General features: G+C 71.3%; 47 protein-coding genes and 1 pseudogene (1 of these 48 only partly in view). 11 read left to right on the top strand and 37 right to left on the bottom strand.

The features are described from left to right. Nucleotides 1–982, top strand: partial view of an AfsR/SARP family transcriptional regulator gene (locus tag ABZ342_RS16810; protein ID WP_360473645.1) — the 3' portion only. 1142 nt of this gene lie to the left of the window's left edge; 982 of the gene's 2124 nt are visible here — the last part of the coding sequence; its start codon lies off the left edge, out of view; its stop codon occupies nucleotides 980–982. A gap of 74 nt (nucleotides 983–1056) precedes the next feature. On the opposite strand, the gene ABZ342_RS16805 is transcribed toward ABZ342_RS16810, so the two are convergent. From ABZ342_RS16805 to ABZ342_RS16750, 12 genes are all read right to left on the bottom strand, one after another. Continuing rightward, nucleotides 1057–2064: a pectinesterase family protein gene (locus ABZ342_RS16805; RefSeq protein ID WP_360473643.1), complete on the bottom strand. Its 1008-nt coding sequence runs from the start codon at nucleotides 2062–2064 to the stop codon at nucleotides 1057–1059. Between the two features lie 46 nt (nucleotides 2065–2110). Next, nucleotides 2111–2881 (bottom strand): pectate lyase, encoded by a 771-nt coding sequence (locus ABZ342_RS16800; RefSeq protein ID WP_360473641.1) that lies wholly within the window; start codon nucleotides 2879–2881, stop codon nucleotides 2111–2113. A gap of 142 nt (nucleotides 2882–3023) precedes the next feature. After that, nucleotides 3024–4295 carry a pectate lyase gene (locus ABZ342_RS16795; protein WP_360473639.1) on the bottom strand — a complete coding sequence of 424 codons (1272 nt, stop codon included), beginning with the start codon at nucleotides 4293–4295 and terminating at the stop codon, nucleotides 3024–3026. A gap of 11 nt (nucleotides 4296–4306) precedes the next feature. Continuing rightward, nucleotides 4307–5224, bottom strand: coding sequence for a PmoA family protein (locus ABZ342_RS16790; protein ID WP_360473637.1), 918 nt, complete (start codon nucleotides 5222–5224; stop codon nucleotides 4307–4309). Continuing rightward, complete coding sequence (locus ABZ342_RS16785) at nucleotides 5221–6453, bottom strand: Gfo/Idh/MocA family oxidoreductase (protein ID WP_360473635.1); 1233 nt, start codon at nucleotides 6451–6453, stop codon at nucleotides 5221–5223. The genes ABZ342_RS16790 and ABZ342_RS16785 overlap by 4 nt, the downstream gene beginning before the upstream one ends. Further along, nucleotides 6453–7562: a Gfo/Idh/MocA family oxidoreductase gene (locus ABZ342_RS16780; protein ID WP_360473633.1), complete on the bottom strand. Its 1110-nt coding sequence runs from the start codon at nucleotides 7560–7562 to the stop codon at nucleotides 6453–6455. Before ABZ342_RS16780 ends, ABZ342_RS16785 begins: the two co-directional genes overlap by 1 nt. Continuing rightward, a complete protein-coding gene (locus tag ABZ342_RS16775; protein WP_360473631.1) occupies nucleotides 7559–8131 on the bottom strand; it encodes a hypothetical protein in 573 nt (190 codons plus the stop codon). Before ABZ342_RS16775 ends, ABZ342_RS16780 begins: the two co-directional genes overlap by 4 nt. 5 nt (nucleotides 8132–8136) lie before the next feature. Next, nucleotides 8137–8982, bottom strand: a complete 846-nt coding sequence (locus ABZ342_RS16770; RefSeq protein ID WP_360473629.1) for a carbohydrate ABC transporter permease — start codon at nucleotides 8980–8982, stop codon at nucleotides 8137–8139. Beyond that, nucleotides 8979–9953, bottom strand: coding sequence for a sugar ABC transporter permease (locus tag ABZ342_RS16765; RefSeq protein ID WP_360473627.1), 975 nt, complete (start codon nucleotides 9951–9953; stop codon nucleotides 8979–8981). The genes ABZ342_RS16770 and ABZ342_RS16765 overlap by 4 nt, the downstream gene beginning before the upstream one ends. A gap of 3 nt (nucleotides 9954–9956) precedes the next feature. Further along, entirely contained in the window at nucleotides 9957–11240 is a 1284-nt protein-coding gene (locus tag ABZ342_RS16760; protein WP_360473625.1) for an extracellular solute-binding protein, read from the bottom strand. A gap of 209 nt (nucleotides 11241–11449) precedes the next feature. Continuing rightward, nucleotides 11450–12631, bottom strand: coding sequence for a Gfo/Idh/MocA family oxidoreductase (locus ABZ342_RS16755; RefSeq protein ID WP_155543758.1), 1182 nt, complete (start codon nucleotides 12629–12631; stop codon nucleotides 11450–11452). Nucleotides 12632–12843: 212 nt separating this feature from the next. Further along, entirely contained in the window at nucleotides 12844–13812 is a 969-nt protein-coding gene (locus ABZ342_RS16750; protein ID WP_360473623.1) for a pectate lyase, read from the bottom strand. A 230-nt stretch (nucleotides 13813–14042) separates the two neighbouring features. Here ABZ342_RS16750 and ABZ342_RS16745 point away from each other — a divergent pair, with 230 nt between their 5' ends. Both ABZ342_RS16745 and ABZ342_RS16740 read left to right on the top strand, forming a co-directional pair. Next, nucleotides 14043–15017 carry a LacI family DNA-binding transcriptional regulator gene (locus tag ABZ342_RS16745; RefSeq protein ID WP_360473621.1) on the top strand — a complete coding sequence of 325 codons (975 nt, stop codon included), beginning with the start codon at nucleotides 14043–14045 and terminating at the stop codon, nucleotides 15015–15017. 40 nt (nucleotides 15018–15057) lie between these two features. After that, nucleotides 15058–15291: pseudogene (locus ABZ342_RS16740) on the top strand (transposase); the annotation flags it as partial. 187 nt (nucleotides 15292–15478) lie between these two features. Here the strand turns inward: ABZ342_RS16740 and ABZ342_RS16735 are convergent. The 6 genes from ABZ342_RS16735 to ABZ342_RS16710 form a co-directional block, all read right to left on the bottom strand. Then, a complete protein-coding gene (locus ABZ342_RS16735; protein WP_360473619.1) occupies nucleotides 15479–16714 on the bottom strand; it encodes an FAD-binding protein in 1236 nt (411 codons plus the stop codon). Between the two features lie 35 nt (nucleotides 16715–16749). Continuing rightward, a complete protein-coding gene (locus ABZ342_RS16730; protein WP_360473617.1) occupies nucleotides 16750–17889 on the bottom strand; it encodes a serine hydrolase domain-containing protein in 1140 nt (379 codons plus the stop codon). Nucleotides 17890–17904: 15 nt separating this feature from the next. Further along, nucleotides 17905–18936: an Lrp/AsnC family transcriptional regulator gene (locus ABZ342_RS16725; RefSeq protein WP_360473615.1), complete on the bottom strand. Its 1032-nt coding sequence runs from the start codon at nucleotides 18934–18936 to the stop codon at nucleotides 17905–17907. Nucleotides 18937–19004: 68 nt separating this feature from the next. Further along, complete coding sequence (locus tag ABZ342_RS16720; protein ID WP_360473613.1) at nucleotides 19005–19772, bottom strand: hypothetical protein; 768 nt, start codon at nucleotides 19770–19772, stop codon at nucleotides 19005–19007. Then, nucleotides 19769–20356: a papain-like cysteine protease family protein gene (locus tag ABZ342_RS16715; protein WP_155543752.1), complete on the bottom strand. Its 588-nt coding sequence runs from the start codon at nucleotides 20354–20356 to the stop codon at nucleotides 19769–19771. Before ABZ342_RS16715 ends, ABZ342_RS16720 begins: the two co-directional genes overlap by 4 nt. Before the next feature lie 196 nt (nucleotides 20357–20552). Beyond that, a complete protein-coding gene (locus ABZ342_RS16710; RefSeq protein ID WP_360473611.1) occupies nucleotides 20553–21143 on the bottom strand; it encodes a DUF6801 domain-containing protein in 591 nt (196 codons plus the stop codon). Between the two features lie 370 nt (nucleotides 21144–21513). Here ABZ342_RS16710 and ABZ342_RS16705 point away from each other — a divergent pair, with 370 nt between their 5' ends. The 3 genes from ABZ342_RS16705 to ABZ342_RS16695 all read left to right on the top strand — a co-directional run bounded on the left by ABZ342_RS16705 (nucleotide 21514) and on the right by ABZ342_RS16695 (nucleotide 23944). Beyond that, nucleotides 21514–22221, top strand: coding sequence for a trypsin-like serine protease (locus ABZ342_RS16705; protein WP_155543750.1), 708 nt, complete (start codon nucleotides 21514–21516; stop codon nucleotides 22219–22221). Between the two features lie 64 nt (nucleotides 22222–22285). Beyond that, entirely contained in the window at nucleotides 22286–22855 is a 570-nt protein-coding gene (locus tag ABZ342_RS16700; RefSeq protein ID WP_155543749.1) for a TetR/AcrR family transcriptional regulator, read from the top strand. A 75-nt stretch (nucleotides 22856–22930) separates the two neighbouring features. Further along, nucleotides 22931–23944, top strand: a complete 1014-nt coding sequence (locus tag ABZ342_RS16695; RefSeq protein ID WP_360473608.1) for a medium chain dehydrogenase/reductase family protein — start codon at nucleotides 22931–22933, stop codon at nucleotides 23942–23944. Nucleotides 23945–23994: 50 nt separating this feature from the next. Here the strand turns inward: ABZ342_RS16695 and argG are convergent, their stop codons facing one another. Further along, a complete protein-coding gene (argG, locus tag ABZ342_RS16690; RefSeq protein WP_155543747.1) occupies nucleotides 23995–25443 on the bottom strand; it encodes an argininosuccinate synthase in 1449 nt (482 codons plus the stop codon). A 90-nt stretch (nucleotides 25444–25533) separates the two neighbouring features. Between argG and ABZ342_RS16685 the strand changes: the two genes are divergently transcribed. Next, the gene (locus ABZ342_RS16685) at nucleotides 25534–26376 is read left to right on the top strand and encodes an aminoglycoside phosphotransferase family protein (RefSeq protein ID WP_360473606.1); all 843 of its coding nucleotides are present in this window, start codon (nucleotides 25534–25536) and stop codon (nucleotides 26374–26376) included. Nucleotides 26377–26386: 10 nt separating this feature from the next. Here ABZ342_RS16685 and glpD read toward each other — a convergent pair whose 3' ends face one another. From glpD to ABZ342_RS16670, 3 genes are read right to left on the bottom strand one after another with little or no spacing between them, the layout of a single operon-like run. After that, nucleotides 26387–28096 carry a glycerol-3-phosphate dehydrogenase gene (gene glpD, locus ABZ342_RS16680; RefSeq protein ID WP_360473604.1) on the bottom strand — a complete coding sequence of 570 codons (1710 nt, stop codon included), beginning with the start codon at nucleotides 28094–28096 and terminating at the stop codon, nucleotides 26387–26389. Continuing rightward, a complete protein-coding gene (gene glpK, locus ABZ342_RS16675; protein WP_360473602.1) occupies nucleotides 28093–29607 on the bottom strand; it encodes a glycerol kinase GlpK in 1515 nt (504 codons plus the stop codon). The genes glpD and glpK (ABZ342_RS16675) overlap by 4 nt, the downstream gene beginning before the upstream one ends. Before the next feature lie 14 nt (nucleotides 29608–29621). Continuing rightward, complete coding sequence (locus tag ABZ342_RS16670; RefSeq protein ID WP_155543744.1) at nucleotides 29622–30443, bottom strand: MIP/aquaporin family protein; 822 nt, start codon at nucleotides 30441–30443, stop codon at nucleotides 29622–29624. A 152-nt stretch (nucleotides 30444–30595) separates the two neighbouring features. Here ABZ342_RS16670 and ABZ342_RS16665 point away from each other — a divergent pair, with 152 nt between their 5' ends. The 3 genes from ABZ342_RS16665 to ABZ342_RS16655 all read left to right on the top strand — a co-directional run bounded on the left by ABZ342_RS16665 (nucleotide 30596) and on the right by ABZ342_RS16655 (nucleotide 34644). Further along, nucleotides 30596–31348, top strand: coding sequence for an IclR family transcriptional regulator (locus tag ABZ342_RS16665; protein ID WP_155543743.1), 753 nt, complete (start codon nucleotides 30596–30598; stop codon nucleotides 31346–31348). Between the two features lie 10 nt (nucleotides 31349–31358). Continuing rightward, nucleotides 31359–33308: a glycerol kinase GlpK gene (gene glpK / locus ABZ342_RS16660; RefSeq protein ID WP_155543742.1), complete on the top strand. Its 1950-nt coding sequence runs from the start codon at nucleotides 31359–31361 to the stop codon at nucleotides 33306–33308. Nucleotides 33309–33420: 112 nt separating this feature from the next. Then, nucleotides 33421–34644, top strand: a complete 1224-nt coding sequence (locus tag ABZ342_RS16655) for a cytochrome P450 (RefSeq protein ID WP_360473599.1) — start codon at nucleotides 33421–33423, stop codon at nucleotides 34642–34644. Between the two features lie 24 nt (nucleotides 34645–34668). Here the strand turns inward: ABZ342_RS16655 and ABZ342_RS16650 are convergent, their stop codons facing one another. Then, nucleotides 34669–35493, bottom strand: coding sequence for a substrate-binding domain-containing protein (locus ABZ342_RS16650; RefSeq protein WP_360473597.1), 825 nt, complete (start codon nucleotides 35491–35493; stop codon nucleotides 34669–34671). A gap of 241 nt (nucleotides 35494–35734) precedes the next feature. On the opposite strand from ABZ342_RS16650, the gene ABZ342_RS16645 reads away from it, so the two are divergent. Next, entirely contained in the window at nucleotides 35735–37174 is a 1440-nt protein-coding gene (locus tag ABZ342_RS16645) for a DUF1996 domain-containing protein (protein ID WP_360473595.1), read from the top strand. 311 nt (nucleotides 37175–37485) lie between these two features. On the opposite strand, the gene mmsB is transcribed toward ABZ342_RS16645, so the two are convergent. From mmsB to ABZ342_RS16575, 14 genes are all read right to left on the bottom strand, one after another. Further along, nucleotides 37486–38706, bottom strand: coding sequence for a multiple monosaccharide ABC transporter permease (mmsB, locus tag ABZ342_RS16640; RefSeq protein ID WP_360473593.1), 1221 nt, complete (start codon nucleotides 38704–38706; stop codon nucleotides 37486–37488). Beyond that, on the bottom strand, nucleotides 38703–40223 hold the full coding sequence (mmsA, locus tag ABZ342_RS16635; protein WP_360473591.1) for a multiple monosaccharide ABC transporter ATP-binding protein: 1521 nt from the start codon (nucleotides 40221–40223) through the stop codon (nucleotides 38703–38705). Before mmsA ends, mmsB begins: the two co-directional genes overlap by 4 nt. After that, nucleotides 40220–41326: a multiple monosaccharide ABC transporter substrate-binding protein gene (gene chvE, locus ABZ342_RS16630; protein WP_155543736.1), complete on the bottom strand. Its 1107-nt coding sequence runs from the start codon at nucleotides 41324–41326 to the stop codon at nucleotides 40220–40222. The genes mmsA and chvE overlap by 4 nt, the downstream gene beginning before the upstream one ends. A 30-nt stretch (nucleotides 41327–41356) precedes the next feature. Next, nucleotides 41357–42865 carry an L-arabinose isomerase gene (gene araA / locus ABZ342_RS16625; RefSeq protein WP_360473589.1) on the bottom strand — a complete coding sequence of 503 codons (1509 nt, stop codon included), beginning with the start codon at nucleotides 42863–42865 and terminating at the stop codon, nucleotides 41357–41359. Between the two features lie 14 nt (nucleotides 42866–42879). Beyond that, entirely contained in the window at nucleotides 42880–43557 is a 678-nt protein-coding gene (locus tag ABZ342_RS16620) for an L-ribulose-5-phosphate 4-epimerase (protein ID WP_360473587.1), read from the bottom strand. Beyond that, nucleotides 43557–45197 carry a ribulokinase gene (gene araB / locus ABZ342_RS16615; RefSeq protein WP_360473585.1) on the bottom strand — a complete coding sequence of 547 codons (1641 nt, stop codon included), beginning with the start codon at nucleotides 45195–45197 and terminating at the stop codon, nucleotides 43557–43559. Before araB ends, ABZ342_RS16620 begins: the two co-directional genes overlap by 1 nt. 72 nt (nucleotides 45198–45269) lie before the next feature. Next, nucleotides 45270–49070 carry a LamG-like jellyroll fold domain-containing protein gene (locus tag ABZ342_RS16610; RefSeq protein WP_360473583.1) on the bottom strand — a complete coding sequence of 1267 codons (3801 nt, stop codon included), beginning with the start codon at nucleotides 49068–49070 and terminating at the stop codon, nucleotides 45270–45272. Beyond that, nucleotides 49067–50053, bottom strand: coding sequence for a galactofuranose ABC transporter, permease protein YjfF (yjfF, locus tag ABZ342_RS16605; protein ID WP_360473581.1), 987 nt, complete (start codon nucleotides 50051–50053; stop codon nucleotides 49067–49069). The genes ABZ342_RS16610 and yjfF overlap by 4 nt, the downstream gene beginning before the upstream one ends. Further along, nucleotides 50050–51096, bottom strand: coding sequence for an ABC transporter permease (locus ABZ342_RS16600; protein ID WP_360473579.1), 1047 nt, complete (start codon nucleotides 51094–51096; stop codon nucleotides 50050–50052). Before ABZ342_RS16600 ends, yjfF begins: the two co-directional genes overlap by 4 nt. Continuing rightward, the gene (locus ABZ342_RS16595) at nucleotides 51093–52595 is read right to left on the bottom strand and encodes a sugar ABC transporter ATP-binding protein (RefSeq protein ID WP_360473671.1); all 1503 of its coding nucleotides are present in this window, start codon (nucleotides 52593–52595) and stop codon (nucleotides 51093–51095) included. The genes ABZ342_RS16600 and ABZ342_RS16595 overlap by 4 nt, the downstream gene beginning before the upstream one ends. Nucleotides 52596–52644: 49 nt before the next feature. Next, entirely contained in the window at nucleotides 52645–53625 is a 981-nt protein-coding gene (locus tag ABZ342_RS16590; protein WP_360473669.1) for an ABC transporter substrate-binding protein, read from the bottom strand. A gap of 77 nt (nucleotides 53626–53702) precedes the next feature. After that, on the bottom strand, nucleotides 53703–54746 hold the full coding sequence (locus tag ABZ342_RS16585) for a LacI family DNA-binding transcriptional regulator (RefSeq protein ID WP_155543728.1): 1044 nt from the start codon (nucleotides 54744–54746) through the stop codon (nucleotides 53703–53705). A gap of 243 nt (nucleotides 54747–54989) precedes the next feature. Continuing rightward, a complete protein-coding gene (locus tag ABZ342_RS16580) occupies nucleotides 54990–55949 on the bottom strand; it encodes an endonuclease/exonuclease/phosphatase family protein (RefSeq protein WP_360473577.1) in 960 nt (319 codons plus the stop codon). Then, nucleotides 55946–56866 (bottom strand): serine hydrolase, encoded by a 921-nt coding sequence (locus ABZ342_RS16575; protein ID WP_360473575.1) that lies wholly within the window; start codon nucleotides 56864–56866, stop codon nucleotides 55946–55948. Before ABZ342_RS16575 ends, ABZ342_RS16580 begins: the two co-directional genes overlap by 4 nt. Nucleotides 56867–57017: the final 151 nt, after the last annotated feature.

The following is a 57017-nucleotide window of genomic DNA, read 5'->3' as shown; positions in this document are numbered from 1 at the left end:
GGTCGCGCACGCCGAGGCGCTGAGCCTGGCCCACCACTGCCTGCTCGGCCCGGACCACACGGCCCGGCGGCACGCGCTGGCCACCGAGCTGGTCGGGGTGAGCGGGCGGTCCGGGCGGCGCACCGACCTCGTGATGGGCGTGCTGTGGGACACCGTCGACCTGTTCCTGGCCGGCGACCCGCACGCCCAGCGGCGGCTCGGCGAACTCGACGACCTCCTGGCGGCGCGCAAGCACCTGGCCGCGGGGTTCGTCGCCGACGCGCTCAAGGTCATGCTCGCCATCCGCGCGGGCCGGTTCCGCGAGGCCGAGCAGGGGGCCCAGGCCTGCGCGGAGCTCGGCCAGGCGGCCGGTGACCTGGACGCGCTCGGCTGGTACGGCGCGCAGCTGGTGGCGATCCGGTGGTTCCAGGGCCGGCTCGGCGAGCTGGTGCCGGTGCTGGACGGGCTGATGCACTCCCCCACGCTCAGCCCGATCGACAACTCGTACTACGCGGCGCTGGCCGTGGCGGCCGCTTCGTCGGGCGACCGCCGGACGGCCGCGGGAGCGCTGGCCCGCCTGTGCGGCGAGGACCTGGGCGCGCTGCCGCGGTCGAGCACGTGGCTGATCTCCCTGTGCGGCGTGGCGGAAACGGCCTACCTGCTGGGCGACGCGGAGACGGCGACGCGGGTTTCCGAGCTGCTCCGCCCGTTCGGCCACCTGCCGGCGATGGCGAGCCTGGCCATCGCGTGCTTCGGCTCGATCCACTACCCGTTGGGCACAGCGGCCCTGACGACCGGCGACCTGGACCGCGCGGTCGCCCACCTGCGGGCGGCGGTCCAGCACAACCTGGCCCTGGCCCACTGGCCGGCGGTGGTGTTCTCCCGCCGCCGCCACGCGGAAGCACTGGCCCGGCGCGGCGGCCCGGGGGACGCGACGGCGGCGGCGAGCGAGCTGGCCGCGGCCGAGGAAGAGGCTCGGACGTTCGGGGAACCGGCCCGGTGAAAGGGTTTCGACTCGCGGACCGGGTTCGTCCGGTCAGGAGCCGGATCGAACCCCGGCACATCGATCGGCGGGCCTCAATGCACCGGGTTCCACCCGTCGCCGCCCGCGAGGTAGTGCTGCGCCGTGTACGTCGCGGCCTGGGCCGCCGTCAGCTGTGGCCGGTCCGTTCCGGTACCCGCGCCCGGCCCCGTGTTGCGGTACTCGGCGAACCGGGCGTCCTTCCACGAGAAGCCGGACATGTCCGTCCACGGCGTGGGCTTGATCGCAACGGCCAGCACCGTCTCGCGGACGACCACCTGCGCGATCGCGTCGACGTCCCCGCCGGGGTGCCACGGCCGGCCCAGGTAGAAGGTGGCGCCGGCCGCCGGGCTGAGCACCTTGCTGCCGACGATCAGGAACCCGTACGCGGTGGTCCGCCGGGTGCTCGCCGCCGTCAGGTAGCCGTTGGGGTTCGAGCCTCGGTCGAGCGCGGTGATCGTCGCCCGGTCGAACACGGCGGTGGCGCGGCCGAAGAGGAAGTCGACGTCGCCGCTGATCGCGCACGCGCGGTAGTACTGACGTCCCGCTGTGCCGACCGCCGCGGTGTCGGCGTAGAGCGTGTCCTGGTGGCCGAGGAACGTGACGTTGTCGAAGACCATCCGGTCGCCGGTGGTCTTGACCGCGACCGCCTGGGTGGCGGTGATCTCCGGGTGGGCCTTGCGGTCGAAGGAGTTGCGGAAGGTCAGCGCGCTCGCCGTGAAGCCGTTCGCGGCGATGGTCGCGGTCGCGCTGCCGGTGGTGCCGTAGGTCGTGCCGTCGGGCTTCTTGGTCCCGCTCGCGTTGTCGTAGTCAACCACGACGTCGGCGGCCTTGCCGGTGGTGCCACGCAGGGTGATCCCGGTCTTCGCCGCGGGCACGGTGATCACCTCGCGGTAGGTCCCCGGCTTCACCGAGACCGTGCCGCCGGCCGGAACCGCGTCGATTCCGGCTTGGACGGTGCGGTAGTTCCCGGAGCCGTCCCCGGCCACGACGACGTTCGCCGCGGCCGACGGGCACAGGGTGGCCCCGGTGAGCACCGAGGCGAGGAACAGGGTCGTGAACATGACGCCTCCTGGGGGGTGCCGGACGGTGGACGGCACCCCCGGCCGGTCACTGGTAGGTGATGTTGGCGGTGGTGTAGAGGCAGTTCGTCGAGTCGGGCCCGCTGCCGGTCTTGGTCGGCTCGCCGCTGGTGACCCCCTGGTACTTCTGGCAGGGCTCGATCTTGCGGCTCGAGTCGCCGACGATGGTGATCCGGGTCAGCTTCGCGGTGTCGCCGTAGTTGGTGTTGATGCCGACCAGTGCCTTGCCGGGCACCGTGGCGGTGACGTTGTCCACGACGACGGTGCGCTTGTACTGCGTCTTGCAGTTGCCGCAGGAGCGGTACAGCTTGCCGAAGTCGTTGACCTGGAAGTTCCGGATGTACATCGTGCCGGGGCCGTTGTGCTGGAACACCTTGTCCGACGCCTTGCGCGCGCCGCCGCCGTCGATCGTCATGGTCTGCGACGCCGAGGTGCCCTTGAAGGTCGCGGCGTCCTCGCCGACGTCCTCCCACCAGACGTTGAGCAGCGTGCAGGTGCCGAGGCAGTGCACGCCGTCGGCGGCCGGGTTGCCGAGGACGACGTTCTTCAGGGTGGTGCCGTTGGCGAGCTCGAAGATCGGGCCCTGGTCCTCGTCCTGGCCGCCGGTGCCGAGGTCGCCGGTGCCGTAGAACCGCTTGAGGCCGCCGTCGTAGGTGCCGCTGGCGACCTTGATGGTCGCGCCGACCGCCTGACTGGCGGTGGGACTCGGCCACGAGGCGGCGCTCGCGGACGGGCCGGCGACGATCACGGTGGACACCGCGAGCGCGGCGACGACCGCGGCCCGGGAAATCGGGGACATGCTCATCACTCCTTGGGTCTTCCCTTGCGGAAAAGGGTCCTGGCGAGTGCTGAAAGCGCTTTCTCAGTCTCCGGTTCCCGGGTTCGGCGTGTCAATGTCACCGGCCGCCGGGATCACCCTGTCGCCCGGATGCCCGCCGTTTTCAGAAAACGGGACCGGCGCCGAGCAGCACCCGCGCGGGCACCGCCCACGTGGGATCGAGGTGGTCGACCAGCGTCGGCGTCCAGCCCACGTCCGGGCCCAGATCCGGATCGTCGGCCGCGTTGTACTCCGCCAGCAGATCCACCGGCCGGGGCAGCGCCGCACCGGAGGAAACCAGCGTCCCGGTCGCGTGCAGCACCGTGCCCTTCCAATAGTGGACCAGCGCACCCAGGGGAACCGGGGCCGGGATCCGGAAGAAGTTGTTCTCCGCGTAGATGCGCGACTCGACGCCCACCCCGAGCGAATACGTGTAGGCGGCCGGGTCCCGCACCAGGTAAAGGTTGTCGTAGACGTGCACCTGCCCGTACCGCACCCGCGGCGCGCGCTGCCCGATCTCCGAGAACAGGTTGTGGTGCACGGTGACGCGCAGCTTCCCGACGTCGTAGGTGGGCTTGTCGGTGTTGCCGATCAGCATCGTCTTGTCGTGGTCGTGCAGCCGGTTGTCCGACACCGTCACCAGGTCCGAGCCGTTCACGATGTCCAGCAGTCCGTCGTGGACCTCGTACTTGCGCCCGAAGTAGGTGGGCTGCGCGTCGTTCCCGCCGTCGCTGAACTCGTTGTGGTCGACCCAGACGTGCGTCACGCCGACCAGGTCCACGTTGTCGTACTCGGAGTTCCAGTTCCCGTCGGCGCCGTCGAGGGGGTCCCACTGCGGGAAGCAGTCGTGCGCGTCGGAGAACCGCAGGTTCCGCAGGATCACGTTGTCGCCGGTGACGCGCAGCGTCAGGCCGTGCAGAGTCGCGCCGAGCCCGTAGATCGTCGTGTCCGGGCCGACGTCGAGCACCACCTGCGCCGCCTGGTTCGCCTGCGACCGGGCGCGGGCCTCCTCCAACGGTCCGGAAGGCTCGACCTTCCCCCAGGTCGCCGGGTCGTACGCCGCCAGGTACGCGGGCAGGCTGTAGCCGGGATCGGCGAAGTCGGCACAGGTCCGCGGCCGGTCACCGGCGTCCACGTTGCCCTCGATCGTGCCGCGGACGTAGACGATCTTCGGCGCGCCCGGATGCGATGCCAGCGCCGCCACCAGCTCCGAGCGCTTCGACACCGTGTGGACGTCGCCGGGTGCGGCGGCCGCTCCCCCGGTCGTCCCCGCGCCCCAGCCGTCGTGCGCGCCGGCCACGACGCGGCCCGGGTCGTGGCCGTGGGCTTCCGCCGGCCCGGCGGTGAGGGTGAGTCCGAGCAGGGCGAGGCACCCCGCGAAGGCCTTCCAGCGCATGTCGGCTCCTTCTACTCGGCCGCCCGGGCCGCGAGCTCGGCCAGCCGGGCGGGCTCCGGATCGCCGTCGAGGACGACGACGTGGTGGGTCAGCGTCAGCTCCTCCCCCGGTGCGAGCAGCCGCGGCCGGTGGTAGGTCGCGGCGAAGCTGACGACCGGGAACGGCTCGGCCCGCACGTACCAGGCCGTGGGAAAACCGGGGTTCGCCGGGCTGTCGGCGAACAGCAGCGTCGACGTCCGGAGGCTCTCGTCGTGCCGGCCGGTGAACGCGAGCCACGGGGCGCGGTGCCCCATCGCGCTTTCGGCTGAGCGGCCGTCGGACGTGCGGACCGTGCCGCCGACGAACGAGCGCGGCCCGCGCCAGAACAGCCCGCCGTAGCCGGCCGTCTCGCGGCCTTCGGTCACCGGGCTGCCCCAGCGCAGCTCCCGGCCGCTGGTGTTGCGCAGCCGGCTCGTCCACGTGAGGGTCCAGCGGTCCGCCGAGACGTCGCCGAAGCGCAGCGTGCGGTGCTCGGTCAGCCACCGCCGGCCCGCCGCGGTGCGCCAGGCCAGCTCGTGCCGCAGCTCGCAGGACCCCGCCGCGGTCACGATGCTCTCCCAGCGGACGTGCCGGACGCTGCCGTTGTTGTCGAGCGGCGTGTACCCGCGGCCGCGCACGTACGTCCGGCCGCCCCAGAAGTTTTCCCCCGAGAGGTGGGCCATGGTGAACTGCAGGCCGTTGTGCCAGGTGTGGTCGTGCGGCCGGACCGCGGTCACGGTCTCGCCGGCGGTGGTGCGCAGCGGGTGCAGGTACGGCTTCGGCGAGTCTCCGGCCGGCGTCGGCGGCGCCACGACGTACTCCGCCAGGACGAGGTCGCCGACGTGGACGCGCATCCGGCCGTCGTCTTCGGCCAGCGCCAGCGTCCCGTCGCCCACGGCCGCCCGGCTCACCCCGGTTCCCCGATTTCGCCGAGCAGGTCGTCGACCGGCACCGGCAGGCCGGTGGCCAGGGACCGGTTGGCCGCCAGCCCGGTGAGCAGCGCCTGCAGGCCGGATTCGTGGTCGGCGGCGCAGCCGAGCGGGTCCGGGCCGGCGTCGCCGAGCAGCTCGGCGAGCATCCGCTCGTCCCCGCCGCCGTGGCCTTCGCCGAGGACCTCGTCGAGCACGACCTCCGGCGGTTCCCAGTGCCGTTGCACGGTCAGCCGGGCGCGTCCGGGCTCGGCTTTCGGCTCGGCACCGGACGGGTACTCGTTCTCCCGGACCTCCAGCTCGAGCCGCCCCGAGCTGCCCGAAAACGCGACGCGGTAGCCCTCCCGCGGCGAATACGCGTGCAGGTGGTAGTTCAGGACCACCCCGCCGCGGTGCCGGACGAGCACCGAAACGTCGTCCTCGATCGTGACGCCGGGTGCGAACACGTCCTGGTTCCTGACGTAGCCGTCTTCCCGCTCCGCGTCGAGGTAGAGCGCGCGCAGCAGGGGCGAGGCCTCGAGGTCCAGCGCGAAACGGTCGTCGGGGGCGGTGGGCCGGCGGCCGTTCCGCTCGCCGTAGAAGAACAGCCTGCCGAACGCGAAGACCGTCTCGGGACCGCTGCCGAGCCACCAGTTGACCAGATCGAAGTGGTGGCCGGACTTGTGCACGAGCAGGCCGCCGGAGTTCGCCTTGTCGCGGTGCCAGCGCCGGAAGTAGTCGGCGCCGTGCGCGGTGTCGAGCAGCCAGCTGAACTCGACCGAGCCGATCTCCCCGATCGTGCCCGCGGCCAGCAGCTCGCGCACGCGCCGGTGCACCGGGTTGTACCGGTAGTTGAACGCGACCCGCACCGAGCGCCCCGTCTCCCGGCGGGCCGTGAGGATGCGCCGCGCGCCGTCGACGTCGGTCGTCATGGGCTTTTCGGTGACGACGTCGCAGCCGGCGTGCAGCGCGGCGACGACGTAGTCCGCGTGCGTGTGGTCCGGCGTGCACACCACGACGACGTCGATGTGCTCCTTTTCCAGCATGGCCGCGAAGTCCGCCGGCCGGTAACCCGGCACCGACGCGCCGATCCATCCTTTGTGGACGCGCATGCGGGTTTCGCTGGGGTCGCAGAAGGCCGCGAGCTCGGCTCGCGGCGAGCCGGCCAGTGCGCGGGCGAACAGCCGGGCGCGGGACCCCAGGCCGACGATCGCGTAGCGGCGCGTCACCATCACGTCTCCTCTCGGGCGAGGGTCCAGGGCAGGGCGAGCTCGGAGAAGAGCGCGAGCCGTTCGGCCGCCACGTCGACGGCCCGGTCGACACCCGGCACGACGAACCGGCGCTCCGGCCCGGTGCCGACCGCCCGGGCCCCGGGCAGCCGCCGCGGCTCGGGCGCGTCGCGGACCGTCTCGACCAGTGCGGTGAACGCGCGGGTGGCGGCCAGCGGAGCGAGCAGGGGCACGCCGTCGCGGACGTGCTCGACGAGGTTCGCCAGCAGGTCTTCCGGCGGGCCGACCGGCACCGGCTCGCCGCCGATGAGGACGACGTCGGTCTTGTAGTGCCACCGGATCCGGCCCTCGGTGCCGTGGATCAGCACGTAGGGCTCGTGGTCGGCTTCGGCGGCGAGCGTCGCGGCCGCGACGACGTCCGGCGCGCCGGCGAAGCACAGGCGGGCGCACGCCGTGTCGTCCGACTCGATGTCGCGGGCGCGGTACAGCTCGACGGTCGCGCGCTCGGGCCGGGCGCCGGCCGTGCCGTTGAGCAGCAAGGCGGTCGCGACGGCGTGGGCGAACGGGTTCGTCAGCGCGCCGTCCACGACCGCTCGCCCCTCGAGCCGGCGACGGCCCGCCCAGGCGGAGCGCGTGAAGTAGCGGTCACGCCGGATCCACGCTCCCGCGGCGGCGACCCCGGTGACCGCCCCGATCGCGCCCCGGGCCAGCGCGGCCCGGATCACCGGCACGGCGGGCGAGCCGAAGCTCTGGAACCCGACCTGGCAGGCCCGGCCGCGGGCCCGCTCGGTCAGCTCGTCGAACGCCGTCAGGTCGAGCACCGGCGGCTTCTCCACGAGCACGTGGCAGCCCGCGGCGAGCGCGAGGCGGGCCAGTGGCAGGTGCGTGTGCGGTGGGGTGGCCACCACGGCGATGTCGGCCGGCACGCGAGCCAGCAGCTCAGCCGGGTCGCGGGTGAACACCGGCACCAGCTCGCCGGCCCCGTCCGGCGGCTCCCGGACGTCGCACGCGCCGGCCAGGACGATCTCGCCCCGGTCGTGCAGCGCCCGGGCGCGGCGCAGGTGCGTGCGCGCGTAGCCGGCCGTGCCGAAAACGACGACTCTCGGGATCATCGGGGCCCGCCGGTCGCCACCGCGGCCAGGGCCAGCGGCCCGGCCACCAGCAGGGCGAGGATCGGCAGCATCCAGACGAGCACCACCGCGAGGCCGGCCGCCCCGGCCAGGAGCAGGGCGTTCCCCGGCGCCGCCGCGGTCTCGCGGGCCGCCGTCGCGACCGCCCGCCGCCAGGACAGCGACTCGGTCGCGACCACCTCGCACGTCCGCAGCGCGACGACGGCGACCGCGGCGGCCAGGACCCACAACGCGGGCCCGAGCACCCCCGCGCCCGGCATCGAGCGCACGACTTCGAGGTCCACCGCGAAGAGCACCCCAGCGACGAGGCAACCGAGGGCGAAGAGCAACCCACCCCGGGCGGCGTGGCGGAAGTCGGCCCAGAACGTCGTCCACAGTGGACTTCCGATGCCGTGCCGCGTCCGGTCCAGGGTGCGGCAGCCCGCCGCGAACGCCGGGGCCGCCGTCACCGCCGGCACCGAGGCGAGGGCGACGAGCAGGCCCGTCAGCAGGCAGTCCGAGAAGTCGCCGAGCCCGGTTCGCCACTGCGTCTTCGTCTTCGCGGTGCGCATCGCCGTCACCCCTTCAGGCCGCTGGTGCTGACGCCTTCGACCAGCAGGCGCTGGAAGGCGAGGAAGAAGAGCACGATCGGGACGAGCGCGAGCGCCGACATGGCGAACATCGCGCCGAAGTTCGACTCGCTGCTGGTGTCGACGAACAGCCGCAGGCCCAGCGGCACGGTGAACTTCTCCGTGTCGTTCAGGTAGACCATCTGCGTGAAGAAGTCGTTCCACGTCCAGATGAACGTGAAGATCGACGTCGTGACCAGCGCCGGTTTCGACAGCGGCAGCACGACGTGCCAGAAGGTCCGGTAGACCGAGCAGCCGTCGATGGTCGCGGCCTCGTCCAGCTCGCGCGGGATCCCGCGCATGAACTGGACGATCAGGAACACGAAGAACGCCTCGGTGGCCAGCAGCTTCGGCAGGACCAGCGGGACGAACGTGTTGACCAGGCCGGCCTGCTGGAAGATCACGTACTGCGGGATGAGCGTGACGTGGTAGGGCAGCATCAGCGTCGTGATCATGAACGCGAACAGCGCGCCGCGGAACCGGAACTTCAAGCGCGCGAAGGCGAACGCGGCCAGCGAACACGACAGCACGTTCGCGGCCACCGACAGGCCGGCGACGAGGAACGAGTTGAGGAAGAAGCGGCCGAACCCGACGTCCGCCGCGCCTTCCCAGCCCTTCGAATACCCGTCGAAGACGAACCGCGTCGGCAGCAGCGCCAGCCGCGAGAGGATCTCGTCCGGCGGCTTGACCGACGCGAACGCCAGCCACACCAGCGGGTACAGCACCACGGCGACGATCACCAGGCACAGCACGTGCCACCCGGCCGAGCGGGCCGAACGCGGGAGCACGGTCATGAGCGCTCCCCGGCGTCGTCGTAGAACACCCACAGCTTCGCGGTGCGGAACACGATCGCCGTGACGATCGCGATCACCGCCAGCAGGACCCACGCCATCGCGGACGCGTAGCCCATGCGGAAGTCCTGGAAGCCGACCTCGAACAGGTAGAGCGTGTAGAACAGGTCCGCGTCGGCCGGACCGCCGCGGCCGCCGCCGATGACGAACGCCGGGGTGAACGCCTGGAACGCGTGGATGGCCTCCATCACCAGGTTGAAGAAGATCACCGGCGACAGCATCGGCAGCGTGATGTGCCGGAACCGGCGGAACGCGCCGGCGCCGTCGATCGCGGCCGCTTCGTGCAGCTCGGCCGGGATCTGCTTGAGCCCGGCCAAGAAGATCACCATCGGCGCGCCGAACTGCCAGACCCCGAGCAGCACGATCGAGGCGAGGCTGAACTGGGGGTCGTCGACCCAGCTCGGCGTGTGCCAGCCGACAGAGGCCAGTACCTCGTTCACCGGGCCGCCGCCCATGAACAGCGCCCGCCACACCAGCGCCGCCGCGACGCTCGCGCCCAGCAGCGACGGCGCGTAGAACGCGGCCCGGTAGAAGCCGCCTCCGCCGCGGCGCGTGTTGAGCAGCATGGCCACCAGCAGCGACACGGCGAGCTTCAGCGGCACCGAGACCAGGACGTAGATGAGCGTCACCTTCACCGACTGCAGGTAGCGGTCGTCGTCGGTGAACATGTGCGCGAAGTTCCCGAAGCCGACCCACTTCGGCGAGGTGAAGAGGTCGTAGTCGGTGAAGGACAGGTAGAGCGAGACGACCATCGGGCCGACGGTCAGCGCCACCGCGCCGAGCAGCCAGGGCGTCAGGAACGCGAAGGCCTCCGGCTGGCTCTTGCGGCGGCGCCCGGCCGGCCGGTCCCGCCTCCGGACCCCCGCGGCCGCCTCCGGGGCGATCGGCGGGTCCGGGGTGCGCACGGTCGTCATCGGCTACTTGAGTCCCTTCTCGGCTTCGGACATGAACCGGCTGACGGCGTCGTCGAGGCTCATCCGCCCGAACGCGACCTCCTCGTAGGTGCGCTGGAGGAGCTTCTGGATCGCGCCCGCGCCCTTGGGCGGCACCGGCGGCGCGGCACCGAGCTTCGGCTCGAGGGCGGCTTCGTAGTCGTAGAGCGTCTTGTCGGCACCCTTCGCGGACGGCGCGAGCTGGGCGCGGACCTTGAGGTTCGGCGCGAGCCCGCGGTCGGTGCCGACGATCTTGCCCACCTCGGGGTCGTTGACCAGGAAGTCGACGAGCTTCGCCGCCGCGTCCTGCTGCTGGCTGCGCGCGGAGACCGACAGGAACATCGACGGCCGGCGGTACTGCCCGGTGTCCCCGTTCGCGGCGGTCGGGTACGGCGCCACGTTCAGCGGCTTGCCGTTCGCCTTCTGGTACGCGGGCAGGAGGTTGTCGTAGGCGAACTCGGAGCTGGTCAGCTTCCTGCCGAGCGGCGACTGTTCGGGCGAGGTGTTGTACGACGCCGTGACGTCGGCCGGGGACGCGCCCTCGGCGTCGCGGAACCGGCCCGCGAGCTGCCAGTACCGGCGCAGGTCGTCGGCGGCGAAGCCGAGCTTGCCCTCCGGCGTGTAGAACTGCTTGCTCTGCTGGCGCAGCCAGATCTCCAGCGTCGTGTCGAGGATGCCGAAGTCGGTCGTGCCGCGCGCGCTCCCGGCGCCGCTCACCTTCTGGGTCGCGTCGGCGAACTGGTCCCAGGTCAGGCCCTTCGCCGGGTCCGCGCCCGCCGCGGTGAAGGCCGCCGGGTCGTAGAGCATGGCCGGCGTGTTCTGCGCCCACGGCACCGCGTACCGCTTGCCCTGGTAGACGCCGGTGGCCGCCAGCTCGGGGTTGATGTCGGCGAGCGAGATCGCCTTGCCGGTCCCCTGGTTGAGGTCGGCCAGGACGCCGCGGCCGCCGTACTCGGCCAGGTAGCGCGTGTCGACGTTGAGGACGTCCGGCGGCTTGCCGCCCGCCGTCTGGGTCGCGAGCTTCTCCCAGTAGGCCGCGTACGCCGAGAACGACGTCTGCACCTTGATCTTCGGGTTCTTCTGCTGGAACAGCTCGACGGCCTTCTTGGTCAGGTTCGCCCGGCCTTCGCTGCCCCACCAGACGAACGTGATCGTCACGTCCCCGCCGTCGCCGCCGGAGCCCGAGCCGCACGCGGCGACCCCGGTCAGCAGCAGCGGGACCACCGCGGCCAGCGCGACGAGCGTTCGCCGCTCTCTTGTCCGACGCATCGAGCTCTCCGTTCTCAGCCGGTCAGCACTTTCTGAAAACGCTGTCAGCGCGCTCACGGTAGGCAAGGCGCGCGAGCGGTGTCAACGGTCAAAGCAGGGCAATAACCCTTGTGCACCAATGCTTCCGTCGATTTCCGGGCAGCGCGAGAAAGCGCTTTCAGCACACCGCCTCCGAAGTGGGCTGTCAGCGCGAGCAGCACCGGGGAGGCCTACCCGGTGTGTTGCGCGCCCCGGCGGACGGCGCTCGCCCACGGGACGCCGATCTCGGAGAACAGCGCCAGCCGGTCCGCGGCCACGGCGACCTCCTCGCCGATCCCCCGGACCACCGGGTGCCGGCTCGCCCCTTCACCCGCCGTGCGGATCCAGCCCGCCGGGATCCGGGCCGGCGACGGCGCGTCCCGCACCGCCTCGACCACCGACGCGAACGCGCGGGTGGCCGGCAGCGGCGCGAGCAGCGGGACCCCGGCCGGGTCGAGCCGGTGGGCCACCAGGTTCCGCAGCAGGTCCACCGGTTCGCCGAGGTGGACCCGTTCGTCGTCGAGCTCCAGCCGGTGGCTCTTGTACCAGAACTTCGCCCGTCCCTTCGTGCCGTGCACCACCACGTAGGGCTCGTGGTCCTGCTCGGCGCACAGCGACGCGGCGACGACGATCTCGGGACCGCGGTCGAAGCGGATGCGCAGGCACGCCGTGTCGTCGGCTTCGATGTCGCGCGTGCCGTACAGCTCCAGGGCGATCTCCGCCGGATCGCGCCCGCCGACCCCGCCGACGAGCAGCGCGGTGGCCACCGCGTGGGAGAACGGGTTGGTCAGCGCGCCGTCGACCACGGCTTCGCCGTCCAGCCACCGGCGGCCCGCCCAGGGGTTGCGGCGGTAGTAGGCGTCGGTGCGGATCCACGCCCCGGCCGCGCCGACGCCCGCCACCTCGCCGAGCTTCCCCGCCGCGATCGCCGCCCGCAGCACCGGCAGCGCCGGGGAGCCGAAGCTCTGGAACCCCGTCTGGCAGGCCGAGCCGTTCTCCGCGGCCAGCCGGGACAGGGTCCGGAACCCGGCCAGGTCGAGCACCGGCGGGGTTTCCAGGAGCAGGTCGCCGCCCGCCCGCAGCACCGCGCCGCCGACGCGGACGTGCGCGTGCGGCGGGGTCGCGACCACGGTGATGTCGGGACAGCAGCGGCGGAGCAGGTCGTCGACCCCGACGTGCGCCGTGGCGCCCTCGGGCAGCAAGGCGATCGCGGCGGCCGACGGCACCCGGACGTCGGCCATGCCGGCGAACCGGACCAGGCCCTCGTCGTGCAGGATGCGCGCGCGGTGCAGGTAGCTGAACGCGTAGCCGGACGTGCCGACCACGGCCAGCCTCGGCGGGTCCGCGACGGTGCGGCGCCTGCTCCCCGACATGGGTCTCCGATCGGCGCGACCGGCTCCGGCCGCGCGGGAACTGACGAATGGGCAGTTCGGGAGAAACTTCCGGTGGTCACGGTAGGGCGTTCGCGACAAGTGTGTCAATGTTCGGGACCCTGTTTCGAATTCGTCGAAGGCCGGATACTCCGAACGGCGGGCGCCGGTTCGAGTAAGCGCTTACTCGAACCGGCCGCACGGTCGGCCGCCGGTCAGATCCGGCCGACGCCCGCACCCGCCGTCACGGTGGTCTTGACCGTCGAAGTCGGCTCCAGCGTGAAGGAATACGGTGCGTTCGTCATGCTGCCGGTACGCGTGATCTTGTTCGTGCACCCGCCGAAGGAGTTGCCCGACTCGTTGAGGTAGCCGTCGACATCGCTGTCACCGGTCGTTTCCAGGCACACCTTGGTGGATTCGAAGACGTTGTTCTGGGCGAGGAACTGCGCGTTCATCCGCGAATGCACGGCGGAATCGGTGACCGCGTGGAAATAGTTGTCGTAGGCGTGCCCGGTGCCGAACCGCAGGCTGGGCAGCCGCGAGTTGACGTTCTCGAACCAGTTGTGACTGTAGGTCACGTGCAGCTTGCCGGTGTCCTCGCTCGCGTTGTTGTCGCTGTGCCCGACGAGGGAGACCTTGTAGTGGTCGTGGAACTTGTTCCACGACACGGTGATCCCGTCGGCCGCGTGGCTGATGTCGAGCAGGCCGTCGTAGTAGTCCTTGCCGTGGTCGAGATCGGACGACAGGTCGTTGTGGTCGACCCACACGCGGGTGGCGCCGCGCTGGATCTGGATCGCGTCGGTGCCGACGGCCTTGGCGATGGCCAGGTTGCGGATGATCACGTTCGACGACTTGTCCACGGCCAGCCCGCCGCCGGTGAAGCCGGAACCGGACCCCACGCCGAGGATCGTCTTGTTCGACCCGATCTTCACCAGCGTCTTGCTCGCCAGGGCGATCTTGCCGCTCACCCGGACCGTCCGGGCCGTGGTGCCCGTCACCGCGTCGGCGAACGCCGACGCCGTCGTCACGGTGACGGTCTCGCCGCCCGCGCCGCCGGTCGTGCCGGCACCGAAGCCGACGGGGGAACTTTCGTAGGCGGCGTGCGCCACTCCGGTGGGAACGATCGCCGCGGCGAAGGCGGCCGTGGCGAAAACGCGCAGGCAGAACCGGGCTTTCCTGGTCATCAGGCACCTCTGAGGGGGTGGGGACCCGCGCCCCGGGGAACGGGGAACACGGCGGAGACTCCGTTCTACGATTTGCAGCAAAACCCGGTCAACGATTTTCAGGGTTTTCACCGGAAGCCCAGCCGAATGGCCCTGCGGGGGCCGGATCCTCGCTGCCGCAAGGCGATCCGTTGTTGACAACGCTGCCGGGCGTTTCCATGATGTTGCGCAGAGCCTGCCGAGGAGTAGCCGTGAGCGTGACCATTCACGACGTCGCCCGCCGGGCCAACGTGTCGATCTCGACCGTGTCGCGCGCGTTCACGTCCCCGGACCTGGTCCGGCACCAGACCCGCAGCCGGGTGCTGGCCGCGGCGAGCGAGCTCGGGTACCACGCCGTCGGCGCTCCGCAGCCCGTCGTCCGCACCGGGCACATCGGCATCGTGGTGTCGGACCTGGGCAACCCGTTCTTCACCGGCGTGCTCGACGGCGTCCAGGCCCGCGCGCGCCAGGACGACGTCGCCGTGCTGTTCGCGAGCAGCGACCAGGACCCGGCGACCGAGCAGAACCTGGTGCGCCGGATGGCCCGGCAGGTCGACGGCGTCGTGCTGGGCAGCCCGAGCATGACCGACGACCAGCTGCGCGCGCTCGCCGCGCAGACGACCCTGGTGCTGCTCAACCGCGAGGTGCCGGGGATCCCGTCGATCGTGATGGACGCGGCCGACGGGATGCGGCAGGCGATCGAGCACCTGGCCGCGCTGGGCCACCGCCGCTGCGCGTACCTCGGCGGCCCCCGCACGTCGTGGGCCAACCGCGCGCGCCGGGCGGGCCTGGCGGAGGCGGCCGAGCGCCACGGCACGGAGGTCGTCGAGTTCGGCCCGTTCCCGCCGGTGTTCGAGGGCGGGCTGCAGGGTGCGGACCTGGCGCTGGCCGCGGACGTGACGGCGATCGTGGCTTACAACGACCTGGTGGCGTTCGGTGCACTCGCACGGCTCAACGCCCGCGGCGTGCCGGTGCCGGACGAGATCAGCCTGGTCGGCTTCGACGACCTCGTCTTCGCGGCGATCTCGGCCCCGCCGCTGACGACGATCGCGATGCCGACGGAGGCGGCGGGCCGGGCCGCGGTGACGATCCTGCTGGACCTGCTCGACGGCGCCGCCGACGAGCACACGGCGCAGGTGCTGGACACGTACCTGATCGTCCGCGCGACCACGGCCCCGCCGGCGTAGACCCTAGGGCCTGTCCTCAAAGCTGGTGCGGTGATCTGCTTTGATCTTCGGCTGTCGTGCTGGGCATGAACTGACCGATGAGCAGTGGCAGGTCATCCAGCCGTTGCTGCCGGTATCGGGGGCGAAGGGTCGTCCGCGGGTGGATGACCGGCGGGTGATCAACGGGATGTTGTTCAAGGCCAAGACCGGGGTGGCGTGGCGGGACCTCCCCGAACGCTACGGGCCATGGAAGACGGTCTACAACTGGTTCTGGCGCTGGTCACGCACCGGCACCCTGTCCACATTGGTGGCACAGGTGAAGGTGCTGGCCGAGGCGATCGACGAACTCGACAGCACGCCGCCGGTACTCGCCGTGTTCCGGCGTCTCACACAGGATCGCTACCCGCTTCGACAAGACCGCCATCTCCTACCGAGGCATGATCGATCTGGCCACAGTGCTCATCTGGCTTTGAGGACAGGCCCTAACCGCCGAAGACGTGGCGGTCCAGGAACGGGTTGCGGAACTTGCCGCCCGGGTCCAGTTCCGTGGCCAGCGTGCGGAAATCATCGATTCGCGGGTACGGCCCGGCCGTGTGGAAGAGCTTGCCCCAGTGCGGCCGGGCACCGAACGCCGCCAGGCGCTCCTCCAGCACCGGGAGCACCGCCTCCACCTCCGGCTGCCGCGGCTGCCACGTGAAGTGCAGCGCCACGCGGTCACCGCCGTGGCACGGGCTCAGCCACAGCTCGTCCGCCGCGATCGCGCGGATCTCCGACACCAGCAGCACCGGCGCCAGCAGCGCGCCGATCTCGCGGACCGCCCGCACCGCCGCCACCGCGTCCCGGTACGGCACGAAGTACTCCGACTGCAGCTCGTCCCCCACGCTCGGGGTGAACGCCAGCGCGAAGTGAGGCAGCCGCTCGTGCCACGGGCCCGGGCCCCCTTGCTGCGGCGTGCAGTTGCCGGCCGCGATGCCCGCCGCGTGCGCCGGGTGGCGGGGCCCGTCGGCCGGGACCGCGCCGAACAGGTCCGTCCGCGCGGTGAACGCGTCCACGCGGCTCTTGAGCCACACCTGGTCGATCGTGTCGTTCACCCAGTTCGTGAACAGGCTGACGCTGTAGGCGGCGTCCTCGATCTCGTCGAAGTGCCGGTAAGCGGCGTCCCACGGCAGGCCGTCGAAGACGTCCTGCCGCACGTCGAACGCGGGCTCGACGTCCAGCGTGATCCGCGTGACGACGCCCAGAGCGCCGAGGCCGACGACCAGCCCCGGGAACTCGGCGTGGGCGCGGGTGAACGTCCGCAGCTCGCCGTTCGCGGTGACCAGCTCGACCGCCGACACGGCCGAGGCGAGGCCCGGCTGCCGTCGCCCGGAGCCGTGGGTGCCGGTCGCGACGCTGCCGGCCACCGTGATGTGCGGGAGCGACGCGAGGTTCGGCAGCGCGAACCCCGCCGCGTGCAGCTGTTCGGCGAAGTCGCCGTAGCGGGCGGACCCGCCGACCGTCACCGTCCCGTCGCCGATCTCCACCGGGACGTCGAGCGCGCGCAGGTCCAGCAGGACACCGCCGGGGGTGTCCGCGATGTCGTTGAAGCAGTGCCGGCTGCCCAGCGCCTTGACCCGCGACGCCGCCGCGACGGCTTCCCGCACCTCGTCGACCGTGCGTGGAGTCAGCACCGAGTCCGCGCCGTAGGCGTGGTTGCCGGCCCAGTTCTGCTCGCCCAATGTCCCTCCACGGTGCCGGATCCTCACCGCCGACCCTACGCGGCCGCGTCCCGCCAGAAGCCGCGCATCCACTCCGGGGGCACCGGGTTGTCTTCGCCGACCTGGGTCAGCAGCACGGCGACCGTGCCGGTGGCGGGCACGACGTGGGCGGTGGTGCCGGTGCCGCCGACCCAGCCGTAGCGGCCCGGGACGGTCCACGGCTCGACGGCGGCGATGTCCACCGCGCCGCCCATCCCCCAGCCTTGGCCCTCCAGGAAGAGCGCGCCGGTCTCGCGGTGCGCGGCGGTGGTGTGGTCGGTGGTCATCAACCGGACGGACTCGGGGCTGAGCACGCGCCCGCCGTCCGGTGCCGCGCCGGAAGCGAGGAGCATCCGGCCGAAGGCCACCCAGTCGCCCGCCGTCCCGGCCAGGCCGCCGCTGCCCAGCGGCAGGGCCGGCATCATGCTCCACTGGCCGTCCGGGGCGTCGGCGAGCACCAGCCCGTCCGGGGTCTTCTTGTAGAAGGCCGTGAACCGGTCCCGCCGGTCCGGCCCGACGGCGAACCCGGTGTCGGCCATGCCCAGCGGCGTGAAGATCCGCTCCCCGAGGAACTCCGGCAGCGACCGGCCGGACGCGCGGGCGACGAGCACGCCCTGGATCGTCGAGCACGTGTCGTACAGCCAGGCCTCGCCCGGCTGGAAGGCGAGCGGCACCTCGGCCAGCCGTGCGAGCCAGACGTCCGCCGGCGGGAAGCTCTGCACCTCCCGGCCGTCGCCCTGGACGGGGAAGAGCGCCTGCACCGCCGGGAGCGTGAAGTCGGCGGCGAACCCCCAGCCCGCCTGGCCGGTGAGGACGTCGAAGACGGTGATCGGCCGTTTCGCCGGGACGACGTCGTCGACCGGGCGCGCCGGGGTGCGCACCACCTTCGGGTCCGCCAGCTCCGGCAGCCACCGGCCGATCGGGTCGTCGAGGGCCAGCCGGCCGTCGTCCACCAGCGCCAGGACCGCCGCGGCGGTGACCGGCTTGGTGATCGAGGCGAAGCGGAAGAGCGTGTCTTCGGCCATCGGCCTGCTGCCCTCGACGTCCACCGAGCCGACCGTCACGACCTCGGGGCGCCCGGCCCGGTCCACGATGGCCACCGCGCCGGGCAGCGTGCCTTCGTCGACGTGGCGGTGCAGGTTCTCGCGCAGGCTCATGGCTTCCGACGGTAGTCAGCGGGCCGGGATGATCGCCTGGTGGGCCCCGCCGAGGCCGTGCGGGCTGAGCAGCCGGCCCATCCGCTTCGGCATCCGCAGCGTGATCGCGCGGTCGAGGACACGGGTGCCGGGCGCCGCGGCCGCGAGCCGCGTCTCGTAGCCCGTGCAGCCGGCCGGCTCCCGCAGCCACGCCGACACCACCAGGTTGCCCTCCCCCACCACCGCGGCGCAGAGCCGCGTCTCCGGCAGCTGCGCGATCGCCGTCCCGGCGCGGTCCAGGTCGCCGGCGGCGACGTCGAGGCGGTAGCCCGCGATCACCGGCCAGCCCGCCGGGACGTGCGCGAGGTCGCAGCGGAAGTCGAGCTCGTGGTTGCGCAGCATCCGCGCCAGGGTCCGGCGCACCGCCGACTCGCTCATCCGGCAGTCGCGGGCCAGTTCGGCGTAGCTGCGCCGGCCGTCCTCGCCGAGGGACTCGACCAGCGCCCGCAGGTCCCGGTCGTCCCACTGCTGCGGGACGACCAGCCGGGCCTGCACCGCCGTCTCGTCGAGCACCGCGCGTTGCTCCGGGGCCAGCGCGTTCACCAGCCAGCCGCTGCCCTCGCGGTAGACGCGCGTGGCCACGGCGAACCGGACCTCGCGCACCCCGGGCAGGGCGCCGAGGCGGCCGGTGACCAGGCCGTCGAGCGCGTCGAGGTCGCGGGCGGCCAGGGAAAGGAACAGCGAGAACCGGCTGGTCGTGCGCTCGACGCTGAACACCGACGGCCAGCCGCACAGCTCCCGGGTCAGCTCGGTCAGCGCGTCCGGGCGGCAGGCCAGGTCGACGTAGCCGACGGTGGTCGTCGGGGCCGTCGCGTACGCGGTCAGCCAGGCCAGCCCGGCCGCCTGCAGGCGGTCCCAGCGGCGCGCGGCCGTCGTCGCGTCGGTGCCGACGGCCGCGGCGATCCGCGTCCACGGCGCCCGCGGGTCGCGCTGCAGCGCCTCGACCAGCGCGAGGTCCGGACCACTCGGCCGCGCCGGTTCCGGCGGGGCGGCCGGGGAAACGGGCATGGCGCATTCTGGCCTGATCATGATCACCTGCCAAGGGGCCGCCGGACGCACCGGCGGCCCCGCTGCGCTTACCGGCGTCGCAGGCGCGGCGCGCCGACCGCACCGGCCACCAGCACGAGGACGCCGCCGAGCACGAACGGCAGCACCGGCGTGTCCCCGGGGTCCGCGGCGGGCACCGCGCGCTCGCGGCCGCCGTAGCCGCCGCCCGCGCCGTCGCGGTCGTAGGCCGAGCCCGGCAGCTTGTCCGCGTACCGCTGGTGCAGGGCCGCGCGGTAGTCGCGCACGGTCAGCTTCGTGCCGGCGGCCAGGCCGGTGACCGAGCCGTCCAGCACCGTCACGGAGTCGCCGTGCACCGCGTACCAGGCGTTGACCTGCGGTTCGTGCAGGAGATAGCCGCCGGCCGCCGCCTCGCCGTACTTCCGCTCGTAGTCCCCGGAAGCGACGTTGACGACGGTCCAGGCCGCGCCCCGCCGCTCGGCCCAGACGGTCGCCGTGGTGCCGTCACCGGTCCGCGCCGGGACCGCGACGTAGGCGAGCGCGGCCGGGACGTCCGAGGCTCCGGCGACGAACGCCGCCGTCGGCTCGTAGACCGCGACCTGGGTGCGCGGGTCGGCGTTCGCCGCCTGCGCCACCGGTGCCGGGTGGGCACCGGGGAACTTCGTCGTCGCGAGCCGGTCGAGGGTCGACTGGCCGCCGGTGACCTGGCCGATCGCGGCGGTGTCGGCCGCGGTCGGGGTGCCGGCCGGTCCGGTGGCCGCGCCGGCCGCACCGGCGGTGGTGAGCATCGCGGCACCGGCCAGCACGGCCGCGCCCATCGCCTTCTTCAGCACGCTCATCCCTCGATCCCGTACAGCGTGTGCGTCCACTGGAACTGCGTGTTGGAGCGGTAGGTGTCGTAGTTCATGGAGTTGTAGCGGCTGTTGTTCGGCCACGGGTCGCCGTACTCGACGCGGGTCGCACCGCTCGCGTTGTCGTACCCGTAGAGGACGTGCATGTGGCCGCCACCGGAGCGCCAGCCGATGCGGGTGCCGATCGGCTGTCCCGCGTCGATCTGGTTCTTGATGGTGGCGAAGGAAAGGACCTGCCCGTTCGAGTTGTAGGACCCGACGTTCGAGAAACCGAGCGAACGGAACACGCGTTGCTGGTCGGACAGGTAGCCCTGGTTGTTGGCGCAGTCGCTGCCGGATTCGTTGTGGGCGATCTGGCAGAACCGCGTCTGGGAAAGCGAATATCCCCAGTAGTCGGCGATCGTGTTCCCGCTGGCGTCCCAGCACCACTGGTCCTTCTGCTGGGCCTGCATGGTGATGCCGAGGTCGGTCCGCGCGGCGGCCGCGGTCGCGGGCGCCTGCAGCGCGACGACGGCGGCCACGGCGGCCGAAACCGCGGCGAGTCCACGCAGGACTCCTGATGTGGTTTTCACGAAGTGGTCCTCCACTCGGTGACGATTCGACGTGGTGGCAGGGAATACTCCGCGCACGACCGGTGAACCGGTACCTACTAAGGGAGGATCACGTTGGGAGAGAACGGTTTTGGCGGATCCCGGCATTTCCCGGGTGCCGGATTCCGGCATCGGCTCCGGCCCGCCGGGTGGATTCCGGCGGGCCGGAGCGGCGGGGTCAGCCGACTGTCGTCGTGCCGAGGGTGGCGTCCTGGTCCGGCGGGTCGAGCGTGAGGTCGACGTCGAACTCGCCGAGGCCGCTGTCGGTGACGACGTGGGTGGTCGCCGCGGAGTCGACGCTGCTGGTCGCTTCGCCCGCCGGGGTGCCGGCCGGGACGGTGAAGTCGACCTGGCCCTGCGCGGTGAACTTCAGGGTGCCTTCCGCGGGGACGGGCGTCTCCGGGATCGGCAGCTCGATCGGGATAGCCACGGACTGGCCGCCGATCGCGACGTCGACCTTGGAGGCGATGGTGCCGGAGATCTCGGTGGCCCCGACGAGGCGCAGGCCGTCACCGGCGGCCTGACCGGCGTCGACGTCGAGGCTGAACGGCACCGAGACCGGCGTGCCGGCGGTCGCGGTGGCGGGGATGTCCGCCTTGACGACCACGGTGACCTGCTGGTCGCCGATCAGCGGGAAGCCGCCCCGGTAGGTCAGCGATTTCTCGGCCGCCGCGGCCGGTCCCGCGGAAAGCACGGCGACCGCGCCCGCGAGCAGCGTGGCGAGCCCGATTCCCAGGAAGCGCTTTTTCCGCAGAAGGGTTTCCGTCATCTCCGGTCCTTTCGTCGTCGAACGGCCTTTCGGATGCTAGGGGGAAACTTCCCAACCGGCCAATGCGCTTTTCCGTGGGCCCGGAATTTGTCACGCGCCTTTGCGTGGCGCGCATTGTTTTTTGTGAGGTGCGCTTTCCCGCGTGACAGTTTCCGGCTCGCGGGCACTCACGTGCGTCAACAGCCGCCCGACGGCAGCGCGTCAGGCCGTGTCACCCGCGATCCGCCGGACGGCCCACGACGAAAGTCGTGTTTTGGATCAACCGACTATCGGCGGGTTACGGAGATTCACCCACAGCAGTGACGGTAGGCGTGTCCTCCACCACACGTCACCGCGAGACCCCGGTCCGCGGCGGGAGGTTGATCCTCAAGTGCGCAAACGTATCGCGCGAACCGGCGTAGTCGTCACCGGTGTCCTGCTCTCGGCACTCGCGGCCGCGGCGCCGTCCCTGGCCGCTCAGCCGGCCATCATCGACGGCAGCGATGCCGGCTCGCTCCACTCGGCGGCCCGGATGTTCGCCGGCGGCCAGGAGATCTGCTCGGCGACGATCATCGCGCCCGACTGGATCCTCACCGCCCGCCACTGCACCCAGGGTGCCGACGGCAAGCCGATCAGCTTCCACGTCGGCGACCTGGACCAGACGAAGGGCACCACCGTCAACGCCACCTCCGTGCACGAGGCGCCGGACTCGGACATCGCGCTGGTCCAGATCGACCAGCAGGTGCAGACCGAGTACGCGCCACTGGGCAGCGAGGGTGATGTGAAGGTGGGCGACCAGGCCGAGGTCTACGGCTGGGGCGCGACCTGCACCGACAAGCCCGAGATCGAGTGCCAGTCGCAGCTGCTGAAGGTCGCGAAGGTCAGCGTCAGCTCGATCGACTGCCCGGACGGCGCGGCGGGCGTCTCCGTGTGCGCGAACCGCGGCGACGGCATCACGGCGGGCGGCGACTCCGGCGGCCCGATGTACGCAGGAGGCAAGCAGGTCGGCGTGGCGTCGACGAGCGACCGCCAGTCGTACACGGCCTACATCAACATCACGAAGTACCGGGACTGGATCTCCGCCACCGCGGGCGTCTGAGCGAGCGGCCCCCGGGAAACCGGGGGCTTGCTTCGGCGGCAAGAGTGAGTGTACGGTCACTCACATGACCAAGCGCGGAGCCACCCTCTCCACCTCGGACGCCCGGCGGGACGTCGTCGTCGACGCGGCCATCGCCGAGTTCGCCCGGGGCGGGTACCACAGCACGCCGATCAGCGCCGTGGCCGCGCGGGCCGACATCTCCCCCGCGTACGTCTTCAAGTTGTTCCCCGGCAAGGTTTCCCTCTTCGTCGCCGCGATCGACCGGTGCTTCGAGCTCGTCGCGCACGCTCTCTCCAACGGCGCCGCCCGCGCCGGCGGTGACGACCCCGGCCGGATCCTCTACGAGATGGGCGGCGCCTACGCCGAGCTCATCGCCGACCGGAACCTGCTCATGCTGCAGGTGCACGCCCAGTCGGCCGCCGACACGCCCGAGATCGCCGACGCCCTGCGGCGCGGCTTGGCGAAGGTCACCGAACTCGCCCTCGAGCGCTCGGGCGCCGACGGCGAGCAGGTCCAGCGCTTCATCGCCTACGGCCAGCTCTGCCACCTCATCGCCACCCTCGACCTCGACGACCGCGCCGGCGACTGGGCCGCCGTGCTCGCCGCCGGCATCCGCCACCCCGGCAAGAACTGAACCCGACCCCGCCGTCCCCTTTTTCGCGCCCATTGAGTGATTGACCAGTCACTCACACCTCGGAAGGAACCCACCATGACCACCACCACCACCGAAATCGTCCTCCCCGGCCTCGTCGAGCCGGACGGCCTGCGCGTCGAGCACCGCGAGCTGCCGCGGCCCGGGGCCGGCGAGGCCCTCGTGGGCGTCGAGGCGAGCGGGGTCTCGTTCGCCGAGCAGCAGATGCGCCGCGGGAAGTACTACGACCAGCCGCCGTTCCCGTTCGTGCCCGGGTACGACGTCGTCGGCACGGTGCTCGAAGCCGAAGACCCGGCCCTCGTCGGGCGCCGCGTGGCCGCCATGACCAAGATCGGCGGCTGGAGCAGCCACCTCGTCGTCCCGGCCGCCGACCTCGTGCCGGTCCCCGACGGGCTGGACGCGGCCGAGGCCGAGACGTTCGTGGTCAACGGCATCACGGCGTGGCAGATGCTGCACCGGAAGGCGCGGGTGCGGGCCGGCGGCACGATCCTCGTCCACGGCGCGAGCGGCGGCGTCGGCACCACGCTCGTCCAGCTCGCCCGGGCGGCCGGGATCAAGGTGATCGGGACCGCCTCGGCCCGGAACCTGGACGCCGTGACCGCGCTCGGCGCGACCGCCCTCGACTACCGCGGCGACGTCCCGGCCCGGGTCCGCGAGCTGGCACCCGGCGGGGTCGACGCCGTCTTCGACCACATCGGCGGCCCCGGCATCGTCGACTCGTTCCGCCTGCTGGCCCCCGGCGGCACCCTGGTCGCCTACGGCAGCGTGTCCACGGTGAACACCGGCGGCAGCGCGAAGCCCGCCGTGCTGAAGCTGGTCGCGCGGCTGCTGTGGTGGAACGCGCTCCCCAACCGCCGCCGGACGCACTTCTACAACGTCTGGGGCGGCAAGCGGAACCTCACCCGCTTCCGCGCGCGCCTCGCCGAGGACCTGACGGCCGTCTTCGCCCTGGCGGCGAAGGGGCAGCTCAAGGCTCAGGTGGCGGCGCGGATCCCGCTCGAGGACGCGGCGAAGGCGTTGACCCTGGCCGAATCCGGGACCGTCACCGGCAAGGTCGTGCTCGTCCCCTGAACACACCGAAGGCCACCACGGCGAGCGTGGTGGCCTTCGGGTCTGGCGGATCAGTCCGTGCCGAACTCCATCGCGGCGCTGTCGAGCAGCTCGTCGTCGTCGGTCTTGCCGCGGGAGGCGATCACCTGGGCGCCACCCTCGGGCATCGCGCCGATCAGGCCGGTCGACGCCGCCTGCGCCGCGCCGATCAGCTTCGGGTGCGAGTTCCCCCCGACCATGCCGAGGCTCGCGTACTGCTCCAGCTTGGCCCGCGAGTCCGCGATGTCGAGGTTGCGCATGGTCAGCTGGCCGATCCGGTCGACCGGGCCGAACGCCGAATCCTCGGTCCGCTCCATCGACAGCTTGTCCGGGTGGTAGCTGAACGCCGGGCCGGTCGAGTCGAGGATCGAGTAGTCCTCGCCGCGACGCAGCCGCAGGGTCACCTCGCCGGTGATCGCGGTGCCGACCCAGCGCTGCAGCGACTCGCGCAGCATCATCGCCTGCGGGTCCAGCCAGCGGCCTTCGTACATCAGGCGGCCGAGCTGCCGCCCGTGGTTGTGGTAGCTGGCGAGGGTGTCCTCGTTGTGGATCGCGTTGACGAGCCGCTCGTAGGCCGCGTGCAGCAGCGCCATGCCCGGCGCTTCGTAGATGCCGCGGCTCTTCGCCTCGATGATCCGGTTCTCGATCTGGTCGGACATGCCCAGGCCGTGGCGGCCGCCGATGGCGTTGGCCTCCAGCACCAGGTCGACGGCGGAGGCGAACTCCTTGCCGTTGATCGTCACCGGCCGGCCCTGCTCGAAGCCGACGGTGACGTCCTCGGTGGCGATCTCCACCTCGGGGTCCCAGAACGCCACGCCCATGATGGGCTTGACGATCTCGATGCCGGTGTCCAGGTGTTCCAGGGACTTCGCCTCGTGCGTGGCACCCCAGATGTTGGCGTCGGTCGAGTAGGCCTTTTCGGTGCTGTCGCGGTAAGGCAGGTCGTGGGCCAGCAGCCACTCCGACATCTCCTTGCGGCCGCCGAGCTCGGTGACGAAGTCCGCGTCGAGCCACGGCTTGTAGACGCGCAGGGAAGGGTTGGCCAGCAGGCCGTAGCGGTAGAACCGCTCGATGTCGTTGCCCTTGTAGGTGGAGCCGTCGCCCCAGATCTGGACGTCGTCCTCGAGCATGGCGCGCACCAGCAGCGTGCCGGTGACGGCGCGGCCGAGCGGCGTGGTGTTGAAGTAGCTGCGGCCGCCGGTGCGGATGTGGAACGCCCCGCACGTCAGCGCCGCGAGCCCCTCTTCGACGAGGGCTTCCCGGCAGTCGACGAGCCGCGCGATCTCGGCGCCGTACTGCCCGGCCCGGCCGGGCACCGACTCGATGTCGGGTTCGTCGTACTGGCCGATGTCGGCGGTGTAGGTGCAGGGGACCGCGCCTTTGTCGCGCATCCACGCGACCGCTACGGAAGTGTCGAGGCCACCGGAGAAGGCGATACCGACACGCTCGCCGACGGGCAGGGAAGTGAGCACCTTGGACATGCGAATGATTATGCACGCCCATGCATCGTCGTGCAATCCGGGGTGCCCGGGCTCACCAAATCGCGTTGACGTGCGTGGTTCGGTGATCCCATGCCCGCCATCGACACCGCCCTCGTCCGGCGGCTGCTGCGCGGCCAGTTCCCGGAGTGGGCGGACCGGCCGATCACTCCCCTGGCTTCCGGCGGCACAGTCAACGCCGTGTACCGCCTCGGGGACGACCTGACGGTCCGGCTGCCCCGCATCGCCGAAGACGTCGCGGGGGAACGCCGGATCCTGAGCACGCTCAGCGGGTTGCCGGTCTCCGTTCCGGCCGTCGCCGCGCTCGGCGAACCCGCCGAAGGCTTTCCGCGGTCGTGGGCGGTGCACCGCTGGCTGGACGGCGAACCGGCCGTCGAGGGCGCTCCGGCTCACGGGCTCGCGGAGTTCATCATGGCTCTGCGAGCCACCTCCGCGGACGGTCCCCCGGCCTACCGCGGCAAGCCACTGTCCTCCGTGGACACCGGTGTCCGCCGGGCGATCGACGAGCTGAGCACCACCGACGAGCCGTTCGCCCCGCGGGCGGCCTTGGCGAACTGGACGCGAGCGCTCGACGCTCCACAGTGGACGGGCCCGCCGTGCTGGGTCCACTCCGATCTGATGCCGAGCAACCTGCTGCTGCGCGAGGGCCGCCTGACCGGCGTCCTCGACTGGGCGACGGCCGGACTCGGTGACCCGGCCTGCGATCTGATCCCCGCGTGGAACCTGCTGACGGCGGCCACGCGCGAGGTCTTCCGTGACGCCGTCGAAGCCGACGAGGCGACCTGGGTGCGCGGCCGCGGCTGGGCGCTGGCGATGGCCGTGATCCAGCTGCCGTACTACCGGCACACGAACGCCGTCATCTCGGCCAACGCCCGTTACGTGCTCACGGAGCTGGAATGCGTCCCAGCTCCGTGAGCACGCCGGATCAGCTCGGCAGGAGCGCCGGGGCCGCGAGGCGGGTGGCGTTCGCCGCCGCGTCGTCCGGGGCTTCCTGTGCCGAGCGCTCCGCTTCCACCCGCGCGAGGTAGTTGGCCACCTCGCGGTCGACGCGGTGGGCGTCCCACCCCAGCACCGGGGCCATCAGCCCGGCGACCACCGGGGCCGCCGCCACGCCGCGGTCGCGTTCCTCGATCGAGATCCGCGTCCGCCGGGTCAGGACGTCCTCCAGGTGCAGCGCGCCCTCGTGCGAAACCGCATACACCGCTTCCACGCGGAGGTACTCCGACGTGTCCGTGATCGGCTCACCGAGCGACGGGTCCTCCTCGATCAGCTCGACGAGGTTCCAGATCCGCGTGCCGTACCGCTGCAGCAGGTGCTCGACGCGCGGCAGCGACAGTCCGGTCTTCGAAGCGACCGAGGCGCGGTCGGCCCACAGCTCGTGGTACCCCTCGGCGCCGGCGATCGGCAGCCGGTCGGTCCACGACGGCGGAGCCGGGCGGCCCAGCTCGTCGACCACGACGTCGACCGCGTCCGCGGCCATCACCCGGTAGGTCGTGTACTTGCCGCCGGCCACGATCACCAGGCCCGGCACCGGGTGCGCCACCGCGTGCTCCCGCGACAGCTTCGTCGTCGCGGCCGCCTTCGCCGCCAACAGCGGACGCAGTCCCGCGTACACGCCCTCGATGTCGTCGTGCGTCACCGGCGTCCGGAGCACCGCGTTGAGGTGCTCCAGCACGTAGTCGACGTCCGCGCGGCTCGCCGCCGGGTGCTCGCGGTCGAGGTCCCACTCGGTGTCGGTCGTGCCGACCAGCCAGTGCTTGCCCCACGGGATGACGAACAGCACGCTCTTCTCGGTGCGCAGGATCAGCCCGGTGTCGAGGTCGATCTTCTCCCGCGGCACCACGAGGTGGACGCCCTTCGACGCGCGCACGGTGAACGGCGCGGGGATCCCCGCCGCCTCCGCCATGTCGTCGCTCCACACGCCGGTCGCCGCGACGACGGTCTTGGCCCGCACCTCGATCTCGGCGCCGCTCTCGCGGTCGACGACCTTCGCGCCGACCACGCGCTCGCCGTCGCGCAGCAGCGACGTCACCCGAGCCCGCGTCAGCACCGAAGCGCCCTGTTCGGCCGCCGTCCGCGCGATCGTCATCGTGTGCCGGGCGTCGTCGACCTGGGCGTCGTAGTACTGGATCGCGCCGATCAGCGCGTCGTCGGCCAGGCCCGGCGCCGCCTTGAACGCGCCGCGCTTGGACAGGTGCCGGTGCCTCGGCAGCGCCCGGGCCCCGCCGAGCGTGTCGTACAGCGTGACGCCGGCGCCGATGTAGCCGCGCTCCCACACCCGGTGCTTCAGCGGCACCAGGAACTTGACCGGCCGGACCAGGTGCGGGGCGAGGGTCTGCAGCAGCAGCCCGCGTTCCTTGAGCGCTTCGCGCACCAGCTTGAAGTCCAGCTGCTCCAGGTAGCGCAGGCCGCCGTGGATCAGCTTGGACGAGCGGCTGGACGTCCCGGCGGCGAAGTCCCGCGCTTCGACGAGCGCGACGGACAACCCGCGCGAAGCCGCGTCGAGCGCGACGCCGGCGCCGGTCACTCCCCCGCCGACGACCAGGACGTCGACCTCTTCACGCGCCAGCTTCCGCAGGGCGTCCGCGCGGTATGTCGGGGAAAGGGCGGTCACGGTGTTCCTCCTCGTGGTCATTCGACGTCGACCCAGTCGAGCGTGCGGCCGACGGCCTTCTGCCAGCCCGCGTAGCCTTCGGCGCGCTGCTCTTCCGTCCACGACGGCTGCCAGCGCTTGTCCTCGTTCCAGTTCTGCTCCAGCTCGTCGGTCGACTTCCAGAAGCCGACGGCGAGCCCGGCCGCGTAGGCGGCGCCGAGCGCGGTCGTCTCCGCGACGACCGGCTTCGACACCGGGACACCGAGGATGTCCGCCTGCAGCTGCATGCACAGCTCGTTGGCGGTGACGCCACCGTCCACCCGCAACACGTCGAGGGTGACGCCGGAGTCGTTCTGCATGGCCTCGACGACGTCGCGGGTCTGGTAGCAGATCGCCTCCAGGGTCGCCCGCGCGAGATGAGCGTTGGTCGTGGCGCGGGTGAGCCCGACGATCGCGCCGCGGGCGTCCGAGCGCCAGTACGGCGCGAACAGGCCGGAGAACGCCGGGACGAAGTAGATGCCGCCGTTGTCCTCGACCTCGCGGGCCAGGCTTTCGCTCTGCGACGCGCCGCTGATGATGCCCAGCTGGTCGCGCAGCCACTGCACGGCCGACCCCGTGACGGCGATGGAGCCCTCCAGCGCGTAGACCGGCTTCTCGTCGCCGAACTGGTAGCACAGGGTCGTCAGCAGGCCGTGCTTCGAGCGGACCAGCTCGTGACCGGTGTTGAGCAGCAGGAAGTTGCCGGTGCCGTAGGTGTTCTTCGCCTCGCCGGGCCGGAAGCAGACCTGCCCGACGGTCGCGGCCTGCTGGTCGCCGAGGACGCCGGTGATCACGACCTCGCCGCCGAGCGGGCCGCCGGCGCGGGTGGTGCCGAAGCCGGCGTTCGACGACGGCTTGATCGCCGGCAGCATCTGCCTCGGGACGGTGAAGAACGACAGCAGCTCGTCGTCCCAGTCCAGGGTCTCGAGGTCCATCAGCATGGTGCGCGAGGCGTTCGTCGGGTCGGTGACGTGGACGCCGCCGTCCGGGCCGCCGGTGAGGTTCCAGATGAGCCACGAGTCGGTGGTGCCGAAGAGGGCGTCGCCCTTCTCGGCGTCTTCGCGCACGCCCTCGACGTTCTCGAGGATCCACTGCAGCTTGCCGCCGGAGAAGTACGTCGCGGGCGGGAGGCCGGCCTTGCGGCGGATGACCTCGCCCTTGCCCTCGCGCTCCAGGGCGGAGGCGATCCGGTCGGTGCGGGTGTCCTGCCAGACGATGGCGTTGTAGTACGGGCGGCCGGTGCGGCGGTTCCACACCACGGTCGTCTCGCGCTGGTTGGTGATGCCGAGCGCGGCGAGGTCACCGACGGTCAGGTTGGCCTTGGTCAGCGCGGTGGCGATGACCGAGCGGGTGCGTTCCCAGATCTCGGTGGCGTCGTGCTCGACCCAGCCCGGCTTGGGCAGGATCTGCTCGTGCTCGAGCTGGTGGCGGGCGATCTCGTTGCCGCCGTGGTCGAAGATCATGAAGCGGGTGCTGGTGGTGCCCTGGTCGACGGCACCGACGAAGTCCGGCATGGTCGTGCTCCTTCTCAGGCGGCGGTCTCGAAGTCCTTGGCGGGCATGGCGTCCAGCGGTTCCCCGGCGGGCAGGTGGCGCTCGATGAGGAACTTGTAGATCGCGCCGCCGATGACGGCGCCGATCACGGGTGCCACGATCGGGATCCACCAGTAGGGGAAGCCGTACTGGTCGGACCACGCCGTGTCGTAGCCGGTCAGCCAGGACGCCAGGCGCGGGCCGAAGTCGCGGGCGGGGTTGATCGCGTAGCCGGCGTTGGTGCCCCAGGCCATGCCGATCGCGACGACGAGGAAGCCGACGACGACCGGGGCCAGGTTCGCGCCCGGCGAGGTGTTGCGGAGGTCGGTGATGGCGAAGATCACCAGGACGAGGATCGCGGTGCCGATGATCTGGTCGCGGAAGGCGCCCCAGTCACCCACCGGGAGCGTGCCGTTACCCGGAAGGGTGGAGAACACGCCCTGGGTCTTGACCGTGAGGCCGGGGTCCTTGGCGTTGAGCACCTCGGTGTAGTTCCAGCGCACGAGCAGGGCGGCGAGGAATGCGCCGGCCGTCTGGGCCAGGGCGTAGGGGGCGACCTTGCGCCACTCGAAGCCCTTGAACACCGCGAGGGCGACGGTCACGGCCGGGTTGAGGTGCGCGCCGCTGATCCGCGAAGCGACGTAGACACCGAGCGTGACGCCGAGTCCCCAGGCCCAGGCGATGCTGTCGTGGTCCCCGATGCCCGCGGCGACGACCTGCGCCACCACCCCGCACCCGAACAGGATGAGGATCATCGTCCCCACGAACTCGGCGGCCATCTCGCCGGCGAGTCCGTGGGCCTTGAGGTTTCGCACCATTGCTTCCTCCACAAAGGACCATTCGTTCCCCCTGGTGGATGAAAGTTAAGTTCGCGAAACACCGGGTCAACGGAGGCGGGTCGGCATTGTCGAACGCGCGGAGACGATGTTCGACATTGTCGAATCGGGGCCGGTCGGGCTAGGGTGCGGACGTGCCGGGTCCGATCCAGTCCATCGAGCGCGCCGCCGCGATCCTCAAGCTGCTGGCGCGCGGCTCGGGACGGCTCGGCGTCGGCGAGATCGCCGAATCCCTCGAACTGGCCAAGGGGACGGCGCACGGCATCCTGCGCACGCTGCAGGGCGTCGGGTTCGTCGAGCAGGACCGCGACACCGGCAAGTACCAGCTCGGGGCGACGCTGCTGCACCTGGGCACGAGCTACCTGGACGTCAACGAGCTGCGGTCGCGGGCGATCAACTGGGCCGACGCGCTGGCCTCGCGCAGCGGCGAAGCGGTCCGGATCGGCGCGCCGCTGGAGGGCCGGGTGCTGGTGGTGCACCACGTGTTCCGGCCGGACGACACCCTGCAGACCCTCGACGTCGGCACGCTGCTGCCGCTGCACGCGACCGCGTTGGGCAAGGTGCTGCTGGCCTACGACACGACGCTCGCGGCGTCACCGGAGGCTTACACACGGCGAACCCTGGTCACGCAGACCGCGATCAAGCGCGCGTGTGCGAAAGTACGCGAAGCGGGCTGGGCGGTGGAGAACGGCGAGATGATCTCCGGCGAGGCGGGGATCGCGGCCCCGATCCGCGGCCACGGCGGCATCGTGGTGGGTGCGATCGGGGTGTCGGGAGCGGTGGAGCGCGTCTGCGAGCCGGACGGAACCCCGAGCGCGCGGCTACTGGGCCACGTCCGGGACGCGGCGCGGGCGGTTTCGCGAGACTTGGGTGCGTCGCGATGGTGAAGGGAGGGGCATGGTCCAGCGGTACGTGATGTCCATCGACCAGGGCACCACCTCCACCCGGTGCATCCTGTTCGACGCGCGCGGCCGGCTCGTCTCGGTCGTCCAACGCGAACACCAGCAGCACTTCCCGCGCCCCGGGTGGGTCGAGCACGACGCCGTCGAGATCTGGCGGAACCTCTCGCGGATCGTCCCCCAGGCACTGGCCGACGCCGGTGCCACCGCGGACCAGGTCGTCGGCCTCGGGATCGCCAACCAGCGCGAGACCACCGTCCTGTGGGACCGGCACACCGGGAACCCGATCGGGCGCGCGATCGTCTGGCAGGACACCCGCACCGACGCCATGCTCGAACAGCTGGCCCGCGAACCCGGGGCCGACCGCGTCCGGCAGCTGTGCGGCCTGCCCCTCGCGACGTACTTCTCCGCGCCGCGCGTCCGCTGGCTGCTCGAACGCACGCCCGGCCTGCGCGAACGCGCCGAACGCGGCGACGTCCTCTTCGGCACCATCGAGAGCTGGCTGATCTGGAACCTCACCGGCGGCGCCGAGGGCGGCGTGCACATCACCGACGTCACCAACGCCTCGCGCACCATGCTGATGAACCTGCGCACCCTCAACTGGGACGACGAGCTGCTCGACTTCTTCGACGTCCCGCGCGCGATGCTGCCCGAGATCCGGTCGTCGACCGAGGTCTACGGCACCACGACCCGCGTGGTCCCCGGGATCCGGATCGCGGCGGCGCTCGGCGACCAGCAGGCGGCGCTGTTCGGCCAGACGTGCTTCGCGCCCGGCGAGGCGAAGTGCACCTACGGCACCGGCAGCTTCCTGCTGCTCAACACCGGCTCGACGCCGGTGCTGTCCACCCACGGCATGCTCACCACGGTCGGGTTCAAGATCGGCGACGAGCCGGCGGTGTACGCGCTCGAAGGGTCGATCGCCGTCACCGGGTCGCTGGTGCAGTGGTTCCGCGACGGGCTCGAGCTGATCGGCAGCGCCCCCGAGATCGAGACCCTGGCCCGGACCGTCGAGGACAACGGCGGCTGCTACATCGTCCCCGCGTTCTCCGGGCTGTTCGCGCCGCACTGGCACAGCGAGGCGCGTGGGGTGATCGCCGGGCTGACGTCGTACATCACGAAGGGCCACCTGGCGCGGGCGGTGCTCGAGGCGACCGGCTGGCAGACCCGCGAGGTCGTCGACGCGATGAACGCCGACTCCGGGCTGGCGCTCACGTCCTTGAAGGTGGACGGCGGGATGACCGCCGACAACCTGCTGATGCAGTGCGTCGCGGACGTCCTCGACGTCCCGGTCGTCCGCCCGATGGTGGCGGAGACGGTGTCGCTCGGCGCGGCGTACGCGGCGGGGCTGTCCGTCGGGTACTGGCCGGACCTGGAAGGACTGCGGCGCAACTGGCACCGCGCCGGCCAGTGGCTCCCGGCGATGGACCCGGCCCGCCGCGACTCCGAGTACGCGCACTGGCGCCAGGCGGTGGAGCTGACGTTCGGCTGGATGCGGCCGGGCCCGGCCGCCGTCGCGCCCGGGTCCGATCTGGTCGAGGTGCTGCTCGCCGACCACCGCCGGTTCGAGCAGCTGTTGCGGGACCTGCGCAACACCGAAGCCGACCGTCCGGCGCTGGTCGCGGAGCTGGCGGCGCTCCTGGTCGCCCACGCGACGGCGACCGAGCGGATCGTCCGCCCGGACTCGCCGGGTTCTTCCTTCGCCGACGAGCTTCTCGCCGTTCTCGAAGCCGATGATTTCGAAAAGGCGTTGCTGCGCTTGGAGAACGTGGTCGACGCGCACGTGCGCGGGGAGGAACGCGGGCTGCTGAACGACCTGCGCCGCACGATGTCCACTTCGGACCGCACGGGGCTGGGGCGGGCGTTCGTGGCGGAACGCCGCCGCCAGCTGGACCTCGACTGCGGGAGCCCCGCCCACCTCCGCGAACTCGGCGACCGCCTCACGCTCTGACGCGGCGGCCGGAGCCCGGCCTGCCATCCGGGTGAAGCGGGTCCGGACCCCTGCCCCGGCGCGGGAACCGGGAGAAGACTGCGGGAACCGGTTCGCCACTGGAGGGAGCACCATGTCCGCAGCCGCCGACGAAGCCCTGCTGTCCCTGTCCGCCCCGGGCGGGCTCGCCGATCCGTACCCGATCTACGCGAAGCTCCGCGAAGAGACGCCGATCTTCCGCAGCGAAGTTTTCGGCGGCTGGGTGCTCAGCCGGTTCGCCGACTGCCAGGCGGTGCTCGCCGACGGCGAAACCTTCCTCGTGCTCGACGCCCAGTGGCGCGACCGGCACACGCCGGGCTGGCGCGACAACCCGGCCATGGTGCTGCTGGCCGCGCTCCTGCCGTGGAAGAACCCGCCGGAGCACACGCGCGAGCGCCGGTTGCTCATGCGGGACTTCACCGTCCGGCGCGTGCAGGAACTGGAGCCCACGGTCCGCCGGGCCGTCGACCGGGTGCTGGACCGGTTCGCCGACGCCACGGCGGACGGCGGCGCCGCGGAGTTCGTCGGCACCGTGCTCTACCCGCTCGGGATGGCGGTGATCGGCGGACTGGTCGGCGTGCCGGAAGCCGACCACGACCGGCTCCGCGGGGTCACCGACCTGATCGGCAAGCAGGTCGACCCGGCGATGCCGGCGGACCTGCGCGCCGAGGTCGACGCGGCCGCCGTCGAGTTCCGCGCCTACTTCACGGAGCTCATCGCGCTGCGGCGGGCGGATCCGGGTGACGACCTGACGTCCGCGCTGCTGACCCGCCCCGCCGCCGACGCGGAACCGATGCCGGTCGAGGACGTGCTCAATTCGCTCGTCGTGTTGTTCGGCGGCGGTTACGAGACCACCGCCGGCGCGCTGGGCAACGGGATCCACGCCCTGCTGACCCATCCGGATCAGTTCGCCCTGCTCGCGGGCGATCCCGGGCTGGCGGCCGGGGCGGCCGAGGAGATCCTGCGGTGGGACGGCGCGGCCCAGATGAGCCAGCGCGCGGCCGCCCGACCGGCCGCGCTCGACGGCGCGCGAGTCGCGACCGGGGAGCTGGTCATCGTGCTCAACGGCGCGGCGAACCGGGACCCCGCGCGGTTCGCGGACCCGGACCGCTTCGACATCACGCGCGACGCCGGCCGGGGGCTGTTCTTCGGCCACGGCCTGCACCTGTGCCTCGGCGCGGCCGTGGCCCGGCTCGAGATGACCGTCCTGCTCGAACAACTCGGGAAGCGCTTCCCGAGCTTGCGGCTCGGAGGCCCGGCGGAGCGGCGCCGGAACCCGGCGCTGCGCGGGATGGCGGCGCTGCCGCTCGCCCGGTGACGTGCGCCGCTGCCTCCGTGCGGCTCAGCCCGCGCGCAGGCAGCGGCTGCTCTCCCGCACCACCAGCTCGGCCTCGACCGCCTCCCGCACCGGCGTCGCGACCCCGTCGATCCGGGCCGCGAGCGCCGCGACCGTCTGACGCCCGGCCGCCACGAAGTCCTGGCGGACCGTCGTCAACGGCGGTTCGAAGTAAGCCGCTTCCGGGACGTCGTCGAAACCGACCACGTGGGCGTCGCGCGGGACTCGCATGCCCGCCTCCGTGAACGCCGACAGCAGACCCAGCGCCATGTGGTCGTTGGCCGAGAACACCGCGCCCACCCCCGGTTCGACCGCCAGGGACTGGCCGGCGCGGTAGCCGGACCGGGCGGACCAGTCGCCGCGGACCACCGGGGGAACCTCCGCGCCGTGGTTTTCCAGGGTTTCGCGCCAGCCGCGCTCGCGGGCGCGGGCGATCGGGCCGTCTTCGGGGCCGCCGAGGTGCCAGACCGTCGGGTGGCCGAGCTCCAGCAGGTGCTCGGTGGCCCGTCGGGCGCCCGCGGACTGGTCGGCCGACGCGGCCGGAACCAGCGGGACGCCGTCGACCAGGGGCAGTTCGGCGGCCAGGTGCGGGTCGAGCACCACGATGCCCGACACCCCCTGCAGGAGCAGACCGGCGACGGCGGCGGGCAGCGCGGCCCGGCCGCGGCCCGGCACGCCGAAGACGACGAGGACGTACCCGTGCTCACGCGCGGCGGCGCGCAGACCGTTCAGGGCCGGCCCGGACGCCGCGGCGCCGGTGGCGATCACGCCGAGCGTGCCCCGGCTACGTGTGCCGAAAGGACCTCTGGGACCCGCGTCGTCCTCGGTCATGGCACCGATGTTAACGATCACAGCACTAGACGTGAACTTCCTTCACCTTCCATAAATAACGAAACGATAACGCGCTGAACCGGCCCTCTCTCGCGGCCGTTCCTGCCAGTGCCGGAACCAGTGACACCGGACGCGGGTCCCCGATCTCCGCGGCGCGGTGCCACACCCCCGGGTTTCGCGCGCTTCCCCGTCGGGCACGCGGCTTTCCCCGTCGTGCCCGGAAAAACCGAAGAAGGTGACCATGCCCCGGAAAACATCCCCCGCCACGGGCAGACATCGCATTTCCCGCCGAACCAAGATCGCGACCGGCGGTATCGCCCTCGCGCTCGCGGTCGGCGGCATCGTCGTCGCCACGACCGCCGGGCGCACCGGCGAGGCCAGCGCCGATCCCGCCGACGCGTCGTTCTTCATCGACATCGCGAAGGTGCCATCCGGTGTTAACGTGAACAAAGCGCTGCAGAAGAAAGGCGCGCGCGGCACGTTCACGGTCGACTGCGGCCGCAACGAGAACCAGCACTTCAACCCCGACAACTTCATCGCGCAGCCCGGCATCAAGAACGGCGCCCAGCACCTGCACGACTACGTCGGCAACCTCTCGACGAACGCCGACTCGAACAACAAGAGCCTCGTCAAGGCCGGGACGACGTGCAAGAACGGCGACAAGTCCGCCTACTTCTGGCCTGTCGTCCGCATCGACACCGGTGACGAGGACAAGAACCCACCCGCCACGCAGCCCGACCGCGCCGGCAGCGCGGCCGACAAGGCGAGCAGCCAGGTCGACTGCCCGGACGTCGCGAGCAAGCTGCCCGACGTCCCCGACCAGGCCATGGACGAGGTGAACCGCAACCTCGACCTGCTCGACAAGCAGATCGACGAGGCGAACGCGCGGATCGCCAAGGGCGACCTGAAGACCCCGCAGGACATCCAGAACGCCGTCGTCGGGCCGCTGAAGGACAAGCGCGCGGCGACGATCGACCGGATCGCCATCGCGATCGGCCGCCGGGCGGCGAAGCCGACGAACCTCGGCGGCCTCGCGGCGTGCGTGCTCAAGCAGAACGGCCAGGGCGGCCTCGACAACGGCGGCCAGAACAGCACCGGCCAGCCGGCGGAACTGCCGGGCGTCAACGACAAGAACGAGGTCGGCGACAACGACGGCGAGATCCAGCGCGTCCAGTCGGCGACGATCACGTTCACCAGCGGCGGCGCGAGCAAGGTCGTCGCGATGCCGCAGTTCCTCCGCATCCTCTACGGCGACGCCAAGCAGAGCACCAACGGCCCGGCCAACGCCCGGCCCAGCTGGACCTGCACCGGCTTCGAGGACCGGCTCACCGACCACTACCCGATCTGCCCGCAGAACAGCAAGGTGGAGCGCATCCACGCCTTCCCGAACTGCTGGGACGGCAAGAACATCGACAGCACCAACCACCGCACGCACATCGTCTTCGCCGACCAGCAGGGCAAGTGCCCGCAGGGCTTCAAGAACGTGCCGCAGCTGGTGATCAAGCTGGTCTACAACATCCCGCACGACATCCAGGTCAAGGGACAGTACAAAGTGGACGCCTTCGCCCAGGAGAAGCACAACCCGCGCTCGGACCACGACGACTTCGCGAACGTCATGGGCCAGCGGCTGATGAACCAGGCGGTGAACTGCATCAACACCGGCAAGAACTGCCGCCAGTGACCACGAAGGGCCGCGCCGGGTCCCCGGCGCGGCCCTTCGTGTCGTCCCCTCAATCACGTGTGATGCCCCTCCAATCACGCATGAAGCCCCTCTGATCACGAGTGATGCCCGCTCAATCACCCGCGATGCCCTTTCGCGCACCGGCGAAGCCGCTGCCGGGGTGTCCGGACGCGGATCTCGCGTGATTGAGGAGGCATCACGTGTGATTGGGGAGGCATCACGCGTGATTGGAGGGGCGACACGGTGAACGAAGCCAAGCGAAAGGGGGCCTTCCCCGTACTCGGGAAAGGCCCCCTTCGAAACACCGCGGGTCAGGAAGCCGCGCGGCGCTTCGTCCAGATGTCGTACGCCACCGCTGCCAGCAGCACCACGCCCTTCACCAGCATCACCCGCTCGCTCGGTGCGCCGATCAGGGACATCCCGTTGTTGATCACCGCCATGATCAACCCGCCGGTGATCGCGCCGACCACCTTGCCGACGCCGCCCTGGACCGCCGCGCCGCCGATGAACGCCGCCGCGATCGCGTCCAGCTCGAAGTTCACGCCGGCCGTCGGGCCCGCCTGGTTCAGCCGGCCCGCGAAGATGATCCCGGCCAGCGCCGCCAGGACGCCCATGTTGACGAAGATCCAGAACGTCACCGACTTGACCTTGACACCCGAAAGCGTCGCGGCCTGCAGGTTGCCACCCACGGCGTAAATGTGCCTGCCGAACACCGACTTGCCCGCCACCAGCGAGTAGCCGAGCACCAGCACCGCCAGCAGGATCAGCACCCACGGCAGGTTCTTGAACCGCGCCAGCTGCACCACCAGCGCGAGCACCAGCACCGCGATCCCGACGATCTTGAGCACGAACACCGGGAACGGGTCGACGTCCTGGCCGTAGCCCAGCCGCGCCGAGCGCTTGCGCCACTGGGTGAACGCGATCCCCGCCACCGCGACGACGCCCGCGAGCAGGGACACCAGGTCCGCGCCGCCGAGCGGCCCGAGGCCGATGTTGCCCAGGTAGCCGTCGGTGAAGCCGTTCGACAGCGTGCGGATGGCGTCGGGGAACGGGCCGATGCCCTGGTTGCCGAGCACCGTCAGGGTCAGCGCCCGGAACGCGAGCATCCCGGCGAGCGTCACGATGAACGCCGGGATCCCGAAGTACGCGACCCAGTACCCCTGCCACGCGCCGATCACCGCGCCGACGACGAGGGTGATCAGCACCGCCAGGAACCACGGCAGCTGCCAGTTCACCATCAGCACCGCCGACACCGCGCCGGTCATCGCGACGACCGAGCCGGCGGACAGGTCGATGTGCCCGGAGATGATCACCAGGATCATCCCGATCGCGAGGATCAGCACGTAGCTGTTCTGCACGATGATGTTGGAGATGTTCTGCGGTTCGAGCAGCGCGCCGCCGGTGAGCACCTCGAACAGCACCACGATCAGCGCGAACGCGACGTAGATGCCGCTCTGGCGCGGGTTGATCGAGATCCTCCGCTTGGAGCGCTCGGCCGCGGGCGCGGCGGGCCGCGCTTCGGTCGTGGTCATTCCCGTTCCTTCGTCATGTACTGCATCAGCAGTTCCTGGGTGGCTTGTTCGCGGGTCGCCTCGCCGGTGATCCGCCCCGCCGACAGCGCGTAGATCCGGTCGCAGAGCCCGAGCAGCTCCGGCAGCTCGGAGGAGATGACCAGCACGGCCTTCCCCTGCGCGGCCAGCTCGTTGATGATCGTGTAGATCTCGAACTTCGCGCCGACGTCGATGCCGCGGGTCGGCTCGTCGAGGATCAGCACGTCCGGGTCGGTGAAGATCCACTTGGCCAGCACGACCTTCTGCTGGTTGCCGCCGGAGAGCTTCCCGGTCACGCTGCGCACGGACGGCGCCTTGATCGACAGGTTCCGGCGGAACCCGACGGCCGTGTCGTGCTCGGCGTGCTCGTTGACCCAGCCACGCTTCGCCAGCTTGCCCAGCCCGGCCGCGGACACGTTGCGCTGGATGTCCTCGATCAGGTTGAGCCCGTAGCGCTTCCGGTCCTCGGTGGCGTAGGCGATGCCGTGGCGGACGGCGTCGCGCACCGTCCGGACGTCGATCTCCTCGCCGTGCTTGAGGATCTTCCCGGAGATGTCCTTGCCGTAGGACCGGCCGAACACGCTCATCGCGAGCTCGGTGCGGCCCGCGCCCATCAGCCCGGCCAGTCCGACGATCTCCCCGCGCCGCAGCGAAAGCGACGCGTTGTCGACGACGACCCGCCCGGCCTGGGTGGGGCTGTGCACGGTCCAGTCTTCGATCCGCAGCACCTCTTCGCCGATGTCCGGCTCCCGGGGCGGGAACCGGTGCTCGAGGTCGCGGCCGACCATCCCGGTGATGATCCGCTCTTCCGTCAGCCCGGCCGCTTCCAGGGTCTCGATGGTGCGGCCGTCCCGCAGGATGGTGACGGTGTCGGCGATCGCCGTCACCTCGCCGAGCTTGTGCGAGATGATCACGCAGGTCACGCCGTCCGCGCGCAGCCCGCGCAGCAGCTCCAGCAGGTGGGCCGAGTCCTCGTCGTTGAGCGCCGCGGTGGGCTCGTCGAGGATCAGCAGCCGGACCTCCTTGGACAGCGCCTTGGCGATCTCGACCAGCTGCTGCTTGCCGACGCCGAGCTCCTGCACCGGCGTCACCGGGTTTTCGGCGAGGCCGACGCGCTTGAGCAGCGCGCCGGCCTCGTGGTTCGTGCGGTTCCAGTCGACCCAGCCCCGCTTGCCGCGTTCGTTGCCGAGGAAGATGTTCTCGGCTATCGAGAGCTGCCCGCACAGCGCGAGCTCCTGGTGGATGATGACGATCCCGTGCCGCTCGCTGTCGCGCACCGAACCGAACTCACACCGCTGCCCGTCGAAGTGGATCTCGCCGTCGTACGTCCCGTGCGGGTAGACGCCGGAAAGCACCTTCATCAAGGTGGACTTCCCGGCGCCGTTCTCCCCGCAGATCGCGTGGATCTCGCCGCTGTTCACGGAAAGCGTGACGTCCGACAGCGCCTTGACCCCGGGGAAGGTCTTGGTGATCCCGCGCATGCCGAGCAGTTCGGTCATTTCAGCTGACCTGCCGTGTAGTAGCCGGAGTCGACGAGCTCCTTCTGGTAGTTGGCCTTGTCCACGGTGACCGGCTGCAGCAGGAAGGACGGGACGACCTTCTTGCCGTTGTCGTAGTCGGTGGTGTTGTTGACCTCGGGCTTGGCGCCCTTGAGCACCGCGTCGGCCATCTTCACCGTGGTGTCGGCGAGGATGCGGGTGTCCTTGAAGATCGTCGAGTACTGCTCACCGGCGATGATGGACTTGACCGACGCGACCTCGGCGTCCTGGCCGGTGACGATCGCGTACGGCTGGCCGGCGGTGCCGTAGCCGTTGCTCTTCAGCGCCGACAGGATGCCGATCGACAGGCCGTCGTACGGCGAAAGCACGCCCGCGACCTTCGCACCACCGGTGTAGGTCTTGGTGAGCAGGTCCTCCATCCGCCGCTGCGCGGTGGCCGGGTCCCAGCGCAGGATGGCCGCACGGGCGAAGTCGGTCTGCCCGCTCTTGACGACCAGCTTGCCGCTGTCCATCAGCGGCTTGAGGACGGACATCGCGCCGTTGAAGAAGAACGTGGCGTTGTTGTCGTCCGGCGAGCCGGCGAACAGCTCGATGTTGAACGGCCCCGGCCCGTTGCCCAGGCCCTTGACCAGCGAGTTCGCCTGCTCGACGCCGACCTTGAAGTTGTCGAAGGTGGCGTAGTAGTCGACGTTGGGCGAGTTGCGGATCAGCCGGTCGTAGGCGATGACCGGGATCTTCTTGTCCGCCGCTTCCTGCAGCTGGGTGGTGATGGCGGTGCCGTCGATCGAGGCGATGACCAGGAGCTTGGCGCCCTTGGTGATCTGGTTCTCGATCTGGTTCACCTGCGTCGGGATGTCGTTCTCGGCGTACTGCAGGTCGACCTTGTAGCCGAGCTTCTCCAGCGCCGACTTGATGTTGTCGCCGTCGTGGATCCAGCGTTCCGACGACTTCGTCGGCATGGTGACGCCGACCAGCGCGCCCGCCGCGCTCGCGGCGCCGGGTGCCGCCGTCTGGTCGGCGGTTTTCTGGCTCGAGCCGCACGCGGACAGCGTCAGCACGAGTCCCGCGGCGGCGATCCCCGCGAGTGTTCTGGTGAACTTCATTGTTCCTTCTTCCTTTCTCAGAAGCCTGTGTCAGAAACCGACGGCCAGGCGGTGGTACGCCTGGTTCCAGCGGATGCGGTCGGCGAAGCCGTGCGGCGTGGTGTCCTTGTCGATCACCAGCAGCTCGACGCCGAGCAGGTTCGCGAAGTCGCGAAGGGTTTCGGTGCCCACGGCCTGGGTGAGCACGGTGTGGTGCGGGCCGCCCGCGGTGATCCACGACTCGGCCGACGTCGACAGCGACGGCGCCGGCTCCCACACCGCCCGCGCGACCGGCAGGTTGGGCAGCGGCTCGTCGGGTACGACGACCTCGATCTCGTTGGCGACGAGCCGGAACCGGTCGCCGAGGTCGACCAGGCCGAGGGTGACACCGGGGCCCGGCTGGGCGTCGAACACGAGCCGGACCGGGTCTTCGCGGCCGCCGATGCCCAGCGGGTGGATCTCGCAGGACGGCTTCGCGGCGGCGATGCTCGGGCAGACCTCCAGCATGTGCGCGCCGAGGATCTTCGGCGTGCCCGGCCCGAAGTGGTAGGTGTAGTCCTCCATGAACGAGGTGCCCCAGTCGACACCGACGCCCATCGCCTTGACCGCGGCGAGCAGCGCGGAAGTCTTCCAGTCGCCTTCGCCGCCGAAGCCGTAGCCGTCGGCCATCAGCCGCTGGACGGCGAGCCCGGGCAGCTGGCGCAGGCCGCCGAGGTCCTCGAAGTTCGTGGTGAACGCGCCGAACCGGCCGTCGGTCAGGAACTTCCGCATCCCGGCTTCGATCCGGGCCGCGTACCGCAGCGAGTCGTGCCGCGCTCCCCCGGCCGCCAGGTCCGCGACAACGTTGTAATCCTCGGCGTACCGCGCCACGAGCGGGTCCACCGTGTCCTTTTCGGACACCGAATCGACCAGCTCGACGAGGTCGTTGACGCCGTAGGTGTTGACCGAGACGCCGAACCGGAGCTCGGCTTCGACCTTGTCCCCCTCGGTGACGGCGACGTCGCGCATGTTGTCGCCGAACCGGGCCAGCCGGAGGTTGCGCAGGTGGTCGGCACCGATGGCGGCGCGCGCCCACGCGTCGATCCGCGCGACGACGACCGGGTCGGAGACGTGCCCGGCGACCGTCTTGCGCGGCACGCCCAGGCGGGTCTGGATGAACCCGAACTCGCGGTCGCCGTGCGCGGCCTGGTTGAGGTTCATGAAGTCCATGTCGATGGTGGACCACGGCAGGGCTTCGTTGAGCTGGGTGTGCAGGTGCAGCAGCGGCTTGCGCAGCGCGTCCAGCCCGGTGATCCACATCTTCGCGGGCGAGAAGGTGTGCATCCACGCGATGACGCCGACGCAGGCGGCGTCGGCGTTCGCTTCCTGCAGGACCCGCCGGATCGACGAGGCTTCGGTCAGCACCGGCTTGCCGACGATCTCGGCCGGGAGCCCGCCGGCGGCGGCCAGGAGCTGCTGGATGCGCAGGGACTGGCCGGCGACCTGCTCGAGGGTCTCCTCGCCGTAGAGGGCCTGGCTCCCGGTGAGGAACCAGAGCTGGGGTTTCGACGCGCGGGTCATCGTTCTCCTTGAAATCAGTGCTGGCCGTAGACGTTCTGGTACCGGGCGTAGAGCCGGTCGACGTCCTCGGGCGGCAGGGGTTCGGGCGTACCGAGCTCGAAGGCCTTGTGCACGGTGCGGGCCACGTCCTCGACCATCACCGCGGCCTTGACCGCGTCCCGCGCCGTGCGGCCGACGGTGAACGGGCCGTGGTTGCGCATCAGCACGGCCTTGGAGCGGCTCGTGCGCAGCGTCTCGACGATGCCGCGGCCGATGGAGTCGTCGCCGATCAGGGCGAACGGCCCGACCGGGATCTCCCCGCCGAACTCGTCGGCGATCATCGTGAGCACGCACGGGATGGGCTCGCCGCGGGCGGCCCACGCCGTGGCGTACGTCGAGTGGGTGTGCACGACGCCCCCGACCTCGGGCATGTGCCGGTAGACGTAGGCGTGCGCGGCGGTGTCCGAAGACGGCGCCAGCTCGCCGTGGACCAGCTCACCGTGGAGGTCGGTGACGACCATGGTGTCGGCGGACAGGTCGTCGTAGGACACCCCGGACGGCTTGATCACCATCAGCTCGCGCCCGGGGACCCGGGCCGAGACGTTGCCCGCGGTCCAGATGACCAGCGCGTTGCGGGTCAGCTCGCCGTGCAGGTTCGCCACGGTCTCCCGCAGTTCCCCGACGGTGCCGAGGATTTCGTCGGTCAACGACATCAGGACCGTCCTTTCGCGACAGCCTTGGCAACGGCGCGGCGGCGCGCGGCGAGACGGTGCATGACATCGTTGCCGCCGCGGCCGAAGTAGTCGTGCAGCGTCGTGTACTCGGCGTACAGCTCGTCGTAGGCGGCGACGTGGGCCGGCACCGGCTGGAACACCGCGCGCCGGACCGAGCCCATCGCCGCGGCGGCGGCGCGGATGTCCGGGTGGGCCCCGGCGGCGACGGCCGCGTGGATGGCCGACCCGAGCGCGGGTCCTTGCTCGGAGCCGATGACCGACAGCGGGAGGTTCGTGACGTCGGCGTAGATCTGCATCAGCAGCGCGTTCTTCACGAGCCCACCCGCGATGATCAGCTCGGTGACCGGCACGCCGGCCTCACCGAACGTCTCGACGATCTTGCGGGTGCCGAACGCCGTGGCCTCCAGCAGTGCGCGGTAGACGTCCTCGGGGCGGGTCGCCAGGGTCTGCCCGACGACGACGCCGGACAGCTCGTGGTCGACGAGCACCGAGCGGTTGCCGCTGTGCCAGTCCAGCGCGACGAGCCCGTGCTCACCGATCTCCTGCCGGGCGGCCAACCGGGTCAGCTGCTCGTGCCCGTCCCGGGCGAAGTGGTCGGCGAACCAGCCGAAGATGTCGCCGACGCCGCTCTGCCCGGCTTCGTAGCCCCACAGCCCCGTCACGATGCCGCCGTCGACGACCCCGCACATGCCGGGGACCTCGCGCAGCTCGGCGCCGTTCATCACGTGGCACGTCGAGGTGCCCATGATCGCGACCATCTGCCCGGGCTCCACGGCGTTCGCGGCGGGCGCGGTCACGTGCGCGTCGACGTTGCCGACGGCGACCGCGATGCCTTCCGGCAGCCCGGTCCACCCGGCCGCCTCCGCGGTCAGGCCGCCCGCGCGCGAACCCAGCTGCCCCAAGGGGTGTTCCAGCTTGTCGGCCACGAAGGACTCGAAGCCCGGCGAAAGCTCGCGGAGGAAGTCGCGGCTCGGGTACTGGCCGTCCTGCAGGATGCCCTTGTACCCGGCCGTGCACGCGTTGCGGACGTACGTCCCGGTCAGCTGCCAGACGATCCAGTCGGCCGCCTCGACCCAGTGCCGCATCGCCGCGTAGACGGCCGGGGCCTCTTCGAACAGCTCGAGTCCCTTGGCGAACTCCCACTCCGAGGAGATCAGCCCGCCGTAGCGCGGCAGCCACTTCTCGCCGCGGGCGCGGGCCAGGTCGTTGATGCGGACGGCCTGCGGCTGGGCCGAGTGGTGCTTCCACAGCTTGACGTAGGCGTGCGGCTCGGCTTCGAACTCGGGCAGCTCGCACAGCGGCGTGCCGTCGGCGGTCGTCGGGACCATGGTGCACGCGGTGAAGTCGGTGGCGATGCCGACGACGTCGGCCGGGTCGGCGCCCGCGTCCCGCAGCGCCGCCGGTACGGCATTGCGGAGGACCCCGACGTAGTCCGCGGGCACCTGCAGCGCCCAGTCCGGCGGCAGTGCGCGGCCGGTCGCGGGCAGCGTCTCGTCGAGCACCCCGTGCGGGTACTCGAAGACCGCGGAGCCGAGCTCGGCCCCGTCACGGACCCGCACGACCACCGCGCGGCCCGACAGCGTGCCGAAGTCGACGCCGACGGTGAGTGGTTCTGCCACGGTGTCCTCTCCCTCCTGTTTGGTGACCGGGGCGCGGCGCGGGCGGCGGTCTGCGCGCCGCGCCCCGGAGTTCTAGCGGCCGGTCAGGACCAGGGTCGTCACGGAGTTCGCGGGCAACGTCAGCTTCGGCGTCGCCGCCAGCCCGGTGATCTCCCTGGTCTGCGGCACGATGGCGGTCGGCGCGGCGAGGCTGTTGCGCCCCGCCGGGTCGCCGGTGAGCGTGGTGAGCGTCCCGGTGCCGTCGACGGCGGTGACACCGGTGAGCGCGAGCCGCGCGGTCTGCACCTGGCCGGTCGGGTTGACGAGCTTGACCGTGAACGTCTTCCTTCCTGCCTTGGTGGTCACGTTCACCACCTGACGCAGCGGGCTGCCCTGGTTGAGGCGGCTGGTCACGATCTGCTTGCCGAGCGTGCTGGAGAACATCTGCTGCACCCAGTACGACGGCGACCCGTAGCTGCTCCCGGCGTCGAAGCCGATCAGGTTGACCGGCCAGTTGGACTGGTTCTCCTGGACCAGCACCGGCGCGTACATCGAGCCGATGACGACGTCGCTGTTGCGTTCGAGCCCGGTGAGGAACGCGGCCTCGCCGATGGCGGCGGCCAGGGTGCCGGTGGGCCGGCCGTCCTGGGCGCCGTATTCGCCGACGAGGATGTCCGGGCCGCTGCGGTCCGCCGTGTCGTAGCGGGTCGAGTTGTCGGTGAACCACTGCGGCGACTGGTAGTAGTGGTCGTCCGCGGCGTCCGGGCGCACCCCGGTCGACGTGCTCGACGCGGCCCCGCCCTGCAGGCCGCCGGTGGTGGCGATGACGGTCAGCTGCGGGTACTTCGCCTTGATGGCGTTGTACATGTCGGTGAAGCGCCAGGCGTAGCTGCCCGAGCCGTCGAACCAGTCCTCGTTGCCGACCTCGACGTAGTGCAGGTCGAACGCCGCCGGGTGCCCGTCGGCGACCCGCTTCGCGCCCCACGTCGTGGAGGCGTCGCCGATGGCGTACTCGATCTCGTCGAGCGCTTCCTGGACGTACTGCGGGTAGTCGGCCTGGTCGACGTGCTGGCCGTTCAAGGTGTAACCGGCGAACAGGGCCAGGAGCGGCTGGGCGCCGATGTCTTCGGACAGCTTGAGGTAGTCGAGGATGCCGAAGCCGTCGGTGGACCAGTAGCCCCACGCGGTGTTCTGGTGGCCGGGCCGTTCTTCCGGCTTGCCGATGGTGTTCTTCCACGCGAACCGCGTGTCGAGCGTGTTGCCTTCGAGGAAGTTGCCGCCGGGGACGCGGAACAAGCCGAGCTTCATCGCGGCGAGCTTCTGCCCGAGGTCGAGGCGGACGCCGTGGTTCTTGAACGTCGGCGGGAACAGCGACACCTGCTGGAACCAGGCGTCCCCGGCGAGTGTCTTCTTCCCCTTGTTGACCAGCGAGACGACGACCCGGTTGTCGGTGGACGTCGTGATCGTCGACGGCGTGGTGAAGCTGAACGTCTGCTGCGCCCAGCTCGCGCCGACCGGCTGGACGTCCTTGCTCGCCAGCACCGTGCCGTCCGGCTTCTCCAGGCTGACGCGGACGGCGCCGGTCCAGGTTCCGCGAGCGAAGAAGCTGCCGGTGTACTTCGTGGCCGGTTTCGCCGCGACGCCGTAGTAGCCGACGTTGGCGGCCGCCACGCGCCCACCGGCCGGGACCGCGTCGGCGTGCAGCTTCAGCGACCGGTCGAGCGCGGTGTTCAGCGGGGTCGCGGTGTCGATCGCGTAGGTGCCGGACGCACCGGCCGAGGTGAGCGGCGACCAGTACGGGACGGGCGTGTCGCCCGCGCCGCTGCCGCGCTGGTAGGCCTCCTTGAAGGTGCGGTTGCGGACCAGTTCGGCGTAGAGCCCGCCTTCGACGGAGTGGCTGATGTCCTCGAGGATCGAGCCGTAGGTCGTCGGGCGGGTGTTGGCGCGGACGACGTTGGCGTCCACGGCCAGCTGGTTGGCCCCGGCGAGAGTGCCGATCTGGGCCGCGGACAGCGGGAAGCGGCGCAGCTCGACCTCGTCGATCGCGCCCGTGAACCCGGTGCCGACCGTCAGGGGTGCCGTCGCGGTTCCGGAGGCCGGGCACGCGGAGACGTCCAGCGTCGTGCCCGCCGGCGTGCCGCAGGTGCTGGTGACCGCGGCCGCGTCGCCGTCGGCGTAGACGGTGAGCCGTTGCGAAGCGCGGTCGAGGACGACGGCGGCGTGGTGCCAGTTGCCGTCGGCGAGTCCGCCCCCGGTGGTGGTCACCTGGATGGTGCCGACGCGGGCGGTGAGCTTGCCGCCGGTCACGCCGAGCGCGTAGCCGTCGCCGTGGTCGACGAGCGTGCCGTCGGACGCCGTGCGGAACCACGCGGCCAGGGAGAGCGAGCCGGTGCCGGTGTCGAACGCGGGCGAGGCACCCATGTCCACAGTGGACTTGCCGTCGAGCTGGACGGCCTTGCCCGCCGCGCCCGCGGTCCAGGTGGCGCCGTGCAGGGTGCCGTCGGCCGCATTGGCCGAAGAGTCACGCGCGACCGTGCCCGCGCCTTCGTCGAAGTGCCACGAGCCGCTCGCCGCCAGCGCGGCGACGGCGGACGCGGTCAGCGGCGTCGGGTAGGCGCGGACGTCGTCCACTCCCCCGGCGAACCAGTCGGCCGGGCTGCCGGCCCACTTGCCGCGCCCGATGACCAGGTGCCCGCCCGCGGTCCACGGCGTGGTGAACGGGACGCTCTGCTGCAGGGTTCCGTTGACGTACAGGGAAAGCGTGCCGGCGGCGCGGTTGTAGACGCCGACGACGTGCTGCCACTGGTCGGCCTGCGCGGGCAGCGTCGAGACGGCCGCGGACGACGCCGTGTCGCCGTCCGCCACCCGGCGCGTGAACGCGAACCGGCCGTCGGCCGCGCGCTGGAGGTAGAAGCCGCTGATCGTCGAGCCGTCGACGCTCACGGCGGTCCGGAAGCCGGTGGCCGCCGTCGGCTTGACCCACGCGGACACCGAGAAGCTCTGCGCGGTGTCGACGACCGGGGCCGGGGCGTCGATCGCCGCGTCGGTGCCGTCCAGCGTGACGCCGTGCGGGCCGACGACGCCGTCGCCCCAGGTCGCGCCGCCGGTCAGGGTGGCGGTGCGCGCGTCGAGGGAGTCGTCGGCCGCGGTGGTGCCGGTGCCTTCGTCGAGGGTCCAGTGCCCGGCGATGGCCAGCCGGGCGGCGTCAGCCGCGGTCAGCGCGCCGGAGTACGCGCGGACGTCGTCGATCGAGCCGTCGACGTAGTCCACCGGGTTGCCGCCGTACTTGCCGCGGCCGATCACCAGGTGGCCGGTGCCGGCCCAGCCGGCGGGCGCGGCCACCGTGGCCTGCCGGGTGCCGTCCACGTACAACGACAGCGTTGACATCGCCGCGTCGAACACCCCGGTGAGCTGGTACCACTGGCCCGCGACCGGGTCGAAGTTCGCGCCCGCGACGACGCCGTCGGCCGGGGCGTCCCCGGCGAGGCGGGTGAAGGCGAACCGGCGCGAGTCGTCGCGGAACTGCAGGAAGAAGGTGCTGACCTGGGTGCCGTCGATGCTGACGAACGTCTGGAAGCCCGACGTCTTGTCGAGCTTGACCCAGCTGCTGACGGAGAAGCTCTTCGTCGTGTCCAGCACGGGCGCGCCGGCGTCGGCGAACCCGCTCGTACCGTCGGTCGTCAGAGCGCCGCCGCGGATACCCGGGCCCCAGCCCGCGCCGGAGTTCAAGGTCGCGGGGTGGTCCCCCGCGCTGTCGGCGGCGGTCGTGCCGCTGCCCTCGTCGAACGTCCAGTGCCCGGCGAGCGCCGGGTCCGGGTCGGCCGCGGCGGCCGTGACGGGCAGGGCGGCGAACAGGGTCAGGGCCGCGAGCACGGCCAGGATGCGCCGCATCATCGACGGCTCCCTCGGGTCACGAGGCGTTGCAGCACGATGAAGACGAACAGGAGAGCGCCGGTGATGATCGAGGTCCACCAGGAGTTGAGGGTGCCGTCGAAGGTGATCAGCGTCTGGATGATGCCCAGCACCATGATCCCGAGCACCGTGCCCAGCACGTAGCCGGAGCCGCCGGTGAGGATGGTGCCGCCGATGACCACCGCGGCGATCGCGGTCAGCTCGAGGCCGACTCCGTTGAGCGGGTCGCCGGAAGACTTGTACAGCACCAGAAGCAGCCCGCCGAGGGCCGAGCAGAACCCGCTGATCGTGTACACCGCGATCTTCGTGCGGCCGGTCTTGAGGCCCATCAGCATCGCCGACTGCGCGTTGCCGCCGATCGAGTAGACCGTGCGCCCGAACCGCGTGAAGGCCAGCACGTACACCGCGATCGCGACGACGACCAGGGCGGCCACCACGCTGATCGAGATGTGCAGCTCGCCGCCGAGCGGGATCTGCGTCTGGGCCAGGGTGGCGATCGTCGCGTTGTCGATCGAGTACGCCTCGGTGCTGATCGTGTAGCAGAGCCCGCGCGCGAAGAACATCCCGATCAGCGTCGCGATGAACGGCTGGATCTCGAAGAAGTGGATGAGCGCGCCCATCCCGGCGCCGAGCAGCGCGCCGACCACCAGCACCACCGCGATCGCGGCGTAGGCGGACCAGCCGTGCTTCTGCATCAGGTCGCCCGAGATCACTGTGGACAGTGCGACGACCGAGCCGACGGACAGGTCGATGCCGCCGGTGAGGATCACGAACGTCATCCCGACGGCGACCACGAGCAGGAAGGCGTTGTTGATGAACAGGTCGAGCACGACCTGCCCGGACCCGAACGCGTCGTAGCTCGACGCGCCGAAGATGTACGCCCCGATGAGCAACGCCATCGTCGCGAGGATCGGCAGGTGCCGTTGCCGCGGCCGGTACCCGCGGATGCGGTCCAGGGTGGTCATGCCGTGACCTCGACCTTCTCGGGAGCGGACTCCGGCGCCGGCTGCCCGGCCGGGGGTGTCCGGCGGCGGCGGAGCTTGCGGCGGAACGCGGGCGACTGCAGCAGGCACACCGCCAGCACGACCACGGCCTTGAACAGCATGATCGCCTCGGGCGGGATGCCGAGGGCGTAGACGGTGGTGGTCAGCGTCTGGATGAGCAGCGCGCCGATCACCGCGCCGCCCACCGAGAACCGGCCGCCGGTCAGCTGCGTGCCGCCGACGACGACCGCGAGGATCGCGTCCAGCTCGATGAACAGCCCGGCGTGGTTGGCGTCCGCGCTGTGCACGTTCGCGCTGATCATCAGCCCGGCGATACCCGCGCACAGCGCGCAGAAGACGTAGACGAGCCAGGTCAGCCGCGCCGACCGGAGCCCGGCCAGCCGGCTGGCCTCGGGGTTGCCGCCGACGGCCTCGACCAGCAGCCCGAGGGCCGAGCGGCGGACCAGCAGCGACGCGAGCACGAACACGGCCAGTGCGATGAGGATCGCGCTCGGCAGGGTCAGCACGAACCCGCTGCCGATCCATTCGTACGGAGCGGAATTGATCGTGATGATCTGGCCGCCGGAGATCAGCTGCGCGATCCCCCGCCCGGCGACCATGAGGATGAGCGTCGCGATGATCGGCTGGATGCCCAGCTGAGCGACGAGCCAGCCGTTCCACACCCCGAGCACCAGCGACAGGCCCAGCGCCAGCCCGACCGCGACGAGCGTCGCGCCGATGCCGTCGGGGTGGTCGGCGATCCACAGGCAGGCGAGCGAGCCGCTGATCGCGACGACCGCGCCGACCGAGAGGTCGATGCCGCGGGTGGCGATCACCAGCGTCATGCCGATCGCGATGAGGATCAGCGGGGCGCCGTTCTTCAGGATGTCGACGAGGTTCCCGTAGAGGTGACCGTCGCGCAGTTCGATCGAGAAGAACGACGGGCTCGCGATGAGGTCGCCCAGCAGCAGCGCCAGCAACGCCACCACGGGCCAGAAGAGCCGCTTCTTCGTCAAGCCGGTCATGCCTGCACCCCCTCGGCCATCGTGGCCATGACGTCGTCCGCGGTGAGCCCCTGGTTTTCCCGTTGCGCCACCACTTTCCGGTCGCGCAGCACCACGACGCGGTGGCTCAGCCGGAGCACCTCCTCCAGCTCGGCGGAGATGTACACGACGGCCATCCCGTCGGCCGAGAGCTGGGTGACCAGCCGCTGGATCTCGGTCTTGGCGCCGATGTCGATGCCGCGGGTCGGCTCGTCGAGGATGAGCAGCCGCGGCTCGGTGATGAGCCAGCGGGCCAGCAGGACCTTCTGCTGGTTGCCGCCGGAGAGGTTGCCGACCAGCGCTTCCGGGTCGGCGGGGCGGATGTCGAGCGTCTTGATGTACTTCTGCGCGATCTCGTCCTGGCGACGGCGCGACAGCGGCCGCGCCCAGCCCCGCGAGGCCTGGAGCGCGAGGACGATGTTCTCCCGGACGGTCAGCTCCTCGACGAGCCCCTCGGACTTGCGGTTCTCCGAGAGGAACGCGATCCGGTGGTCGAGCCCGGCGCGCGGGGTCCGCAGGGAAGCGGCGCTGCCGTCGATCTTCACGGCCCCGCTGTCGGCGTGGTCGGCGCCGAAGAGCAGCCGGGCCAGTTCGGTGCGCCCCGAACCCAGGAGCCCGGCCAGCCCGACGACCTCGCCGGCGTGGATGTCGAGGCTGAACGGCTCGACGCCGCCCTTGCGGCCGAGGTCCTCGGCGGACAGGAGCACCGGCGCGCCGGCGACCTCGGCCCGGGTGGGGCCGGACTCCTCGAGCGTTTCGAGGACCCGCAGCTCCTTGCCGATCATCTTGGTGACCAGGTCGACGGGCGTGATGTCCGCCGTGCGGTACTCGCCGATCAGCTTTCCGTTGCGCAGCACGGTCATCCGGTCGGCGACGGCGAAGACCTGGTCGATGAAGTGGGAGACGAACAGGATCGCCAGGCCCTGCTCGCGCAGGGACCGGACGACCTTCAGCAGCTGCTCGACCTCACCGGTGTCCAAACTGGACGTCGGCTCGTCGAGCACCAGCACCCGCGCGTCGACGTCGAGGGCGCGGGCGATCGCGACCAGCTGCTGGACGGCGATCGAGCAGGTGCTCAGCTCGGCCGAGACGTCCACGTGGACGTCCAGCCGGGCGAGGAGCTCCTCGGCCCGCCGCCGCATCGGGCCCCACTGGATGCGGCCGAAGCGGCGGGGTTCCCGCCCGAGGCAGACGTTCTCCGCCACGGACAGGTTCGGGCAGAGGTTGACCTCCTGGTAGACCGTGCTGACGCCGGCCCGCTGGGCCTCGCCGGGCCCGCTGAAGGCGACCTGCTCGCCGTTCAGCTCGATCGTGCCCGCGTCCACCCCGTACACGCCGGTCAGCACCTTGATGAGGGTGGACTTCCCGGCGCCGTTCTCGCCCATCAGGGCGTGGACCTCGCCGGGGAACATCCGGAAGGCGACGTCGTCCAGCGCGAGGACGCCGGGGAACTCCTTGCGGATACCGCTCATCCGCACCATGGGCTGCGGTTCAGGCATTTGCGTGCTCCGGGGTGGACGCGGGGGTCGGTCAGTACTGGCGCTGCGGCAGGGCGGCCTTCGCCGACGCCTGGTCGAACTCGGTCTCCTGCGTCTCGATGCGCTCGGGCACCGACTCGCCGGCGGAGACCTTCTTCACCAGGTCCATCAGCTGCGGGCCGAGCAGCGGGTTGCACTCGACGACGTGGTTGATCTTGCCGTCGGCCAGTGCCGTCAGCGCGTCCTTCACGCCGTCGACCGAGACGATCTTGATGTCCTTGCCCGGGACCTTGCCCGCGGCTTCGATCGCCTCGATGGCGCCGAGCGCCATGTCGTCGTTGTGCGCGTAGAGGACGTCGATCTTGGGCTGGGACTTGAGGAAGGCCTCCATGACCTCCTTGCCCTTGGCGCGGGTGAACTCACCGGTCTGCGAGGCGACGATCTTGTACTTCGGGTCCGCCGCGATGACGTCCGCGAAGCCCTTCTTGCGGTCGTTCGCCGGCGCCGAGCCGGTGGTTCCCTGCAGCTCGACGATGTTGACCTGGCCGGTGGCGCTGCCGTACTCCTTGGTCAGCCACTCCCCCGCCTTCTTGCCCTCGGCGATGAAGTCCGAGCCGAGGAAGGTCTTGTAGAGCGTCTTGTCCGGCGAGTCGATCGCCCGGTCGGTGAGGATGACCGGGATGTTGGCCGTCTTCGCCTCCTTGAGGACGGTGTCCCAGCCGGACTCCACCACCGGCGAGAAGGCGATGACCTTGACCTTCTGCTGGATGTAGGAGCGGATCGCGGAGATCTGGTTCTCCTGCTTCTGCTGCGCGTCGGAGAACTTCAGCTCGATGCCGGCGGTCTTGGCCGAGTCCTGGATCGACTTGGTGTTGGCCGTCCGCCACCCGCTCTCGGCGCCCACCTGGGCGAACCCGAGCGTGATCGCCCCGCCGGAGCTGCCGGAGGAACCACCACTCCCGCAGGCGGTGAGCAGCACGAGTCCCGCTGCCGCGGCCGCCGCGGCGGCCCATCGCTTCTTCAGCACGTTCACTCCTCGATCGACGGTGATCATTTTTGTTAGCGTTAACACACGGAGCTGGTCTTTTCTGGGCGGGCGCGCGTACGGCGCTAACGCGGCCCGGTGCTTTCGCGGACGATCAACTCGGGCACGACCAGGGCGCGCGCGTGCCGGTCGCCCCCGTCCATCCGCTGGGTGAGCAGGCCGAACGTGCGCCGGCCGACTTCGATGAAGTCCTGGCGCACCGTGGTCAGCGGCGGCGTGAAGTACGCCGCCTCGGGCACGTCGTCGAAGCCCGCGACGCGCACGTCCCGCGGTACCGAGACGCCGGCCTCGGCGAACGCGCGGAGCAGGCCGAGCGCCATCTGGTCGTTGCCGGCGAAGACGGCGTCGAGGGCACCTTCCTTGGCGAGGGATCGCCCCGCCTCGTAGCCGGAGCGCGAGCTCCAGTCACCCCGGATCACCTGCGGCACGTCCACGCCGTGGCGTTCCAGCGTCTCCCGCCAGCCGAGCTCGCGGTCGCGCGCCTCGAGCCAGTCTTCGGGGCCGGCGACGTGCCAGACGGTGCGGTGCCCGAGGGCGAGCAGGTGCTCGGTGGCCCGGCGGGCGCCGTCGCGCTGGTCGACGGAGATCACCGGAACCGGCGCGGTCTCCCCGCCCCCGACGGCGACGACCGGGAAGTCCGCGGGCGCGGCTTCCAGGGCGCGGCCCGCGGTGACGTGCGGGGCGATGACGATGATGCCTTCGACCGCCTGGCGGCGGAGGTTCTCCACCGCGTCGGCGATCGACGAGCGCCCCGGCCGGCTGACACTGGAGATCGTGATCGCGTACCCGGCTTCGCGGGCGGCGTTCTCGATGCCGTAGAGCGTGCTGGCCGGACCGTAGAGATTGGACTCGAGCGCGACGACGCCGAGCGTGCCGGTGCGTCCGGTGACGAGCGCGCGGGCCGCGGAGTTCGGGCGGTAGCCCAGTTCTTCGATGGCGGCGAGCACCCGGGCGCGGGTTTCGGGGCGCACCGGACCGGTCCCGTTGATGACCCGGGAGACGGTCATGTGGGACACGCCCGCCACGCCCGCGACGTCGGTCAGGCTGGGCTGCCGCGTACCGGCGGCAGTCACCCTGACGGGGCCGCCGGAGCGGGGTCGTTCAGCCACCGGCGTCCCCTTTCGTCCGCTTCGACGTGGTGCCCGTCACCCGTTCGGGTGGCGGCGAGGAGTCAGTGTTAGCGATAACACCGACGCGGTCAAGACCGGGGTGCGTAACGGTCTCGTCACGTGCGTCGGAAGGGCTGCCGTTCGTGGCTTCACCGCTGGACCTGCGGGAAAGGTTGTTTGTTAATCACCGGGTGCCGGCGCCCGCGGTGTTCAGGGCGCATGTTCGCGGGTTCGGAAGCGGCGTCACAGGGCCAGCGACGCCGCGACCGGGAGGTGGTCGCTGCCGGTCGCGGGCAACGTCCACGACGCCACCGGCCGAACGCCCGTCACGAAGACCTGGTCGATCCGCGCCATCGGCAGCCCGGCCGGCCAGCTGAACCCGAAGCCGTCCCCGGCTTCGTCCTGCGCGGACTCCATCCGCGCGGTGATGGGCGCCAGCGCCCGGTCGTCGGCCGTGCCGTTGAAGTCGCCGACCAGGACCGTGCGCGGCGACGGCTCCCCCGCCACCGCGTCGGCGAGCAGGCCGATCGCCTCGTCGCGCCCGTTCGCCGTGAAGCCCGAGTCGAGCCGGACCCGCACCGACGGCAGGTGCGCGACGAAGACCGCCACCGGACCCTTCGGAGTGTCCACAGTGGTCCGCAGCGCGCGCGTCCACGGCATGATCGCCACCGGCCGGGTGTCGCGGAGGGGGAACGTGCTCCAGACGCCGACCGTCCCCTGCACCGAGTGGTGCGGATAGCGGCCCGCGAGCGCGTCCTCGTACTTCGGGATCTCGGACTTCTTCAGCTCCTCCAACGCGATCACCTGCGCCCCCGAGGCCGCCAGGGCGCGCGCGGTGCCGGCCGCGTCCGGGTTCTCGTCGTTGACGTTGTGCGAGACGATCGTCAGGTCGCCGCCGGCTTCCGTCCGGTCGAACAGCCTGCCGCCGAACGAGCCGCCCCAGACCAGCGCCGGCAGCAGCAGCGACACGAGTGCCAGCGCCGAACGCCGGAGCAGCGCGGCCACGAGCAGGGGCAGCACGAGCAGTCCCGTCCAGGGCAGGAAGGTCTCCAGCAGGCTGCCGGCGTTGCCCACCCAGTTGGGCACCAGCGAGTGCGCGAGCAGCAGCAGCGCCGTCAGCGCGGAGAACACCGCGATCACCCGGCCGCGACGCCAGGTCCCGCGGTCCGGCACGGTCTTCTCCGGTTCGAGGGTCGCGGTCACCGGGTCGCCGCCGGCAGTGCGCGCTGGATGGCGGCGATCAGCGTCCGGCTGTTCTCGAGCGCGGCGCTCAGTCCCTGCGCCGGGCTCCCGCCCGGGTTCTGGTGCAGGACGACGCCGAGGATGAGCTTGCCGCCCGGCCCCTTCGCCGCCCACATCAGCGCCCCGCCGGCGGCGGTCGACGAACCGGTCTTCAGCCCGATCACGCCGTCCCGGCCGAGGAGGGTGTTCGTGTTGACGACACCGGGCACGCCGTCGACGCGCAGGCTCGTCGTGGCGACGATCTCGCGGATCACGGCGTTGCGCATCACTTCGCGGGCCAGGCGCAGCTGGTCGGTGGCGGTGCTCGTGGTCGAGTCCTCGACCCCGCTGGCGCCGGTGTAGGTCGTGCCGGCCATGCCGAGCGCCGCGGCCTCGCGGTTCATCTTCGCGACGAAGTCCTCTTGGCTGCCGGCGTCCCAGCGGGCGAGCAGCCGGGCGGCGTTGTTGCCGGACGGGACGAGCATCAGCGCCAGCAGGTCGCGCTCACTGACCTGCCGCCCGGCCCGCAAGGTCACGGTCGACTCTTCGCGGGAGGTCGACTCGGCGTCGGCCTGCTCGTCGACGGTGATCATCGGGCCCGCTTCGCCCGGGGCGAGCGGGTGGTCCTTGAGCACGACGTACGCGGTCATGACCTTGGTGACGCTGGCGATCGGCACCGGCCGCTGGTCCCCACGGCTGCCCAGCGAGCCCAGCCCCTGGACCTCGGCACTGGCCTGCCCACCGTCCGGCCACGGCAGCGCGAGGTCGACGACGGGCCGGGCGGCGCTCGCGCGGCCGTCGACCGAGGGCGGGAAGAGGACCCAGCAGGCCGCGGCGAGCGCCACCGCCGCAGCGGCGGCCAAGCCGCCGACGACGGGTGGGATGCGGGTTCTGGCCATGGGTCTCCTCCGGGTGCCGGGGCGCTTCGTGAGCGCTCTGACGTCACTGTGTCCGGGGAAGATCGCCGGGCCGTCGGGGTTGTTCGACAGGTCTGAACCAGAAATGTCCCGGTTCTGTGACAGAGCCGGGACGTGGCGCGGGACCGGCCCC

It is taken from the genome of Amycolatopsis sp. NPDC005961, from assembly GCF_040629235.1.
GTDB classification, from domain to species: Bacteria; Actinomycetota; Actinomycetes; order Mycobacteriales; family Pseudonocardiaceae; genus Amycolatopsis; species Amycolatopsis camponoti.
The sequence above is the reverse complement of the archived record's forward strand: the minus strand, read 5'-3'. Positions and strand labels throughout refer to the sequence as shown.

What these genes read in the sequence shown, in the direction of transcription:
- ABZ342_RS16795 (WP_360473639.1), bottom strand. Translation starts at nt 4,295, where the DNA reads ATGCGCTGGAAGGCCTTCGCGGGGTGCCTCGCCCTGCTCGGACTCACC.
- ABZ342_RS16700 (WP_155543749.1), top strand. Translation starts at nt 22,286, where the DNA reads ATGACCAAGCGCGGAGCCACCCTCTCCACCTCGGACGCCCGGCGGGAC.
- glpK (WP_360473602.1), bottom strand. Translation starts at nt 29,607, where the DNA reads ATGCCGGACTTCGTCGGTGCCGTCGACCAGGGCACCACCAGCACCCGC.
- ABZ342_RS16720 (WP_360473613.1), bottom strand. Translation starts at nt 19,772, where the DNA reads ATGAGCGTGCTGAAGAAGGCGATGGGCGCGGCCGTGCTGGCCGGTGCC.
- ABZ342_RS16710 (WP_360473611.1), bottom strand. Translation starts at nt 21,143, where the DNA reads ATGACGGAAACCCTTCTGCGGAAAAAGCGCTTCCTGGGAATCGGGCTC.
- glpK (WP_155543742.1), top strand. Translation starts at nt 31,359, where the DNA reads ATGGTCCAGCGGTACGTGATGTCCATCGACCAGGGCACCACCTCCACC.
- ABZ342_RS16800 (WP_360473641.1), bottom strand. Translation starts at nt 2,881, where the DNA reads ATGTCCCCGATTTCCCGGGCCGCGGTCGTCGCCGCGCTCGCGGTGTCC.
- ABZ342_RS16610 (WP_360473583.1), bottom strand. Translation starts at nt 49,070, where the DNA reads ATGATGCGGCGCATCCTGGCCGTGCTCGCGGCCCTGACCCTGTTCGCC.
- ABZ342_RS16770 (WP_360473629.1), bottom strand. Translation starts at nt 8,982, where the DNA reads ATGACCGTGCTCCCGCGTTCGGCCCGCTCGGCCGGGTGGCACGTGCTG.
- ABZ342_RS16805 (WP_360473643.1), bottom strand. Translation starts at nt 2,064, where the DNA reads ATGTTCACGACCCTGTTCCTCGCCTCGGTGCTCACCGGGGCCACCCTG.
- ABZ342_RS16600 (WP_360473579.1), bottom strand. Translation starts at nt 51,096, where the DNA reads ATGACCGGCTTGACGAAGAAGCGGCTCTTCTGGCCCGTGGTGGCGTTG.
- ABZ342_RS16775 (WP_360473631.1), bottom strand. Translation starts at nt 8,131, where the DNA reads ATGCGCACCGCGAAGACGAAGACGCAGTGGCGAACCGGGCTCGGCGAC.
- ABZ342_RS16785 (WP_360473635.1), bottom strand. Translation starts at nt 6,453, where the DNA reads ATGGTGACGCGCCGCTACGCGATCGTCGGCCTGGGGTCCCGCGCCCGG.
- ABZ342_RS16725 (WP_360473615.1), bottom strand. Translation starts at nt 18,936, where the DNA reads ATGCCCGTTTCCCCGGCCGCCCCGCCGGAACCGGCGCGGCCGAGTGGT.
- ABZ342_RS16765 (WP_360473627.1), bottom strand. Translation starts at nt 9,953, where the DNA reads ATGACGACCGTGCGCACCCCGGACCCGCCGATCGCCCCGGAGGCGGCC.
- ABZ342_RS16650 (WP_360473597.1), bottom strand. Translation starts at nt 35,493, where the DNA reads ATGACCGAGGACGACGCGGGTCCCAGAGGTCCTTTCGGCACACGTAGC.
- glpD (WP_360473604.1), bottom strand. Translation starts at nt 28,096, where the DNA reads ATGACCACGAGGAGGAACACCGTGACCGCCCTTTCCCCGACATACCGC.
- ABZ342_RS16655 (WP_360473599.1), top strand. Translation starts at nt 33,421, where the DNA reads ATGTCCGCAGCCGCCGACGAAGCCCTGCTGTCCCTGTCCGCCCCGGGC.
- ABZ342_RS16670 (WP_155543744.1), bottom strand. Translation starts at nt 30,443, where the DNA reads ATGGTGCGAAACCTCAAGGCCCACGGACTCGCCGGCGAGATGGCCGCC.
- ABZ342_RS16575 (WP_360473575.1), bottom strand. Translation starts at nt 56,866, where the DNA reads ATGGCCAGAACCCGCATCCCACCCGTCGTCGGCGGCTTGGCCGCCGCT.
- mmsA (WP_360473591.1), bottom strand. Translation starts at nt 40,223, where the DNA reads ATGACCGAACTGCTCGGCATGCGCGGGATCACCAAGACCTTCCCCGGG.
- ABZ342_RS16645 (WP_360473595.1), top strand. Translation starts at nt 35,735, where the DNA reads ATGCCCCGGAAAACATCCCCCGCCACGGGCAGACATCGCATTTCCCGC.
- chvE (WP_155543736.1), bottom strand. Translation starts at nt 41,326, where the DNA reads ATGAAGTTCACCAGAACACTCGCGGGGATCGCCGCCGCGGGACTCGTG.
- ABZ342_RS16750 (WP_360473623.1), bottom strand. Translation starts at nt 13,812, where the DNA reads ATGACCAGGAAAGCCCGGTTCTGCCTGCGCGTTTTCGCCACGGCCGCC.
- ABZ342_RS16760 (WP_360473625.1), bottom strand. Translation starts at nt 11,240, where the DNA reads ATGCGTCGGACAAGAGAGCGGCGAACGCTCGTCGCGCTGGCCGCGGTG.
- ABZ342_RS16755 (WP_155543758.1), bottom strand. Translation starts at nt 12,631, where the DNA reads ATGTCGGGGAGCAGGCGCCGCACCGTCGCGGACCCGCCGAGGCTGGCC.
- ABZ342_RS16780 (WP_360473633.1), bottom strand. Translation starts at nt 7,562, where the DNA reads ATGATCCCGAGAGTCGTCGTTTTCGGCACGGCCGGCTACGCGCGCACG.
- ABZ342_RS16730 (WP_360473617.1), bottom strand. Translation starts at nt 17,889, where the DNA reads ATGAGCCTGCGCGAGAACCTGCACCGCCACGTCGACGAAGGCACGCTG.
- ABZ342_RS16695 (WP_360473608.1), top strand. Translation starts at nt 22,931, where the DNA reads ATGACCACCACCACCACCGAAATCGTCCTCCCCGGCCTCGTCGAGCCG.
- ABZ342_RS16685 (WP_360473606.1), top strand. Translation starts at nt 25,534, where the DNA reads ATGCCCGCCATCGACACCGCCCTCGTCCGGCGGCTGCTGCGCGGCCAG.
- mmsB (WP_360473593.1), bottom strand. Translation starts at nt 38,706, where the DNA reads ATGACCACGACCGAAGCGCGGCCCGCCGCGCCCGCGGCCGAGCGCTCC.
- argG (WP_155543747.1), bottom strand. Translation starts at nt 25,443, where the DNA reads ATGTCCAAGGTGCTCACTTCCCTGCCCGTCGGCGAGCGTGTCGGTATC.
- yjfF (WP_360473581.1), bottom strand. Translation starts at nt 50,053, where the DNA reads ATGACCACCCTGGACCGCATCCGCGGGTACCGGCCGCGGCAACGGCAC.
- ABZ342_RS16620 (WP_360473587.1), bottom strand. Translation starts at nt 43,557, where the DNA reads ATGTCGTTGACCGACGAAATCCTCGGCACCGTCGGGGAACTGCGGGAG.
- ABZ342_RS16595 (WP_360473671.1), bottom strand. Translation starts at nt 52,595, where the DNA reads ATGGTGCGGATGAGCGGTATCCGCAAGGAGTTCCCCGGCGTCCTCGCG.
- araA (WP_360473589.1), bottom strand. Translation starts at nt 42,865, where the DNA reads ATGACCCGCGCGTCGAAACCCCAGCTCTGGTTCCTCACCGGGAGCCAG.